The organism is Embleya sp. NBC_00896 (assembly GCF_045207785.1).
Lineage (GTDB): Bacteria > Actinomycetota > Actinomycetes > Streptomycetales > Streptomycetaceae > Embleya.
In genome coordinates, this window is the sequence record NZ_CP108776.1 from 3266960 (window position 1) to 3324415 (window position 57456).

51 protein-coding genes and 2 pseudogenes (2 of these 53 only partly in view) are annotated in these 57456 nt (G+C 70.8%); 25 read left to right on the forward strand and 28 right to left on the reverse strand.

Going from position 1 to position 57456, the window contains the following annotated elements; translation table 11 throughout:
• Positions 1–505, reverse strand: the beginning of a protein-coding gene (locus OG928_RS14770) for an MFS transporter (protein WP_406283798.1). The gene continues 1079 nt to the left of window position 1, outside the view; 505 of the gene's 1584 nt are visible here — the first part of the coding sequence; it begins with the start codon at positions 503–505; the stop codon falls past the left edge of the window.
• 106 nt (positions 506–611) lie between these two features.
• On the opposite strand from OG928_RS14770, the pseudogene OG928_RS14775 reads away from it, so the two are divergent.
• Positions 612–1250, forward strand: a pseudogene (locus OG928_RS14775) (TetR/AcrR family transcriptional regulator); the annotation flags it as partial.
• Here the strand turns inward: OG928_RS14775 and OG928_RS14780 are convergent.
• Positions 1187–2482, reverse strand: coding sequence for an MFS transporter (locus OG928_RS14780; RefSeq protein ID WP_406283800.1), 1296 nt, complete (start codon positions 2480–2482; stop codon positions 1187–1189). The pseudogene OG928_RS14775 and the gene OG928_RS14780 sit on opposite strands and share 64 nt — an antisense overlap.
• 223 nt (positions 2483–2705) lie before the next feature.
• Between OG928_RS14780 and OG928_RS14785 the strand changes: the two genes are divergently transcribed.
• The 4 genes from OG928_RS14785 (at position 2706) to OG928_RS14800 (ending at position 7169) form a co-directional block, all read left to right on the forward strand.
• Positions 2706–3797, forward strand: coding sequence for a P1 family peptidase (locus OG928_RS14785; protein ID WP_406283802.1), 1092 nt, complete (start codon positions 2706–2708; stop codon positions 3795–3797).
• 195 nt (positions 3798–3992) lie between these two features.
• Positions 3993–4814: an MHYT domain-containing protein gene (locus tag OG928_RS14790; RefSeq protein WP_406290980.1), complete on the forward strand. Its 822-nt coding sequence runs from the start codon at positions 3993–3995 to the stop codon at positions 4812–4814.
• Between the two features lie 210 nt (positions 4815–5024).
• Entirely contained in the window at positions 5025–6080 is a 1056-nt protein-coding gene (locus OG928_RS14795) for a cupin (RefSeq protein ID WP_406283804.1), read from the forward strand.
• Positions 6081–6434: 354 nt separating this feature from the next.
• Positions 6435–7169, forward strand: a complete 735-nt coding sequence (locus OG928_RS14800; protein WP_406283805.1) for a hypothetical protein — start codon at positions 6435–6437, stop codon at positions 7167–7169.
• Positions 7170–7181: 12 nt separating this feature from the next.
• Here OG928_RS14800 and OG928_RS14805 read toward each other — a convergent pair whose 3' ends face one another.
• Positions 7182–7400, reverse strand: a complete 219-nt coding sequence (locus OG928_RS14805) for a hypothetical protein (RefSeq protein WP_406283807.1) — start codon at positions 7398–7400, stop codon at positions 7182–7184.
• A gap of 898 nt (positions 7401–8298) precedes the next feature.
• On the opposite strand from OG928_RS14805, the gene OG928_RS14810 reads away from it, so the two are divergent.
• A complete protein-coding gene (locus OG928_RS14810; protein ID WP_406283809.1) occupies positions 8299–8976 on the forward strand; it encodes a DUF2637 domain-containing protein in 678 nt (225 codons plus the stop codon).
• A gap of 272 nt (positions 8977–9248) precedes the next feature.
• Positions 9249–9500, forward strand: coding sequence for a hypothetical protein (locus OG928_RS14815; protein WP_406290982.1), 252 nt, complete (start codon positions 9249–9251; stop codon positions 9498–9500).
• A gap of 428 nt (positions 9501–9928) precedes the next feature.
• Here the strand turns inward: OG928_RS14815 and OG928_RS14820 are convergent, their stop codons facing one another.
• Positions 9929–10990 (reverse strand): tetratricopeptide repeat protein, encoded by a 1062-nt coding sequence (locus tag OG928_RS14820; RefSeq protein WP_406283811.1) that lies wholly within the window; start codon positions 10988–10990, stop codon positions 9929–9931.
• Positions 10991–11334: 344 nt separating this feature from the next.
• Between OG928_RS14820 and OG928_RS14825 the strand changes: the two genes are divergently transcribed.
• On the forward strand, positions 11335–12465 hold the full coding sequence (locus tag OG928_RS14825; RefSeq protein ID WP_406283813.1) for a hypothetical protein: 1131 nt from the start codon (positions 11335–11337) through the stop codon (positions 12463–12465).
• A gap of 264 nt (positions 12466–12729) precedes the next feature.
• Here OG928_RS14825 and OG928_RS14830 read toward each other — a convergent pair whose 3' ends face one another.
• From OG928_RS14830 to OG928_RS14845, 4 genes are all read right to left on the reverse strand, one after another.
• Entirely contained in the window at positions 12730–13854 is a 1125-nt protein-coding gene (locus OG928_RS14830; RefSeq protein WP_406283815.1) for an NAD(P)H-dependent flavin oxidoreductase, read from the reverse strand.
• Between the two features lie 115 nt (positions 13855–13969).
• A complete protein-coding gene (locus tag OG928_RS14835; protein ID WP_406283816.1) occupies positions 13970–15127 on the reverse strand; it encodes a thiolase domain-containing protein in 1158 nt (385 codons plus the stop codon).
• Entirely contained in the window at positions 15124–16191 is a 1068-nt protein-coding gene (locus OG928_RS14840) for a lipid-transfer protein (protein ID WP_406283818.1), read from the reverse strand. Before OG928_RS14840 ends, OG928_RS14835 begins: the two co-directional genes overlap by 4 nt.
• Positions 16192–16247: 56 nt before the next feature.
• Positions 16248–17258 carry a Zn-ribbon domain-containing OB-fold protein gene (locus OG928_RS14845; RefSeq protein ID WP_406283820.1) on the reverse strand — a complete coding sequence of 337 codons (1011 nt, stop codon included), beginning with the start codon at positions 17256–17258 and terminating at the stop codon, positions 16248–16250.
• A gap of 158 nt (positions 17259–17416) precedes the next feature.
• Here OG928_RS14845 and OG928_RS14850 point away from each other — a divergent pair, with 158 nt between their 5' ends.
• Positions 17417–19000, forward strand: a complete 1584-nt coding sequence (locus OG928_RS14850; protein WP_406283822.1) for an AMP-binding protein — start codon at positions 17417–17419, stop codon at positions 18998–19000.
• Between the two features lie 172 nt (positions 19001–19172).
• On the opposite strand, the gene OG928_RS14855 is transcribed toward OG928_RS14850, so the two are convergent.
• Positions 19173–19934, reverse strand: coding sequence for an SDR family oxidoreductase (locus tag OG928_RS14855; RefSeq protein ID WP_406283824.1), 762 nt, complete (start codon positions 19932–19934; stop codon positions 19173–19175).
• Positions 19935–20484: 550 nt separating this feature from the next.
• Here OG928_RS14855 and OG928_RS14860 point away from each other — a divergent pair.
• Positions 20485–20988, forward strand: coding sequence for a hypothetical protein (locus OG928_RS14860; RefSeq protein ID WP_406283826.1), 504 nt, complete (start codon positions 20485–20487; stop codon positions 20986–20988).
• A gap of 125 nt (positions 20989–21113) precedes the next feature.
• Here OG928_RS14860 and OG928_RS14865 read toward each other — a convergent pair whose 3' ends face one another.
• On the reverse strand, positions 21114–22070 hold the full coding sequence (locus OG928_RS14865) for a LysR family transcriptional regulator (protein WP_406283828.1): 957 nt from the start codon (positions 22068–22070) through the stop codon (positions 21114–21116).
• 414 nt (positions 22071–22484) lie between these two features.
• Here OG928_RS14865 and OG928_RS14870 point away from each other — a divergent pair, with 414 nt between their 5' ends.
• Positions 22485–24752, forward strand: coding sequence for an ATP-binding cassette domain-containing protein (locus OG928_RS14870; protein WP_406283830.1), 2268 nt, complete (start codon positions 22485–22487; stop codon positions 24750–24752).
• 96 nt (positions 24753–24848) lie between these two features.
• On the opposite strand, the gene OG928_RS14875 is transcribed toward OG928_RS14870, so the two are convergent.
• Complete coding sequence (locus OG928_RS14875; RefSeq protein ID WP_406283832.1) at positions 24849–25352, reverse strand: flavin reductase family protein; 504 nt, start codon at positions 25350–25352, stop codon at positions 24849–24851.
• Positions 25353–25593: 241 nt separating this feature from the next.
• On the opposite strand from OG928_RS14875, the gene OG928_RS14880 reads away from it, so the two are divergent.
• Positions 25594–26169, forward strand: coding sequence for a TerD family protein (locus OG928_RS14880; protein WP_406283833.1), 576 nt, complete (start codon positions 25594–25596; stop codon positions 26167–26169).
• Positions 26170–26284: 115 nt separating this feature from the next.
• On the opposite strand, the gene OG928_RS14885 is transcribed toward OG928_RS14880, so the two are convergent.
• Positions 26285–27460, reverse strand: coding sequence for a 4-hydroxybenzoate 3-monooxygenase (locus OG928_RS14885; RefSeq protein ID WP_406283835.1), 1176 nt, complete (start codon positions 27458–27460; stop codon positions 26285–26287).
• 232 nt (positions 27461–27692) lie between these two features.
• Here OG928_RS14885 and OG928_RS14890 point away from each other — a divergent pair, with 232 nt between their 5' ends.
• Positions 27693–28388, forward strand: a complete 696-nt coding sequence (locus OG928_RS14890) for a hypothetical protein (RefSeq protein WP_406283836.1) — start codon at positions 27693–27695, stop codon at positions 28386–28388.
• A 120-nt stretch (positions 28389–28508) separates the two neighbouring features.
• Positions 28509–29114 (forward strand): hypothetical protein, encoded by a 606-nt coding sequence (locus OG928_RS14895; protein WP_406283838.1) that lies wholly within the window; start codon positions 28509–28511, stop codon positions 29112–29114.
• An 18-nt stretch (positions 29115–29132) separates the two neighbouring features.
• Here the strand turns inward: OG928_RS14895 and OG928_RS14900 are convergent, their stop codons facing one another.
• The 7 genes from OG928_RS14900 to OG928_RS14930 form a co-directional block, all read right to left on the reverse strand.
• Complete coding sequence (locus OG928_RS14900) at positions 29133–29918, reverse strand: IclR family transcriptional regulator (protein ID WP_406283840.1); 786 nt, start codon at positions 29916–29918, stop codon at positions 29133–29135.
• A gap of 377 nt (positions 29919–30295) precedes the next feature.
• Positions 30296–30664: a 4-carboxymuconolactone decarboxylase gene (pcaC, locus tag OG928_RS14905; RefSeq protein ID WP_406283842.1), complete on the reverse strand. Its 369-nt coding sequence runs from the start codon at positions 30662–30664 to the stop codon at positions 30296–30298.
• Complete coding sequence (gene pcaD / locus OG928_RS14910) at positions 30661–31434, reverse strand: 3-oxoadipate enol-lactonase (protein WP_406283844.1); 774 nt, start codon at positions 31432–31434, stop codon at positions 30661–30663. Before pcaD ends, pcaC begins: the two co-directional genes overlap by 4 nt.
• The gene (gene pcaB, locus OG928_RS14915; RefSeq protein WP_406283846.1) at positions 31431–32762 is read right to left on the reverse strand and encodes a 3-carboxy-cis,cis-muconate cycloisomerase; all 1332 of its coding nucleotides are present in this window, start codon (positions 32760–32762) and stop codon (positions 31431–31433) included. Before pcaB ends, pcaD begins: the two co-directional genes overlap by 4 nt.
• Positions 32763–32784: 22 nt before the next feature.
• On the reverse strand, positions 32785–33369 hold the full coding sequence (gene pcaG, locus OG928_RS14920) for a protocatechuate 3,4-dioxygenase subunit alpha (protein WP_406283848.1): 585 nt from the start codon (positions 33367–33369) through the stop codon (positions 32785–32787).
• On the reverse strand, positions 33366–34103 hold the full coding sequence (gene pcaH, locus OG928_RS14925; protein WP_406283850.1) for a protocatechuate 3,4-dioxygenase subunit beta: 738 nt from the start codon (positions 34101–34103) through the stop codon (positions 33366–33368). The genes pcaG and pcaH overlap by 4 nt, the downstream gene beginning before the upstream one ends.
• Before the next feature lie 16 nt (positions 34104–34119).
• On the reverse strand, positions 34120–35307 hold the full coding sequence (locus OG928_RS14930) for a thiolase family protein (protein WP_406283851.1): 1188 nt from the start codon (positions 35305–35307) through the stop codon (positions 34120–34122).
• 220 nt (positions 35308–35527) lie between these two features.
• Here OG928_RS14930 and OG928_RS14935 point away from each other — a divergent pair, with 220 nt between their 5' ends.
• On the forward strand, positions 35528–36007 hold the full coding sequence (locus OG928_RS14935) for a hypothetical protein (protein WP_406283853.1): 480 nt from the start codon (positions 35528–35530) through the stop codon (positions 36005–36007).
• Positions 36008–36026: 19 nt separating this feature from the next.
• Here the strand turns inward: OG928_RS14935 and OG928_RS14940 are convergent, their stop codons facing one another.
• The 4 genes from OG928_RS14940 to OG928_RS14955 form a co-directional block, all read right to left on the reverse strand.
• The gene (locus tag OG928_RS14940; protein WP_406283855.1) at positions 36027–36917 is read right to left on the reverse strand and encodes a zinc-binding alcohol dehydrogenase family protein; all 891 of its coding nucleotides are present in this window, start codon (positions 36915–36917) and stop codon (positions 36027–36029) included.
• A gap of 10 nt (positions 36918–36927) precedes the next feature.
• Positions 36928–37506 carry a pyridoxamine 5'-phosphate oxidase family protein gene (locus OG928_RS14945; RefSeq protein WP_406283857.1) on the reverse strand — a complete coding sequence of 193 codons (579 nt, stop codon included), beginning with the start codon at positions 37504–37506 and terminating at the stop codon, positions 36928–36930.
• A gap of 268 nt (positions 37507–37774) precedes the next feature.
• The gene (locus tag OG928_RS14950; RefSeq protein WP_406283859.1) at positions 37775–39307 is read right to left on the reverse strand and encodes a putative PEP-binding protein; all 1533 of its coding nucleotides are present in this window, start codon (positions 39305–39307) and stop codon (positions 37775–37777) included.
• A gap of 436 nt (positions 39308–39743) precedes the next feature.
• Positions 39744–40247, reverse strand: coding sequence for a MarR family winged helix-turn-helix transcriptional regulator (locus tag OG928_RS14955; protein ID WP_406283861.1), 504 nt, complete (start codon positions 40245–40247; stop codon positions 39744–39746).
• A gap of 211 nt (positions 40248–40458) precedes the next feature.
• Here OG928_RS14955 and OG928_RS14960 point away from each other — a divergent pair, with 211 nt between their 5' ends.
• Both OG928_RS14960 and OG928_RS14965 read left to right on the forward strand, forming a co-directional pair.
• Positions 40459–41220, forward strand: coding sequence for an SDR family NAD(P)-dependent oxidoreductase (locus tag OG928_RS14960; RefSeq protein WP_406283863.1), 762 nt, complete (start codon positions 40459–40461; stop codon positions 41218–41220).
• 122 nt (positions 41221–41342) lie between these two features.
• The gene (locus OG928_RS14965; RefSeq protein WP_406283865.1) at positions 41343–42638 is read left to right on the forward strand and encodes a cytochrome P450; all 1296 of its coding nucleotides are present in this window, start codon (positions 41343–41345) and stop codon (positions 42636–42638) included.
• Between the two features lie 24 nt (positions 42639–42662).
• On the opposite strand, the gene OG928_RS14970 is transcribed toward OG928_RS14965, so the two are convergent.
• Positions 42663–43352, reverse strand: a complete 690-nt coding sequence (locus OG928_RS14970) for a YidB family protein (protein ID WP_406283867.1) — start codon at positions 43350–43352, stop codon at positions 42663–42665.
• A 145-nt stretch (positions 43353–43497) separates the two neighbouring features.
• Positions 43498–44541: an alcohol dehydrogenase catalytic domain-containing protein gene (locus OG928_RS14975; protein ID WP_406283869.1), complete on the reverse strand. Its 1044-nt coding sequence runs from the start codon at positions 44539–44541 to the stop codon at positions 43498–43500.
• A 174-nt stretch (positions 44542–44715) separates the two neighbouring features.
• Here OG928_RS14975 and OG928_RS14980 point away from each other — a divergent pair, with 174 nt between their 5' ends.
• Positions 44716–45447: an acyltransferase gene (locus tag OG928_RS14980; RefSeq protein ID WP_406290985.1), complete on the forward strand. Its 732-nt coding sequence runs from the start codon at positions 44716–44718 to the stop codon at positions 45445–45447.
• A 512-nt stretch (positions 45448–45959) separates the two neighbouring features.
• On the opposite strand, the gene surE is transcribed toward OG928_RS14980, so the two are convergent.
• Entirely contained in the window at positions 45960–47078 is a 1119-nt protein-coding gene (gene surE, locus OG928_RS14985) for a 5'/3'-nucleotidase SurE (protein WP_406283870.1), read from the reverse strand.
• Between the two features lie 329 nt (positions 47079–47407).
• Between surE and OG928_RS14990 the strand changes: the two are divergent.
• The 6 genes and pseudogenes from OG928_RS14990 to OG928_RS15015 form a co-directional block, all read left to right on the forward strand.
• Positions 47408–47575 (forward strand): annotated as a pseudogene (locus tag OG928_RS14990) (SDR family oxidoreductase); the annotation flags it as partial.
• Between the two features lie 149 nt (positions 47576–47724).
• Complete coding sequence (locus OG928_RS14995) at positions 47725–48516, forward strand: HAD family hydrolase (RefSeq protein WP_406283872.1); 792 nt, start codon at positions 47725–47727, stop codon at positions 48514–48516.
• Positions 48513–50897, forward strand: a complete 2385-nt coding sequence (locus tag OG928_RS15000; protein ID WP_406283874.1) for a glycoside hydrolase family 65 protein — start codon at positions 48513–48515, stop codon at positions 50895–50897. Before OG928_RS14995 ends, OG928_RS15000 begins: the two co-directional genes overlap by 4 nt.
• 370 nt (positions 50898–51267) lie before the next feature.
• The gene (locus tag OG928_RS15005; RefSeq protein ID WP_406283876.1) at positions 51268–51714 is read left to right on the forward strand and encodes a MerR family transcriptional regulator; all 447 of its coding nucleotides are present in this window, start codon (positions 51268–51270) and stop codon (positions 51712–51714) included.
• Positions 51711–52058, forward strand: coding sequence for a thioredoxin (gene trxA, locus OG928_RS15010; protein WP_406283878.1), 348 nt, complete (start codon positions 51711–51713; stop codon positions 52056–52058). Before OG928_RS15005 ends, trxA begins: the two co-directional genes overlap by 4 nt.
• A gap of 160 nt (positions 52059–52218) precedes the next feature.
• A complete protein-coding gene (locus tag OG928_RS15015; protein ID WP_406283880.1) occupies positions 52219–52989 on the forward strand; it encodes an S-adenosyl-l-methionine hydroxide adenosyltransferase family protein in 771 nt (256 codons plus the stop codon).
• Here OG928_RS15015 and OG928_RS15020 read toward each other — a convergent pair.
• Both OG928_RS15020 and OG928_RS15025 read right to left on the reverse strand, forming a co-directional pair.
• Positions 52973–53719: a hypothetical protein gene (locus OG928_RS15020; RefSeq protein WP_406283882.1), complete on the reverse strand. Its 747-nt coding sequence runs from the start codon at positions 53717–53719 to the stop codon at positions 52973–52975. The genes OG928_RS15015 and OG928_RS15020 overlap by 17 nt on opposite strands.
• A 410-nt stretch (positions 53720–54129) precedes the next feature.
• A complete protein-coding gene (locus OG928_RS15025; protein WP_406283884.1) occupies positions 54130–55737 on the reverse strand; it encodes a diguanylate cyclase domain-containing protein in 1608 nt (535 codons plus the stop codon).
• A gap of 470 nt (positions 55738–56207) precedes the next feature.
• On the opposite strand from OG928_RS15025, the gene OG928_RS15030 reads away from it, so the two are divergent.
• Positions 56208–57456, forward strand: the 5' portion of a protein-coding gene (locus OG928_RS15030) for a class I adenylate-forming enzyme family protein (protein WP_406283886.1). 131 nt of this gene lie beyond the right edge of the window; only the first 1249 of its 1380 coding nucleotides appear in the window; its start codon is at positions 56208–56210; its stop codon lies beyond the right edge, outside the window.

Below are 57456 nucleotides of genomic sequence, written 5' to 3' on the forward strand. Positions count from 1 at the left end.
CGAACATCTCGCGGATCAGGCCGAACGCCTGCGGCACCATCATCGCCGCGGCCAGGCCCTGGAGACCGCGCGCGCCGATCAGCATCTCCGGCGACTGCGCCAGTCCGCACAGCGCGGAAGTGAAGGTGAACGCCGCGACCCCGCCGAGGAACATCCGGCGCCGACCGAAGATGTCGCCGAGCCGGGCGCCGGTGATCAGGAACATCGCGAAGGCGAGCGTGTACGCGGCCGAGAACCACTGCAGGTGGGTCGAACTGCCGCCGAGGGCGTCCCGGATGCCCGGACCCGCGACGTTGACGATCGTCGCGTCGAGCAGGTCCATGATGTCGGCGCCCATCACGACCGCGAGGCCGATCCACCGCAGCCGGTAGGACGAGCGCTCCCCCGGCTCGGCCGCGGTCGGCGCCGGCTCGGCCGCGGTCGGCGCCGGGTTGATGAGTTCGGTTTCCATCGAGTCCCCCTCGTCCTCGTCCGGGTCTTCGAACATCGTTCGAAGCTCGAACATCGTTTTCTCTTCGAACACTGTTTTAGGCTTCGAACGGCGTTCGCGTCAAGTACAGTGTTCGTAAAGTCGAGAGTTCACCGATACGTTGGGTCGAGGAGGTGGCGCCGTGTCCGAGGCTCCCGAGGTACCCCTGCCGCCATGGCGGACGTCCCCCAAGGGGCGGGCGCCGCGCAAGCCCGCGCTCTCCCAGGAGGCGATCGTCACCGCCGCGCTGGAGATCATCGACGCGGAGGGCATGGACGCGCTGAGCATGCGCCGCGTCGCGCAGCGCTTCGACACCGGCGCGGCCTCGCTGTACGCCTACGTGGCCAACAAGGAAGAGCTCGTCGAGCTCGTCGTGGACCGGGTCAACGGCGAGGTCCGGATCCCCGTCGCGGATCCCGAGCGCTGGCGTGAACAGCTCCGGGAGGCACTGCTGGCGATCCGCGACGTGTACGCGTCGCATCGCGACCTCGGCCGGGCGCTGATCGGCGCCGTGCCGATGGGACCGAACTCGCTGGAGTGCTCGGAACGGCTGCTGTCGATCCTGCGCGCGGGCGGGCTGTCGAAGCAGGTCTGCGCGTTCGCGGTCGACCTGATGTCGATGTACACCGTGATGTCCGGCCTGGAGATGGGCGGCCAGGACACGATGCACGGCACGACCGACGAGGAGCGCGCGGCCTACTACACCCGGATCCAGGACTACTTCGCGTCGCTGCCGGCCGCCCGGTTCCCGACGCTCATGTCGCTCGGCGCCGAACTCACCTCGGGCGACGGCGACGAACGCTTCCTGTTCGGTGTCGAGGTGCTGTTGCTCGGCGTCGTCGCGTATGCGGAAAGGGAGTCCTGACGCGGCGTCAATACGCCCGCCAGGACCGGGATCACCGCGCAGATCGAGTAGGCGACGACATAGCCGCCCGGGCCGCCGATGATCACCCCGAACAGGGGCGGTCCGGCGGCCGCGGTCAGGTTCTGGCCGGTGTTCTGGATGCCCATCACCCGGCCCGCCCAGGCGCTGCCCGCGATCTCGGCGACCGCGGTGAACGCGAGCCCGTTCCAACTCACCGTGGCCACCGAGGCGAGCAGCAGGAACCCGATCGCGACCGGCCCGCCGATCGCCGCGGTCAGCGCGAGGCCGCCCACGACCACGGCGCTGACCGCGCACAGCACGCGCATCGGGCCCAGCCGTGAGCCGACCACGTCCGACCAGCGGCCGACCACGATCCGGGTGCCCGCGGCGACCAGTTGCACGCTCGCGAGCAGCCGCCCGGCGGTGGTCGCGGTCCAGCCGTGCTCGGACACCAGGTAGTCCGCCGCGAAGGACACCACGACGAACTGCGAGACCACGAGCAGCGCGCTCGCGGCGTGGATCCGGTACAGGATCGGCGAGTCGTAGGGGGACGCGGGCTTGGTCCCGTCGGCCGGCGGCGCGGGCCGCGCCGGGTCGCGGACGATCAGCGCGACCAGGACCGCGCCCACCACGCACAGCGCCGCCGGGAAGATCAGGGCCGCCCGAAATCCGGCGTGCGTGCCGATCGGCGGCAGCACCAGGGCGCCCGCGACCATGCCGAGCGGTTGTGCCATCTGCCGCATCCCCATCGCCAGGCCGCGCTGTTCGGGGGCGAACCAGCCGATCACCACCCGCCCGCTCGCGGCGTTGACGGCCGCCGAGCACGCGCCCGCGACGGCGAGCCAACTGCCCAGCCACACCGCGCCGTCACCGGCCAGGGCCACCACGATCGCACCGCCCGCGAGGGCCAGGCCGACCGCCATCACGCGGCGCTCGCCCCAGCGGTCGGCCGCCGCTCCCCACAGCACCAGGGTCAGCAGCAGCCCGAACGTCGGACACGCCACGACGGTGCCGGCCTGCGCGAGCGACATGCCCTCGTCCGCGCGCAGCACCGGGACGAGGTAGGCGAGGCCGTACAGGAAGACGCAGCTCGCGAGCTGCGCGCACATCCCGATGGCCAACATCAGCCAGCGCCGGTTCCCGCCCATCGCGCCCACCCCCACGTCGGTATTCGTGCACCCTACAAGCTTTCTCAGAAGGTGAGATGAGAATCCCGGATCTTGAGACATGGTGGAGGGAGCAGCATGGGAACAAGGGATTCCGACGACGGCGACGCCGGCGTTGCGCTCCGTTGCCCTCCAAGGCGACGCCGCGCGCGACGTCCGGCGCGACGTCACGAGGGTTCCACCGCATTCGTTCTCGGGAGGCTTGATGTTCGACGAGTACAAGGTCGGGCCGCGCAACGCGATCACCGACGTGGCCGGCCTGCGGGTCGGACACGCCGCGTACACCGACACCGGCGCGATGACCGGCACGACCGTCCTGCTCGGTCCGGTCGGCGGCTTCGTCGCCGGTGTGGACGTGCGCGGCGGCGCACCCGGCACGCGCGAGTTGGACGCGCTCGACCCGCGCAACCTGGTGCCGCGGGTCGAGGCGATCGTGCTCAGCGGCGGCAGCGCGTTCGGCCTCGACGCGGCCGGTGGCGTGGTGGCCTGGTTGGCCGAGCAGGGGCGGGGATTCCCGGTCGGCACCGAGCCGCACCAGGTCGTGCCCGTGGTGCCGGCCGCGGCGCTGTTCGACCTCGGCCGCGGCGGCGACTGGTGGCGGCGGCCCGACGCGGCGCTCGGTCGCGAGGCGGTCGCGGCGGCCGCCGCCGAGCCGGAGCACGCGGTGGTGCCGGTGGGCAGCGTGGGCGCGGGCACCGGTGCGATGGTCGGCGGGATCAGGGGCGGCCTCGGCACGGCGAGCGTGGTGTTGCCGGGCGGGGTCACCGTCGCGGCGCTCGCGGTGGTGAACGCGGCGGGGTCCGCGGTGGATCCGGTCGGCGGCCTGCCGTACGCGGCCGGGCTCGGGTTGCCGGGCGAGTTCCCACTGGCGCCGCCCGCGCACGCCGAGCACGCCGCCGCGCTGGCCCGGGCGGCCGAGGCGGCGCAGGACCCGCCGTCGCTCAACACGACGATCGGCATCGTGGCCACCGACGCGGTGCTGACCCGCGCCCAGGCCCAGAAGGTCGCGGGCGTCGCGCACGACGGGCTGGCCCGGGCGATCCGGCCGGTACACACGCTCTACGACGGCGACACGATCTTCGCGGTGTCCACGGCCCGGGTGCCGCTGCCCGCGCACGACCACACGACGCCCTACGGCGTCAACGCCGAGGCCGCCGCGCTGACGCTGATCCACGCCGCGGCGGCGGATGTATTCGCGCGGGCCGTCGTACACGGAGTCCTCGCGGCGAAGCGCGGCGGAGCTCGTCCGGCTTACCAAGATCTTTATCCGAATGCGACCGCCCGATACGGCGGATGACACACATTTCGACAGCCGCGCTTTCTCGTATCCGCAAACCCGGTCGGAAACGTAAACCGTACTGCCCTATCATCGGCGACTTGATGACGGAGTTTCCCGGCATCGGCGGGGTCGGACTCAAACGGAGCGGTTTGCCGAATGGGACACATAGATCATTTCGCGTACGGGGCGCTGACTCCGGGCGTCGCGTACCTCATGTCGTGCGTCGGCTCGGCTCTCGGGCTTCTGTGTGCCACTCGGGCACGCGCCGTCCACGGTTGGGTTCGCGTGCGTTGGCTGTTGCTCGGGGCGACGTCGATCGGCGGAACCGGAATCTGGGTCATGCATTTCATCGGCATGCTCGGATTCTCGGTCCGGGGGACCGCGATTCGATATGACGTCGCCAAAACGATGACGAGTCTCGTGCTCGCGATCGTCGTCGTCGGCATCGGGATGGCGCTCGCCGGCCGGCGCAAGGCGGGCGTGGTGGGCCTGGTCGCCGGCGGCGTCGTCACCGGCAGCGGCGTAGCGATCATGCACTACATGGGCATGGCCGCGATGAGCCTGCACGGCACGGTGGAATACGACTCGACCCGGGTCGGGCTGTCGGTCCTGATCGCGGTGGTCGCGGCGACCGCGGCGTTGTGGGCGGCGCTGAATGTGAGCGGATTCGGCGCGACCGCCGGCGCCGCGTTGATCATGGGTGCCGCGGTCAGCGGAATGCATTACACGGGAATGTCCGCGATGAGCGTGCGCACCCAGGGCTCGCACGAGTTGGCACACGGCGTGGAGGCCGCGCAGTTCCTTGCGCCCTTGATCACCGGGATCAGTCTTTTCACGGTGATCACGCTCTTCATCGTCGCACTGTCCCCTTCCGCCGACGAGATCAAGGAAGAAGCCGAACTGAACGCCAGGTTGGCCAGGCTGGTGAGCAGCCGTTCCGCTTCGCCGATCGCCCCCGCACCGGGCGGTCCCCGGGGAACACGACGCCGCACGACGGAAAACGACCCCCGGGACTACTTCCACTCGGGTCGCTGATCCGGAATTGCAAATTCCGGAATTCCGTTCCCCTTCCGACGGCTTCCGCAGCCGTGCCCGTGCCTGTGCCCATGCCCATGCCCGTGGCCGCGCCCCGCGCGGGTGTCCGTGGCCCGTGGCCGTACGCCCGACCATGCCCCGCTCGGCTCCCCGCTCGGGGCGGTGCGACCATGGCTGGATCGGGGGTACTCGCTTCGTGAAGGGATGGGCATGACCGCGCAGCCTGAGGTGACAGCCGATCAGAACGCTTCCGGGGAGCGGGAATCCGCGCTCTTCGACCCCACCGTGGCGGCCCCGCCACTCGTCGACGTGGCCCGTTTCGGGTTCGAGGGCCCGCTCGCCGCGAGCGCGGCCGCGTGGTCCGAGGACGCGGTGTACTGGGAGTACACGAAGGCCGCCAACCCGCTCGGGTCGGGGTACACCTCGCCCGTGCCGGTGGAGCGATTCCCGGCCGCGCTGCACACCGGCGGCGGCACCCGGGTGGTCCCGCTCGACCTCGCCGCCCCGATGCGGATCGAGGGCGGCCCGGCGACCAGCCCCGCGCTGCTCGCCAACTTCGTCCGGATCAACGCCGGCGACCGACTCGCGGTGCGGCCGAACGCGACCTCGCAGCTCTACTACGTGCTGTACGGGCGCGGCATGTCGCTGGTCGGCGGCCAGGCCGTCGAGTGGGAGAAGGGCGACTTCCTGGTCCTGCCGGACCTGGGGGAGATCACCCACCACGCCGCGCAGGACTCGGTGTTCTACTGGGTGCACGACGAACCTCTGCTGCGCTACCTCGGGGTCACCCCGAACCAGGCGCGCTTTCGGCCGACCAAGTTCTCCCGGCACCGCGCGGTCGAGGAACTCACCCGGATCGCCGAGGCCCCCGGCGCGAACGCCAAGAACCGGGTCAGCGTGTTGCTCAACACGATCGACCAGGACCAGACGCTGACCGTCACGCACACCCTGTGGGCGATGTTCGGCCTGCTCCCGGTCGGCCAGATCCAGCGCCCGCACCGGCACCAGTCGGTCGCGCTCGACCTGATCCTGGACTGCGAGCCGGGATGCTTCACGCTGCTGGGCGATCGGCTCGACGAGCACGGCGACATCGTCGACCCGCAGCGCGTCGACTGGGAACCGGGCGGCGCGTTCGTCACCCCGCCGGGCAAGTGGCACGCCCACCACAACGAGTCGGGCAGCCCCGCCCACCTGATCCCGATTCAGGACGCGGGCCTCCAGACCTACCTCCGCAGCCTGGACATCCGCTTCAGCGACCGGCGTTGAGGCGACCGCCCGGCCGGCGCTTCCTCTTCCGTGCATCGGAATCCCCGATGCGCGGGAAATCCGTTGTACGGGCGGCCCGTTCCGCCGCCGCGGCGTTTGCGCAGGTCGGGACGTCGATGCGGTTCTCCGTTGTACGGAGAATCGGCCCCATGGGTACTACTGGGCCGGCCGCCCGGAGGGGCGGCGGCCGGCCCCCAGTAGTGGGCGGCGGGCAGAGCGTCACCCTTCGGGGTGATTGACGTGCTCCGGTTGGGCCCTGTGCACTGGGCGGTGTCCACAACGTAAGACGGCCCCCGCCGGTGCTACCAACACCGGGCAGAGGGCCTGACCACGAACGAGGAAGAGAGCCTCGCCATGGCTGTGCCCCAGACTATCGACGCGCCCATTCCGTCCGACGACAGCGCCGACGGCGTGTTGGCCCGATACGGCCACTTGGTGGGTCGCGCGTTCGAAGCCGCCGTCCGGTACGAGGCGATGCCTCCCGGCACACCGCTCGACATCGCGACCATTCGCAAACTGATCGATGTGGGCGCCCACGTCGCCGCCCGCGTGCTGCGCGAACTCATCGAAGGCGGCCTCGCCGGCGCGCGCCGGCTCCGAGACGCCGCCACCGGCCGGATGATCGGCCGCCGCACCGACTGGACCGGGCCGCGGCAGGCCGACTCGACGACCGCCGAAGCGGTGCCCGCACGCGCCTCGGATCCCGCCGTCGAGGCCCTCGCGCTGCTGCGCTCACTCGCCGACGTCGACGCCCGACTGACCTTCCGGGACCGCGACTTGCGCACCCTGGTCCCGTTCGTCCTGGACCGCCTGGCCACCGGCGACACGCCTGCCGACCTGCGCCGCGAACTGACCGGGGACCTACCCGCACGCGGCCGCCCGATCCGCACGGGCCTCCTGTACTACCGCCTGACCAAAGCGCCCCGTCCACCCACGGCCGCCCCCACGCAACCCCTCGCCCCACGCCTGATCGAATGCGCCGACTGCGGCCGCCCCAACCGAGCCCTCACCCCCGGCTCCCTGTGTCGCGACTGCCGCCCCGCCACGAACCCACAGCCGTTGACCACGACTCCCTCCCGACCCACCTGACCACCGTCGGTCTCACCGCTCCGACAGCGGGCTGCCCTCCGGGATCTCCACCCAACGTCGCGGCGGGCCGGAGACCACCGTCCCGGTGGTGATCCCGGCCCCCGCCATGGCGCTCGCGTAGGCGAGCTCGCGAGCGAACCACATGGCCTCGTCGTGGTTCCAGTCCCAGAATCGGTACAGCCACTTCGGCTCGGGGTCGCGCCGGCCGGTCCCGACACCCCATAAGGGCACGCGACGCTCACTCTCGTGTTCGTCGGCGGCGAAGCGAAGCCCGAGCGCGAGTTCCCGGCCCTTCCAGACCGCGGCCGTGCAACGGGTGGCGAGTGTGCGGGCCTCAGTGGAGCGGGGGCGGGCCGTGAAGGCGCTCCGGGGAGCCGTGCGCGGCCCAGGCTTGGCAGTCGGGTGGCGGCTTGGGCGGCCTCGGCATGTCGCGGCCTTGTCGACACGGGTTCGCGCGGCTCCGAGGGTTACGATCTGTTCACCCAAATATGAACACGACAGAAGATAGGATCGCGATTCGGCGGGCTTCTCGAAGTTTTTAACAACTCTAGAATTTTTCTTTGCGAAGACAGAGAACCCCGCCGGTGAACGGTCACGCACCCCTGTAACGGCACGGAATTTTCGCCCCGGGAGAACTCGGCTCTGCGGTGCCGATGTTCGGAAATGTTCGACGCGAGACCGAAAAGGACACGAACCCGGGTCGTCGTTCACCGGTACAGCCCAGAGCCAAAAGGGGAAGCGCGTCGTTTCCTCGGTGTGACCCGCAAAGCATCCGCCTCCGTCGCGGTTCTTCCCGAACTCGTCCATCGATCCGTCCGTTTGGGGGATTGGATGCTCACCCCTCGGGCTGCGACTTTCCTCAAGCGATCCCCTCACGCGTACATCGAACGCGCGGGAGACCGTGTCCTGCTTCGCCACTGCTCAGCCGACATGGAGCAGTTCGCCATGACGATGCTCTTGATTGCCGCGGAATACTCACGCCGCCTCGGCGACGTCTTGGACAACCCACAGTCGTGACCCCGGACACACTCGCCGACACCCGACATCCGACAACGTCAACTCCCAAGCCCATGAACGAATCAGGCCCATGTACGACGGCTATGTATACGACCCGCTCCCCCCACACGGCATGCAATTCCCTCAAGGCGCCAAATCGTTCCCCGGTGTCGCGGGGTGGCAGACACCGGACGCGGCCGCGCCACTCGACGGCCACCCCGCTTCCGGGCTGGTGGGTGACCCGGAGTTCGAGGCCGGTCTCGCCCGGCTCCTGGGCGGACCGGTCGACGACACTCTCGCCGCCGTCGAACTGCCGGCCCCGGTCCGGGTACGCGGCAGTCATCGCCGTCGCCCCCCGACGGCCCCCGAACCGACCACCGGCGCGTGGGGACTGGACCGGCTCAGCCACTCCATGGTGGTAGCGAGCGTCGTCCTGGTCGCCACGATCAGCGTGCTCGGCGCGGTCATCACCCTCGCGCCGCTGCGGCACACCGCCGTCCCCACCACAGGCCCGAATCGGTGGTGGCCCGTCTTGGTCCACGGCCCCTGGATCGTGGCCTCCCTGTCGATCCTGCGCTCCAGCCTCCACCACCGCCGGGCACTGCATTCCTGGATCGTGGTCACCACCTTCGCCGGCCTGTCCATGGCGCTCTCCCTCACCAACGCCCCCAGGACCGTCCAAGGCGTCGTCGTCGCGGTCCTGCCCGCCGTCGCAACCACGGCCTGCCTGCACCAACTCGTACGCCAGATCACCCTCACCCGACCACCCCGACGATCCATCCCCGACCAACGCCGCAGCTCCACGCCCTGAACCGCGCCCGTTCGCACGAGTCGCGGGAACCGTCTCGGGACGGACGTCGCCTTCGATCTCGCGGAACCCGGGAACACCAGAGGTGGGCGGCGCTGTCGGATGGCCGATGGTTCGACCAGACCGATCCGGGATGTCCAACCGGGTGACGTCGTCCTGGCCACGAATCCCGAGACAGGCGAAACCAACCCCCGCACCGTTCTCGCCTCCATCACCATCGAGGACGAAAAGGAATTCGCCGACCCGACATCAAATCCGACAACGGTAACGCCTCCATCATCGCCACCGCCAACCACCCCTTCCGGGCCCCCGACCTCAGGGATTGGATCAACGTTGGCGACCTCAAACTCGGCCAATGGCCACAGACCCCCACAGCCCGAGTACGGATCGGCGCGACGCGAATCCGCGCCCGCGAACAACGCACCCACGACCTGACGGTCGATGACGACCACACGTACTATGTGCTCGCAGGAACTACTCCCGTCCTCGTTCACAAATGCGAGACTGGGCCGTCTCGGATGATGTGATGAATACGCATATTCTCCCGAGGCATGATGCGAATCACGCGGACTCCTGGCAATGGGCCAGAGAAGTCGAAATTCGAGGACCGGGTTACGCCGGACCAGAGCCAAGTCGGCGAGTGAAAGCCGATGGATCGCGGTCTCCGCGCCGGCGGCGGTCCGCGGCCCCGCGCGATGTCGAGGGCGAGAGCGAGCGTCCGCGGCGTGGCCGTGGCGGCGTAGGGCAACGCCGAGGCAGCGGGCTGCTTCGGCGTTGGTCACGGGGTCGGCGCTGCGGTGAGCGCGGTGGGTGCGGTGGGTGCGCCTGCCGCAACCCCCTCGTCGGCCGACCCCTCCCCGCGACCGCTGATCGGAGGCCACCGCCGCACCACGCGGCGGCGGCCTCCGATCAGCGAGCCCTCGGCGCTCACCTCGGCGACCCACCCCTGCTGCGTCTACTGCGTCGGTTCGAGTACCGGCCCCAGAGAGGCCACCGCGTCGAATGGCCGTACCCGACGTTCCCGCCGCCTTCCCGTGAGCATCCGCCACAGCCCTCGCGGGCGGTCTTCGGTCCCCCACGCCTGATCCCGGGCGGCGCCGAGATCGCTCAGCGCCTTGTCCTCGCGGCGGCGGTCACCGAGCTTCACGAACAGGGCAGCGGCCTGCTCGTGCGCGGTGGCGGCCTCCTCGAACCTCCGTACCTGCTGGAGCGCGGTCCCGAAGTTGTTGAGGGCCTGGGCTTCGCGGTGGCGGTCGCCCAGTTGGGTGAACAGGGCGGCGGCCTGCTGATGGGCGTCGATGGCCTCGGCGAACCTCCGACCCTGGTGCAATGCGGTCCCGAGGTAGTCCAGCGCCTGGCCTTCACGGTGATGGTCGCCGAGCTCGGTGAACAGGGTGGCTGCCTGCTGGTGGGCGTCGACCGCCTCGACGAAGTTCCGCGCCTCCTGGAGGGCGATGCCGAGATTGTTGAGCGCCTGAGCCTCACGGTGATGGTCGCCCAGCTGGGTGAACAGGTCGGCCGCCTGCTGATGGGCCTCGACGGCATCGGTGAAGTTCCGCACCTCCTGGAGGGCGATGCCGAGATTGTTAAGCGCCTGACCCTCACGGTGATGGTCGTCGAGTTCGGTGAACAGGGCGGCGGCCTGCCGATGGGCGTCCACGGCGTCGATGAACCTCCGCACCTCTTGGAGGGCGGTGCCCAGATTGTTGAGGGCCTGGGCTTCGCGGTGGTGGTCGTAGAGCTCGGTGAACAGGGCGGCGGCCTGCTGGTGGGCGTCGATCGCCTCGTCGAACCTCCGCACCTGCTGGAGGGCGGTGCCGAGATTGCCCAGCGCCTGACCCTCGCCGTGGCGGTCGCCCTGCTCGCGGCAAATGATGAGGTCTTGCTGGTGGGCATCGATGGCCTCGTCGAACCTCCGCACCTGCTGGAGGGCGGTGCCGAGGTTGTTCAGCGCCCGACCCTTGCCGTTGCGGTCGCCGACCTCGCGGCAGATGACGAGGTCTTGCTGGTGACTCATGATCTCTCCCGACGCGTCGCGGACTCCCATCCCCACGCCGTTCCTCACGATTGGTGAGCAATGGCGCGGTCCGGACGGTGCATCCCTTAACACTGACACCTTCAGTAACACGCGATATACGGAACGTGGCAACCGGACCGATGCCGAAGCGTCCAACCGGGTGGCGCATTTCGGCTGCCTGGCCGACGTGTCCGGCGTGTCGGCTCGCCGCGATCCGCGCGCCCGCCGGCGCCCTCCGGAAACGCTTGATTGCGTCAATTGTTTGGCGGAGACTCGCACGACGTCATACCCCGTGCCAACGCGTCGTCGCCTCGCCGTCGCGTCGCGTCGTGAGGAGGAATCCGATGCCGATCCCCGTGCCTCTGGACGAGTACCCGGTCCACCAGGTCCCGCTGTTCCACAGCGAGGTCGGCTCCACCGACCGGAACTTCTACGACCGCTGCATCATGCACGCCTACGACCGCGACGGCGGCGTACAGATCGCCACCGGCCTGGGCGTCTATCCCAACCTCGGCGTGATCGACGCCTACGTCGTGATTCGCAAGGACGGCCGTCAGCACGCCGTCCGCGCCTCCGGCGCGCTCGGCCCGGATCGGATGAAGCAGGAGGTCGGGCCCTACCGGATCGAGGTGCCGGCGCCGCTGTCCAGCGTCCGCGTGGTGTGCGACGCCCCGGAACAGGGCATCTCGATCGACCTCACCTTCACGTCGCCGTTCGCGCCGCTGCCCGAACCTCGACACGTGCAGCGCAGCGACTACAAGCCGCTCCTGGACGCGTCGCGCTTCGTCCAGATCGGCGACTGGACCGGCACCGTCACGCTCGACGGCGAGCGGATCGACGTCACCCCGCAGACCTGGTCCGGCTCGCGCGACCGCTCGTGGGGCATCCGGCCCTCGGGTGAGGCGCCACCGGCCGGGCGGCCGGCGCAGACCGCCGGGTTCTGGTGGAACTGGATCCCGATCCACCTCGGCAACCAGGCGCTGATGGTCATCGCACAGGAGGCGGCCGACGGCCACCGGTTCCTGACCGAGGCGATCCGGATCTTCCCGATCGACAGCGGCAGGGCGCCCGAGCAGCTCGGCTGGCCGGAATTCGACGTCCGCTACACCTCCGGCACCCGGCTGCCCGAGGGCGCCGCGATCCACCTGACCGACCGTAAGCGCAACGCGCTCACGCTGCACCTGGACAACCACGGGTACATCGCGCTCAACGTCGGCGCGGGCTACGGCGGCGACCCGGACTGGGGGCACGGCCAGTGGAAGGGCGAGGACTACCTCGACGGCGCCGTGTACGACCAGAAGGACCCCGAGGTCGCGAAGCGGATCCCGTTCAGCGTGATCGACCACGTGGCCACCGCCCGCCTCACCGGCCCCGACGGCGCGCCGATCGCCGAGGGCGTCGGCATCTTCGAGCACGGCACGTTCGGCCGGCACGACCCTTCGGGCTTCACCGGATGGGACTCGGTCGCGCCCTGAGCGCGGTCGGAGCCGGCGGAGTGTACCGACACCCGGAGGACGACATTCCGGAAACGGACAAGTTGAGGAAATACCGGGACAGTTCGCGATACCCATAGGTGCGGGACCGGTGTCATTCACTCCCGTGACCCGCCGATCGCCGGGCCGTGCACGCGAGTCCTCCCGCGTGCTCGGCCCGGCTGGTCCCCGCCAGGCCGGTCCCGCGCCCGACGAGCGCCGGCCATGCGTGAACGGGCCGTGCGGGTCGGGGTTTCGGCGTTCGGCTCAGTCGTCGACCAGGAACGCGCTCAGCCGCTCGGTCGTCTCGATCCACTCCTCGACCAGGGACAGTACGACCTCCTGGGTCGGCCGGACCCGGTCGAGCATGCCGACGACCTGGCCGACGGGCCAGCCGTTCAGCTCCTTGTTCTTGGTCCGGGTGAAGCGCCGCGACGCCGCGTTGTAGATCATGCCCTGGAGCGGCATCGGCAGCGGGTCGGGGTTCTCCGGGTCCTCCCACGCGTCCGTCCACGCGCTCTTGAGCAGCCGGCACGGCTTGCCCGTCATCGCACGCGAGCGCACGGTGTCGGTGGACTTGGCCTCCAGGAGGTTCTGTACGGCCACCTCGTGCGTGTCGCCCTCGGCGACCGTGAGCCACAGGCTGCCCGTCCACACGCCCTGCGCGCCCAGCGCGAGCGCGGCGGCCATCTGCCGGCCGCTGCCGATGCCCCCGGCCGCGAGCACCGGGACGTCGGGGCCGACCGTGTCGACGACCTGCGGGATCAGCACCATCGTGGAGATCTCGCCGCAGTGCCCACCGGCCTCGGTGCCCTGCGCGACGACCACGTCGACGCCGGCCTCGACCTGCTTCTGCGCGTGCCGCGGGCTCCCGCACAGCGCGCCGACCAGGACGCCGGCCGCGTGGCACGCGTCGATGATGTCGGCCGGCGGCGGGCCGAGCGCGTTGACGAACATCTTCACCAGCGGGTGCTTGAGCGAGACCTCGATCTGCGCCCGCGATTCGAGGTCCACGTTCAGCCCGGCGGCCTTGACCGGCTTGTCCGCCAGCTCGGCCGGCAGTGGCGGGATGCCGTGGCTGTCGAGCAGTTCGTCGACGAACTGCCAGTGCTTCTCCGGGATCAACTTCTCCAGGTTGGTCGGCAGCGCCGCCTCGCCGCCGCCCTTGCCGATGTACGCCATCGGGATCGCCAGGTCGACGCCGTACGGCTTGCCGTCGGTGTGCTCGTCGAGCCACGCCAGCTCGACCTCGAGCTGCTCGGGGTCGAACGCGAGCGCGCCGAGCACACCGAAACCACCGGCTCGGCTGACCGCCGCGACCACGTCGCGACAGTGGGAGAACGCGAAGATCGGGAAGTCGATCCCGAGCTTCTCGCAGATGGGGGGCTTCATCGCCTGAACCTCCGGTCACGGGTGAAGGCCCCAGAATAGGAAGGCTCCTTGACCAAATCAAGGTCAAGGAGCCTTACCATTTTGCGGAAGCCGCCCGCGAGCGGCCGGACGCCCGTTACGGCTTGTCCGCGCCCACCGCCCACATCGCGAAGTACTGCGCGGCGGCGCCGTACGCCTGCGCGAGCGCGACCTTCGCGCCGTCGACCTGATGCTCGCCGGCCGCACCGCGGACCTGGAGGGCGGCCTCCAGGAAGCGCAGCATGCCGGAGGCGCCGATCGGGTTCGAGGACAGCACGCCGCCCGACGGGTTCACCGGGAAGTCGCCGTCGAAGGCGGTCTCGCCGCGGTCGACCATCTTCCAGCCCTCGCCCACCGGCGCGATGTCGTGGCCTTCGAGCCACATGGGCTCGTACCAGGAGAACGGCACGTACAGCTCGGCCACGTCGATCTGCCGGCGCGGGTCGGTGATCCCGGCCTGCTTGTACACGTCCCACGCGCAGTCGATGCCGGCCTGCGGGCGGATCGGGTCGCGGCCGTTGAACGAGGACGGCTCGGAGCGCATGGAGGTGCCCAGGATCCAGGCCGGCGGACGACCCGCCGCGGCGGCCTCGTCGCCACCCGCCTCGTCGGTCAGCACGATCGCGCCGGCGCCGTCCGAGGACGGGCACGACTCCAGGAAGTGCAGCGGGTCCCACATCATCGGGGACTCGCGGACCTTGTCGATCGAGATGTCCTTGAGCTGGAGGTGCGCGTACTGGTTGCGCAGCGCGTTCTGCCGGTCCTTGACCGCGACCTGCCACCCGATGTGCTCGGGCGCCCCGGACTTCTGGATGTAGGCGCGGATCCACGGCGCGAACGCGCCGCCCGCGCCGATCGAGCCGGACTTGCCGCCGCCGAGGCCGAACTGCGCGTTGCCCTCGGACTGCTTCTCCCACGCGACCGCGAGCACGCGCTTGTGCACGCGGCTGCTGATCAGGTGCGAGGCGACGATCGCGGTCGAGCCGCCGACGCTGCCGGCGGTGTGTACCCGAAAGACCGGCTTGCCCGCCCCGCCCAGCGCGTCGGCGAGGTAGAGCTCGGGCTTCATGACGCCCTCGAAGATGTCGGGCGCCTTCCCGATCACCACCGCGTCGATGTCGCTCCACGTCATCTGCGCGTCGTCGAGCGCGCGTTGCGCGGCCTCGCGGACGAGGCCCGCGATCGACAGGTCGTCGCGCCGCTTCTTGTGCTTGGTCTGGCCGATGCCGACGACGGCAACGCGCTCATGGGTCATCGGTTGTCACCTTCCAGGACGCAGACGAGGTTCTGCTGGAGCGCGGGGCCCGACGTCGCGTGGCCGAGCGTGCGCGAGCGGCCGTCGACGAGGATCCGGTCGGCCGCGGCGGCGATCCGGACCAGGCCGGTGGCCATCAGCGGGTTGCCGGTGAGCGCGCCGCCCGACGGGTTGATCACGACGTCGTCGGCCAGGCCGAGCGACTGCCGCAGGATCACTTCCTGCGCGGTGAACGGCGCCATCAGCTCGGCGACCTCGACGCCCGCGACCCCGCCCGCCCGCTCGGCGGCGATCCGGGTCGAGGACGAGTCGGTCAGGTCGCGCAGCGCGGGGTTGTGCACCTCGCTGCGGTGGTCGAGCCCGGCGATCCACGCGGGGCGCTCGGTCAGTTCGGCGGCTCGCGGGCCGCGCGCGAGCACGACCGCGCACGCGCCGTCCGAGATCGGCGGCAGGTCGCTCTTGCGCAGCGGGGCGCGCAGGTAGCCCCCGGCGAGCAGCTTCTCCACGTCCTGCTCGGCGTTGCGGACCTGCTGCTTGGGGTTGCCGGCCGCGTCGCGGCGCGAGCGGGCGGCGATCTCGGCGAGTTCGCGCTCGGTGGTCTTGCCGGACTCGATCAGCTGCCGGGCCTGAAGGGCGGCGAGCGAGACCGGGTCCAGACCCAGCGGTGCGAGGTAGTACGGGTCGAGTTCGAGCGGGTAGATCGCGGCCGGGTCGCCGGTGGAGGACTTGCCCGAGCCCATCGCGAGCGCGATGTCGATGTCGCCGTGCTTCAGGCGCACCCACGACTCGTACATCGCCCACGCGCCGTCCATCTCGACGTGCGACTCGTGCACCGGCGGCCACGCGCCCACCGCGTCCAGGTTGGGCACGAACGAGAACGTGCCACCCGAGATGTAGTCGCAGGATCCCTGGCAGCTGAAGCCGATGTCGGAACGCTTGAGCCCGACCTTGGCCAGGACCTCGTCCACGACCATGATCAGCATCTCGGTCTCGCTGAGCTCCTGTCGCCGCACCGCCGGGAGCTGCGCGGTCGCGACGATCGCGATGTCGCTGTCCTGCCGCACTGCCGTCTCCCTCGTCTCGCCTCGACGCACCGATTGACCCGCCGTTGGAACCGTCATCAGAACACCCGGTTCATGTACTGCTCGGCCGGCTCGTCGGGCTCACCCGTGGGCCGCCAGCCCTTGATGAAGCCCGCGACCGTGCCCCAGCCCTTGCTGCTGATCTCGGCGGCGTCGCGCTCGGCCTCGGGCATCCACTCGGCCTGCACCCGCATGCCGACCCGGATCTCGGCGACCGGGAGGTCCAGGATCTGCTGCTGCGCGATGACCATCTCGTCGCCTTCGAGCACGACGGAGGCGCGCGCGAACGGCTCGGTCTCCTTCTGCCCGGGGTACGGGGTGGGCGTGATGATCGTGTAGTTGGACACCACGCCCCGGTCCGGCAGCTCCTCGTCCAGCTCGGCGCCCAGCAGGATCGCGTCCACCGAGCAGTAACCGCGGCCCAGGAACACCCGGTTGCACTCGGGGCAGCGCTGGCCGGTCAGCCGACCGGCGCGCAGGTTCCCCACGTAGCGGACCAGGGTGGGCGAGAGCACGTCGGTGTAGGTGACCTTGGAGTGGTACTCCATGGTGGTCACGTCCTGCGCCTCGGCGGGCTCGCCCTCGGCGGGCTCGCCCTCGGGGGTCTCGGCGCTCTCGCCGGGCACGAAGCAGACGATGTCGTCGATCCGGCCGACGGGCTCGTCGCGCCAGCGCGGCGCGACCCGCATGCCGGTGCTCACCGCGTCCTCGTCACCGGCGTCGAGCACGTGCACCATGTCGGTGTCCGCGCCGTCCAGGCGTACGAGCACGAACGCGAACGGGCGGTCCAGCGGGTGTGATTCGAGGGGTTCGGCCACCCACGTCCAGGACCGGACGGTGCCTGCCGGACCCACCTCGACGAAGTCGTGCGCGAGCTCGTTCCCGGTCTCCGGGTCGTACTCCATCGGCGGCACGATCACGCGTTCGCCGGACCGGATCCCGACGATCCGACGGGCGGTCAGCTCCGAGAAGAAGCGACCCATGACCGGTCCGAGTGTGCGCTTGTAAGGGAACTGGATAGTACTGACGGTCTGTGTCGACACGGTCATCCTCTCGGCCTGGGAACGAGGTCGGCCACCGGCCGAACGATAGGTAAGGTTCCTTGACGAGGTCAATGGATAGCGAAAACATGTTCTCTCGGAGGCACCCGCGCCGACCGGTGAGCGGGGCACCTCCATCAGCCGCCACCTCCGAGGGGAAGCCGCAGATGTCGTACGACCTGCCCGCCGCGCTGCACCGCCCGGTATTCGTCCCCGACCTGCTCCTGCACGCGCTGACCAGGCACGCCGACAAGCCCGCCGTGTACATCGGCGACCGGGTCCTGACGGCCGGTGAGGTCCGCGACGAGATCAGTCGCTACCAGCAGGCGTACGCGTCGCTCGGTGTGGTCAAGGGCACGATGGTCTCGATCCTGTCCGCCAACCGCCCCGAGGTGCTGTTCGCGACCGGCTGCAACATGCTGACCGGGTGTCGGGCGACGCCGCTGCATCCGATGGGCTCCCTGGAGGACCACGCGTACGTACTGGCCGACGCGGGCGTGGAGGCGCTGGTCTTCGACCCGGGTCCGTACGGCGAGCGCGCCGCCGCGCTCAAGGAGCGCCTGCCGCACCTGAAGCTGCTCGCGTTCGGGCCGACCGAACCCGGGCTCGGCGAGGACCTGCTCGCCCTGGCCGCGAAGTACGAGCCCGGACCGATCACGCCGCCCGAGGTCTCGGCCGAGGACGTCTCCGGCTACGCGTACACCGGCGGCACCACCGGCCGGCCCAAGGGCGTCATCTCCACGTACCGCTCGGGGGTGACCCTGCCGACCATCCAACTCGCCGAGTGGGACTGGCCGGAGGAGGTGCGCTTCCTGGTCGCCACGCCGCTGTCGCACGCGGGCATGTCGGCGTTCATCCCGACCATGCTGCGCGGCGGCTCGATCGTGGTGCTGCCGCACTTCGACCCGAAGCGCGTACTGGAGACGATCGAGAAGTACCGCATCACCGCCACCATGCTGGTGCCGACGATGCTGTACGTCCTGCTCGACCACCCGGACCTGGACAAGCACGACCTGTCCAGTCTGGAGACGATCTTCTACGGCGCCTCGGCGATGTCCCCGACCCGGTTGAAGGAGGGCATCGAGAAGCTGGGCCCGGTCTTCTTCCAGTTCTACGGCCAGGCCGAGGCCCCGATGTCGATCACGGTGATGACCAGGGCCGAGCACGACCCGAACGACCCGGCCCGGCTGGCCTCGTGCGGTCGGCCGGTCCCGTTCGTGACCGTCAAGCTGCTCGACGACGAGCTGAACGAGGTCGCGCAGGGCGAGCCGGGCGAGATCTGCGTGCGCGGCCCGCTGGTGATGGCCGGCTACCTGAACAAGCCCGAGCAGACCGAAGAGGCGTTGCGCGGCGGGTGGTTGCACACCGGCGACATCGCGCGGGCCGACAAGGACGGCTTCCTCACCATCGTGGACCGCAAGAAGGACATGATCATCACGGGCGGCTTCAACGTCTTCCCGCGCGAGGTCGAGGACGTCATCTCGACCCACCCGGGGGTGGCGGCGGTCGCCGTCGTCGGCGTCCCGGACGAGAAGTGGGGCGAGGCGGTCAAGGCGGTCGTGGTCAGGCGCCCGGGCCACGACGTCGATCCGGCCGAACTGATCGCGCTGGTCAAGGAGCGCAAGGGGGCGATCCAGGCCCCCAAGTCGATCGACTTCGCCGACACGATCCCCCTGTCCCCGCTGGGCAAGCCGGACAAGAAGACGCTGCGGGCCCGGTATTGGGCGGAGGGCGAGCGGCAGGTGCACTGAGGCCCGTTGGCACGGGATGCCGGTCGCCCGATGGCGCGGTGGTCTTCGCCCGCCGCGGCGCGGCCGGCGCGGCCGGGTCCTCGCGAGGCGCGCCCGGCGGCCGACCCGGCCGCCGGGCCCGGCCGCCCGGTCCGGTGCGGCGCGGAGGAGAGCCGTACTTCCTTGCGGCCGCTCAGCCCACGAGCTCGGTGAGGGCGGCCTCCCAGGTGCGCTTGCCCGTGGTGGCGCCTTCGAGGGTCAGGTTCTCGCCGGCGCGGTAGGCGCGGCCGGCCTTTCCCGGGAACCGGACCGGCAGCTTCGGCCGGTGCTTGCCGTTCGCCGTCAGGTAGCTGCCGATCGCCTCGCCCATCGTGTACACCTTCGGCCCGACCATGTCCGGGACCAGGCCGGCCGGCTCGCCCAGGGTCAGCTCCACCATGCGCTCGGCCACGTCGCGGGCGTCGACCGGCTGGAGCCGGAGGCCGCCCGGGACCGGCACGACCGGCATCTTCGTCATCTTGCCCATCACGGTCAGCATCAACTGGTGGAACTGGGCGGCGCGCAGTGTGGTCCAGGGCAGCCCCGACTCGGCCACCGCCCGCTCGGCGCCGAGCTTGGCCTTGAAGTAGCCCAGTGGGACCCGGTCGGCCCCGATGACCGAGATGTACACGAGGTGCCGCACCCCGGCGACCTGCGCGGCCCGCACCAGGTTGCGGGTCGCCTCGTCGTCGCCCTTGGGACCGCCCGCCAGGTGCAGGATGGTGTCCATTCCGGCCACGGCGGCCTCGACGCCCTCGTTCTTGAGCAGGTCCGCGGTCACGTACTCGACACCTTCCTGGACCGTGCCGCCGGTCCGGCTGAGCACCCGCACGTTGTGGCCCGCGTCGCGCAGCTTCGGAACGACCAGGCGGCCCAGCGTGCCCGTACCACCGGTGACCAGGATCGACGAAGTCATGACTACTCCCGTGGGTTCGGACCGGGCTTTCGTTTCCCGGCCTCTCGGCGGGCCCTCGATGGGCTCCTGCCTCTATGACCCGCGGTCCGGGAAAAGTGTGACCGGCCGATGGGACGTCATTTCGGAGGCGCTTCGAAGCACCGGATCGGCCCGGCCGCGCACCGACGCCGGGCCGGCCTTCCCTTCCGTGAGGGTCCCTCAACCCTGGCCGGCGGCGGCGCCCGATCCGCCGGGCGATGAACGGGGCACGGTCGATGTGTACCTGCACCCACGGGCGGCCGACGCACCGGTGGCCGTAGCGCGACCGCGGGCGGCGCACCGGGCACAGTGGCCGCTCGAATGCGGATCCCGACCGAAGCCGATCGATGCCCGGCCATAAACGGCCGGCATAAATCCTGTTCTCGCCGACCGGCCGCCAATTGATCGAAAGGTCAGTTGAAATAACCCGGAGATCAGAATTGGCAGCGCATCCGTGAAATAAAGGGCACCGTCGCAGAAAGTGGGCTTCGCGCTTGCCGGCTTTCAAAAGAGCGCACTAACCTCTGCCGCCATGAGTACCTACGTTCAAAATCCGGGACACCACCAGAATGTTCGGACGCCCGGTCGTGCGCATGCGAAGGCGTCGTATTTCGGTATCGCCGCGTCGATCCTGATGCTGCTCGGTTCGCTGCTGCCGTGGGTCGAGGCGTCGCTCGAAGGCCAGTCCGAGACCATCAAGGGCACCGAGGGCGACGGCGTCTGGACGTTGGTCGCGGCGATCGTCGCGATCGTCCTGTTCGCCGTCGGGGTGGCCACACGCAAGGCGATGATCAGCGCCTCCGCCACCGTGCCTGCACTGCTCGCCGTGGCGTTGGGGGCCTGGAACATCGCCGACCCCGAGCGGCTGGCGCGGGTCAGCATCGAGGACAAGGGGATCGGGTCCGAGGAACTGGACGCGGTCCTGAAGCAGTTCGACTTCGCGGCGATGGCGGGCCTGTGGGTCGTCGTCGTGGCCGCGGTCTCCGCGCTGGTGTGCGGGGTGCTGGCGGCCAGGGCGAAGGAGAGCGGCAGCTGACACCGCGCCCTTCACGACTCGAAACGCCCGGCGGCGCCCACCGATCGGTGGGCGCCGCCGGGCGTCGTGCGATACCACCGGTGTCGTGTGCCACCACCCGCCCTCGTGTGGCCCCCGCCGACGGGTCAGGTGGACTTCCCCGGGGCGAGTGCGCCCCACAACATCGACAGCGGATGGCCCGCGTCTCGCGCCGGGTCGCCGCGTCGCCTGAACACCCCCACCAATACCTCCATGCGCACGTCCGTGTCGTTGACGACCTCCAGCACGCGCAGACAACTGCCCGTGGCGCCCGACAACCTGCCCCGGCGCACCCGCTCGCCGAGCCCGCGCGTGACGAGCATGCAGCCGCTCATCGGCAGCGCGGAGCCGAGGAGTTCGAGGCCGAAGTGCACGGCGTCGATCTCGGCCGCGATGTTCAGGTGCCGGCGGTAGTCCCCGCCGAACCAGCCCCGAAGGCAGTCCGCGATCAGACCGCTGTCGGGGACCACGAGCGGAAGGGTGCGCAGCGCGCTGCTGTACACGGTGGGCCCCGGCAGCACCTCGGTCGAGAGGTTGGTCAGCATCGACAGGCCGGTGCGGGACCACTCCATGACCTCGCAGTCGGCGGGGGCCGTGCCGCCTTCGACGATGGCGAGACTGCCGCAGACGATGTCGACCTCCTTGCCCCGGAGCTTCGTCAGGAGTTCCCTGGTGCGCACGTGCTCGACCCGGAGTTCCACCCCCCGCAGGCGGAACTCGTTCGCGACGGCCGCGCCCGCCGAGGTCAGGGCGGGGAGCGTGAAGCGGGTGGTGCCCACGGTCACCGCGCCGCCGACCCGTCCGCGGCAGGCGTGGATCCGATCGCGCCACGTAGTCAGCGTGTCGCGGGCGGTCTCGACCAGCGCCTCCCCGGTGTCGGTGAACAGCACGTCCTTGCCTCGGCCCCGCTTGAGGACGAGCGGCTCGCCGCACAGCGTGCCGAAGTTCCGATTCAGCGTGTCGATTTGTTTTTGCACACTCGACTGATCGCGATCGAGGAGCCGGGCCGCGCCGAGTGCGCTGCCGGCCTCGTGTACCGCAATCAGGGTCCTGAGTTGATCCATCGTCGTATCCATGAGTGGCGCCGGTCCGTGCAGAAAATCAGGCGCGGGCATACGGTTTTCACGTTCTCCATTCCAGGTCGGCAAAAGATATGCGCGCCGCGCGGGACGCGCGCGTTCGAATGGACCATATATAAAGCCACATCTGCGCGCGCTTTTGCAAATACCATCACTGTGCGCCGACATTCACCCCCGCACCGCGCGCACATCGAGGTCTTTCGCTCCGATTTGCCATTATTTGCGGCATTCACCCTCGACGTTTTCGATATATGGAAAAGCACGGCGCCCGACTCCGACCGCCTGCCCGTTCGCGGTGTCGGTCCGGGCTCGTAGGCTTGTTGGTTCCGTTGCGCGACCCCACCCACGCGACCCGGTCCGGGCCCGCCGGGGTCCGCCGCCGACCAGTTACGGAGCCGCATGGTCAACGACATCGTCATCACCGGTGCGCGTGAGAACAACCTCAAGGACGTCTCGCTGCGCATTCCGAAGGACCGCATCGTCGTCTTCACGGGTCCCTCCGGATCCGGCAAGTCGTCGATCGTCTTCGACACCGTCGCGGTCGAGTCGAAGCGGCAACTCAACGAGACCTTCTCGGCGTTCGAGCGCAAGTTCCTCCCGCGCTACGAGCGTCCGCACGCCGACGCGATCGAGAACGTGTCGCCGGCCATCGTGGTGGACCAGAAGCCGATCGGTTCCAACTCTCGCTCGACGGTCGGCACGATGACCGACATCAATCCCCTCCTCCGGGTGCTGTTCTCGCGCGTCGCCGAGCCGTCGGCCGGCACGCCCAGGGTGTACTCGTTCAACGATCCCGGCGGCATGTGCACGACCTGCGACGGCATCGGCCGGACGGTGCGGGCCGACTACCCGCGCCTGCTGGACACGTCGAAATCGCTCAACGGCGGATCGTTCCTGCTCGGTCTGCTCGGCGTCGGGCTCTACCAGGCGTCGGGTCTGTTCGACAACGACAAGCCGCTCGCCGACTACACCGACGCCGAGTTCGCGCTGCTCACCCGCGGCGACCCGGACCGGGTGATCAAGTTCAAGTGGGTCACCCCCGACGGCACCGCCAACGTGACCTTCGAGGGCTTGTACAACCGCTTCGACCGGCTCTACCTGCACCGCGACATGTCCTCCCTCGGCGCCAAGACGCGCGAGGTCGTCGAGAGCTACCTGACCGAGGGCCCGTGCCCGGACTGCGCGGGCGCCAGGCTCAACCCGGCCGTGCTCGCCGCGCGGATCGACGGACGCAACATCGCCGACTTCTGCGCGCTGGAAGTCGGCGAGCTGATCGACGTGCTGGCGCGTGTGGACGACCCGATCGGCGGGCCCGTGGCCGCGGCCGCCTCCGCCGCGCTGCGCCGGATCGTCGACATCGGCCTGTCCTACCTCAGCCTCGACCGCGAGACCTCCACGCTGTCCGGTGGCGAGGGGCAGCGCCTGAAGATGGTCCGCCACCTGGGCTCCAGCCTCACCGGCATGACCTACATCTTCGACGAGCCCAGCGTCGGCCTGCATCCGCGCGACGTGCACCGACTCAACGACCTCCTGGTCGCGTTGCGGGACAAGGGCAACAGCGTGCTGGTCGTCGAACACGACCCGGACGTGATCGCGGTCGCCGACCACGTGATCGACATGGGCCCGCACGCCGGATCGCACGGCGGCGAACTGGTCTTCGCCGGCACGGTCAAGGAGCTGACCGAGTCCGACACCCTCACCGGCCGGTTCCTCAGCCGGGGCACCGTGGTCAAGACCGGCTACCGCAGCCCCACCGGGCACATCCCGGTGCGCGGCGCCGACCTGCACAACCTCAAGAACGTCGACGTGGACATCCCGACCGGGGTCCTGACGGTGTTCACCGGCGTCGCGGGGTCCGGCAAGAGCACCCTGGTGTCCGAGGTGTTCACCGCCGCGCACCCCGACACGATCGTCATCGACCAGAGTGCGATCGCGGCCAACTCGCGTTCCACGCCCGCGAGTCACATCGGGATCATGGATCCGATCCGGTCCCTTTTCGCGAAGGCCAGTGGCGAGAAGCCGGGCCTGTTCAGCTTCAACTCCGCAGGCGCCTGCCCGGCCTGCCAGGGGCGCGGCTCGGTCACCGTGGAGATGGCCTTCATGGATCCGGTCACCACGAGCTGTGAGCGGTGCGAGGGCCGGCGCTTCGACGACAAGGTTTTGGAACACCCGCTGCGCGGCAGGTCGATCATCGACGTACTGGCGCTGACCGTCGAGGACGCGCACGAGTTCTTCACCGAGAAGCGGATCCGCCCGCACCTGGCGGCGCTCATCGAGGTCGGTCTCGGCTACGTCACCCTCGGCCAACCGCTCACCACGCTCTCCGGCGGCGAACGCCAACGACTCAAGCTCGCGGGCGAGTTGCACAAGACCGGTAGCGTCTACGTGCTCGACGAGCCGACCACGGGCCTGCACATGTCCGACGTGGACACCGTGATCGCGCTGATGGACCGGCTCGTCGACGGCGGCAACTCGCTGCTGGTGATCGAGCACAACCTCGACGTCGTCGGCCGGGCCGACTGGGTGATCGACCTGGGTCCGGACGGCGGCAAGCACGGCGGCACCATCGTCTTCGAGGGCACGCCGGAGCAACTCCTGGCCGACGAACACTCGTTGACCGGCGAGTACCTGCGCCGCAACCTCGACCGGGACCCTTCGCGGCGGTAGGCGGAGGCGGAGGCGGAACACGGTGGGCGGGAGCCCGGCCCGGCCAGGCCCGATTCCCGCCCACCCGACCCGATCGACTCGATCGACCCGCTGCGGCTATTCCGCGATCAGGCGCGCGTACCGGCCCTTGTGGAACAGCAGCGGGGACGCGTCGCGCGGGAGATCCAAGGCGGTGACCGCGCCGATCACGATGACGTGGTCGCCGCCCGGCAGCTCGTGCGCGAGGTCGCACTCGATCCAGGCGACCGCGCCCGCGAGGCGCGGGGCACCGTTGCCGGCCGGCTCCCACGCGACATCGGCGAACTTGTCGCCGCCGCTGCGGCCCATCGCGCGACACACGTCCTGCTGGTCCTCGGCGAGGATGTTGACCACGAAGCGGCCGGCCTCCCGAATCCTGGGGTACGTCGTCGAGGTGAGCGCCGGGGAGACGGATATGTACGCCGGCTCCAGCGACAGCGACGTGAACGACTGGCACGCCATTCCCACGGGTGCGCCGTCGTGGACCGCCGTGACCACCGTGACGCCCGTGGCGAAGTGGCCCATGACCTGACGCATCCGCCCCTGATCGATCGCGGCCGACGGCGTCGTTGCGCTGGACATGGCTGCCCCCAGGGGTCCGAAGCTCGATATGACTAATAGTCGTATGCCTGTTTGGCTTAGTCATTGAACGGCGAATCTGACGAAGCGTCAATGACTTGGCGACCACTTTCCCGTCGTGATCACCGCCACCTTGACGACCCCATTCGCAGCATTCGGGAACTTAGGTGTGCCTGCTGCACGTCCGGACCAGTAGCAGTAGCGTCGTCCGCGACGTCATACATCCTTCTGGAAGGAAACACCCATGGCCGTGAGCCTGAGCAAGGGCGGAAACGTCTCTCTCTCCAAGGAGGCCCCGGGCCTGACCGCGGTCGTAGTCGGCCTCGGCTGGGACCTGCGCACGACCACGGGCGAGGACTTCGACCTCGACGCGAGCGCCATCGTGGTGAACGCGACCGGCAAGGTCTACTCCGACCAGCACTTCGTGTTCTTCAACAACATGAAGACCCCGGACGGCACCGTCGAGCACACCGGCGACAACCGCACCGGCGAGGGCGCGGGCGACGACGAGCAGATCAAGGTCAACCTCGCGCAGCTGCCCGCGGACGTCGACAAGGTCGTCTTCCCGGTCTCGGTCTACGACGCGGACACCCGCAAGCAGTCGTTCGGCCAGGTCCGCAACGCGTTCATCCGCGTGCTCAACGCCGCCGACAACGTCGAGCTCGCGCGCTACGACCTCTCCGAGGACGCGTCGACCGAGACCGCGATGCTGTTCGGCGAGCTGTACCGCGCCGGCGCCGAGTGGAAGTTCCGCGCCCTCGGCCAGGGCTACGCCTCGGGCCTCGCGGGCATCGCGAAGGACTTCGGCGTCAGCGTCTGATTCGCGGTCCCGGCCGCGTCGAACGCCGACCGGGCCCGATCGTCCGCGACCGCCGGGCGGGCTGCTCTCGGCCCGCCCGGCGGTCGGGGCGGCTTTCGCGGAGACCCTTCGAGCCTCACTCGTTCCAGGCGTACCCGACGTAGTTCTCGGCGAGCGTGGTCATCGCCGCCTCCGAGTCCGCGACGTACCGCAGGTGGGCGAGTTGGAACCGCCGGTCGAACGCCGGCGCGTCCGGGTCGCGGTGCAGCAGCGTCGTCATCCAGTACGAGAAGTGCTCGGCCCGCCACACCCGCCGCAGACACGTATCGCTGTACGCGTCGAGCCCGGCCCGCGAGCCGGCGCCGAACCACTCGACGCACGCGTCCGCGAGCACCCGTACGTCCGCGATCGCCAGGTTGAGCCCCTTGGCCCCCGTCGGCGGCACGATGTGCGCCGCGTCGCCGGCCAGGAACAGCCGGCCGAAGCTCATCGGCTCGGCCACGAAGCTCCGCATCGGGGTGATGTTCCGGTCGATGATCGGACCCTCTTCGAGCCGCCAGCCCGGCAGTGCGAAGCGCTCGTGCAGCTCCGCCCAGATCCGCTCGTCCGGCCAGTCGGCGAGGTCCGCGTCCGGGTCCACCTGCAGGTACAGCCGGCTCACCGTGGGCGAACGCATGCTGTGCAGCGCGAAGCCGCGCTCGCTGTACGCGTAGATCAGGTCGTCGGTGGACGGCGCGACATCGGCCAGGACGCCGAGCCAGGCGAACGGGTAGACCCGCTCGTAGGTCTTGAGCACCGTCGCCGGGATCGCCGGGCGCGAGACCCCGTGGAAGCCGTCGCAGCCCGCGACCACCTCGCACTCCAGGACCTCCTCGACCCCGTCCCTGGTGAACCGGATCCGCGGCGTGTCCCCGTCGATGCCCTCGATCGCGGTGACCGGGGTGTCGAAGTACAGCTCCGCGCCCTCGTCGAGCCGCTTGGCGATCAGGTCCTTGACGATCTCGGTCTGCCCGTACACGGTGACCGACTTCCCGCCGGTCCGGCCGGGGAAGTCGATGTGCCGGTTCCGGCCGTCGAACCGCAGGTGGATCCCGTGGTGCACGAGGCCCTCGCGGTCGAGCCGGTCGGCGGCGCCGGCCGCGCGCAGCGCGTCCACCGTGGACTGCTCGAGCATGCCCGCGCGCTGGCGCCGCTCGCAGTAGTCACGGCTGCGCGCCTCCAGGACCACCGAGTCGATCCCCTGGTTGTGCAGCAGTTGCGACAGGAGCAGACCCGCCGGGCCCGCACCGATGATCGCGACCTGTGTCCGCATCCGCCCGCTCCTCACACCGCTGTACCGAACCGTCCAAGGTTCACCCACCGCCGACCGCCCGGAGCCGCGCGGCTTCCGGTGACCGGAAACCCGGCGCGGTAACCGGAGTTTGGTCTGCCGGGACCGGGCAAGGCATGAGATGCCGAGCACGAGCGGAAAACTCCTGTTTGCGGAGTACACCCGTGTTCCACCGAAAGGCACGATCCGAGACCCGACCCCCAGGGGAGTCCCCGTGAACACGACAGCGACCGTCATCCTGATCGTGGTGATCGTCGTCGTCCTCGCCGCAGCGGCCGTCTTCGCGGGCCGGCCCATCCTGCGGCGCAGGCACCTGCAGACCCGATTCGGCCCCGAGTACGACCGGGCCGTCGAGCAGTACGGCGACCGCCGCGAGGCCGAACGCAACCTGGTCGAGCGCGAGCGCCGGCACAGCGAGCTGGAACTCAGGCCGCTGGACCCGGCCGCCCGCGACAAGTACGCCACCGAGTGGACCGAGGTCCAGGAGCGGTTCGTCGACGCTCCGGACGCCGCCGTCCAGGAGGCCGACGAGCTGATCACCCGGCTCATGCGCGAGCGCGGCTACCCGACCGGTGCGCACGACAAGCGCATGGAGCTGCTGTCCGTCGAGCACGGCCACACGCTCGACCACTACCGCAAGGCGCACGACATCGCGCGCCGCAGCGAGGCCGGCGGCGCCGAGACCGAGGACCTGCGCCAGGCGATGATCCACCACCGCGCCCTGTTCGACGACCTGCTCGGGCAGCCCTACCGGGCGCGACACAACGGCAGCACGACGACCACGCCGACCGCGCCCGGCGCCGCCGAGGCCGCCGCTCCCGCGCGGGACGGGCGGACGGACCGCTGGGAAGCCGCCCCCGGCGACGCGAACTCGCCCCGCGTGGACACCTCGAAGCCGGATACGCGCTGACCCGCTGACTCCGCCGTCGGCTGGGTAGCCATGAACAAAGCGGAAGAGCGGCCCTAAACGGGGGAACGCTCGGAGGAACGGCGCCACAGTCAGTCGTACCGGACGAGAGGACCCATACCGATGCGCAAGCAGAATCCCCCGACCGGGCCGGGCGGTTCCGGCCGGGACGACGCACCCGTCGTCGAACGCGACGAACGGGACCGCGCCGCACGTCAGGCCCGCGTCACGGACGGCCCCGGCCCCGGTTCCGACGGGATTCCGCCGGCGCCCACCGAGCCCCCGGCCGTACCCGGTCTCCCCCACCAGCAGCACGACGACGCGGAGCCCTACGGGACGAAGGTCCACCCGATCCCGAGCGCGGTCAAGAACGCGCCCGCGGCGGCGTCGGGAGCCGGGACGCGGAGTTCGTCGAGCCGCACCTCCCCCGCGCGCAAGTCGTCGCGCCGCACGAGCGCCGCACCGGAACCGCTGCTGGACCGGGACACCGGCGAGGAGCTCAACGCGCGCTTCCGCGACACGCTCGCGACCTTCGTGGACAGTCCCTCCGACGCGGTCTCCGACGCCGACGACGTGGTCGCGCAGATCACCAAACTCGTGACCGACGCGATCCAGGCCCGGCGCGGCGCGCTGGAGCAGGCCAAGCGCGAGGCCGGTGGGGACACCGAGCAACTGCGGCTCGCGCTCCAGAAGTATCGGGCGTTCGTACAGGGCATGTTGAAGCTCTGACGGTGCGCTCGGGGCCCGTCACCCGCGTGGGTGACGGGCCCCGCCGATGTCCCCGCTCCCGGTCCAGTGCTGGGCCACGTCCCGCGACAGTGCCCTGGCCGCCGTCGTCACGCTCGGCACGAGCCGGCGCAGGTCGGCCGTCCGCCGTCCCGTCACCAGCGACAGCGCGGCGACCACTGCCCCGTGCCGGTCGCGGATCGGCGCCGCCACCGAGTGCGCGCCCACGGTCATCTCGCCCGACGTGGTCGCCACGCCGGTGCGCCGGACCTCCGCGAGGCACGCGCGCAGTCGGTCCGGATCGGTGATCGTGCGGGCGGTGTGCGTCGCGAGCGCCTCGGCCAGCACGCGCTCGCGCAGCTGGTCCGAGGCGTACGCCAGGAGCACCTTGCCGACCCCCGTCGCGTGCAGCGGCAGCTCGGCGCCCACGCGGGTCACGATCGGCATCGAGCGGGTCCCACGCAGGCGCTCCAGGTACAGCGCCTTGCCGTCCCGCAGCACCGCGAGCTGCACGTTCTCGTGGGTCGCCTCGTACAGGTCCTCCATGTGCGGCAACGCGAGATCGCGCAGGTCGGTCGCGGCATGGGCCTGCGCGCCGATGTGCCACAGCTTGACCCCGACCCGATACGTCCCGTCGTCGAGCCGCTCCAGGAACCCACCACCGACCAACTCGGCGACAAGCCGATGCCCGGTGGCCAACGCAAGACCCGCCCGCCGACACACCTCGGTCAAACTCAACCGCCCATCCCCCGCAGCAAACGCCCCAAGGATGGCCATCACCTTGCCCGTGACCGTGATGGGCGCCATCAACGAACCTCCGGGATCAAAGCCTTCCATTCACCGAAAGTCTACGATCCCCGAACACCCCAAACCCCCCACCCAAGCCCAAATCCAGCCCGCCCGACCCGCACCCGCACCCGCAGCCGCAGCCGCAGCCGCAGCCGCACCCATCAACCCAACCCAAATCCAGCCCGTCCGGCGCTTGAGGACAACCCGGCCACAGGCCACGCATCCCAGCCCATCCGACCCGCACCCGCACCGTCAGCCAAGCCCAAATCCAGCCCGTCCGGCGTTTGAGGACAAGCCGGCCGCAGGCCAGGCATCCCAGCCCGTCCGGCGCTTGAGGACGACCCGGCACCCGGCCGGACCCGGTACATCCCCCAACCCGCCGCAGCGCGACAAGTTCACTCCCCCAACCCCACCCGCACCCGCTCCGCCACCGCAAACGCACTGTTGGCCGCCGGCACGCCACAGTAGATCGCCGTCTGCAACAGCACTTCCTTGATCTCGTCCCACGTCAACCCGTTGTTGCGAGCCGCCTTCAGATGCATCGCAAGCTCGTCCATGTGGTTGTGCGCGACCAACGCGGTCAGCGTGATGCAGCTGCGCGTCCGACGATCGAGCCCGGGCCGGGTCCAGATCTCGCCCCACGCGTAACGCGTGATCAGATCCTGGTACTCGGCGGTCAGTTCGCTCGTCCCCGCCACCGCACGGTCGACATGCGCGTCGCCCAGGACCTCGCGCCGCACCCGCATCCCGTCCGCGTGACTCATGCCTCGGCCACCAGGTGCTTCCGCATCGCCGCGGTGACGATGTCGGCCTGCTGGATGTTGGCGAGGTGCGCTGCGTCGGCGACCTCCACGAGCGTCGCGCCGGGAATGCCGGCGGCCAGTTCGCGGGCGTGCTCGAGCGGCGTGGACGGGTCCCGCTCGGCGCCGATCACGAGCGTGGGCACGGTGATCCGGCCCAGCTCGGCCCGCAGGTCGTAGCACGCGAGCGCGTCACAGCAGCCCGCGTAGCCCTCGGGCGGGCACCCGTACAGCATGTCCAGGATCCGCTGCACGGCCGCCGGCTCGCGGGTGACGTACTCGGGAGTGAACCAGCGCTGGATCACGGTGTCGGCCAACTGCCGCATGCCCTGCCCGCGCACCGTCGCCGCCCGGTCCAGCCAGCCCTGGGACTCGCCGAAGCGGGCCGACGTACAGCACGCGATCAGGCTCGTGAGCCGCTCGGGGTGGTGCACGCCCATCCACAGGCCGACCGCACCGCCGAGCGAGACCCCGGCGTACGCGAACCGCTTGATGCCGTACGAGTCGGCGAGCGTGAGCACGTCGCCGACCAGATCGCCGACCGAGTTCGTGCCCGGCACGGGGTGTGACCGGCCGTGCCCGCGCAGGTCGAAGCGCAGCACCCGGTGGTGCCGCGACAGTTCCGGGATCTGCGCGTCCCACATGCCCAGTTCGGTGCCGAGCGAGGGGCCGAGGATCAACACCGGGGCGTCGGCGGGGCCGTCGAAGCGGTGGTTGAGCGTGGCGATCGTCATTGGTCCTTCTCTTGGAACACGGTGCGGTGGTGCGCGAGCGCCCGGTCGATCAGAGCCGGGGCCGAGCCGATATAGGCGGCCGGGTCGAAAACCGCCTCGTCCAACTCCCCCAGCACATCACGAAGGTGTCGGCCGGTCCGCGCCGAGGTCCGCGATGCCTCGGCGAGCAGGCGTTTCGCCTCGGTTCGCCCGAGCTCGCCCGCCAGTTCGGCGGACAGCCGCTCGGAGACGATCCGCCCCAGGGTCAGGTCCAGATTGGCCCGCATCCGCTCCGGGTGGACCACGAGCCCTTCCGCCAGCTCCGCGGCCGTCGCGGCCGAGCCGCCCGCCAGGCGCAGGCAGGCACGCAGCGGCTGCCACTCGGCGTGCCACGCGCCGGCCGGGCGCTCGTGCTCGGCACCGGCCATGGACGCGGCCAGGATCGACGCGTAGGCGGGTACCTGGCGGGCGGCCGAGACGATCAGCACGGACAGCACGGGGTTGCGCTTGTGCGGCATCGCGGACGAGCCGCCGCGGCCCTCGCCGGCCGGTTCGTCGACCTCGCCCACCTCGGTCTGGCCGAGCAGCGCGACGTCGCCGGCGAACTTGCCGAGCGCGCCCGTGAGGTGCGCGAGCGCGCCGCCGAGGTCGAGGATCGGGCCGCGGAGCGTGTGCCACGGCACGACCGGCTCGGCGAGTCCGAGTTCGGCGGCGAACGGCGCGAGCAGCGCGATCCCGTGCGGGCCGAACGCGGCCAGGGTGCCGGCGGCGCCGCCGAGTTGCGCGGGCAGCGCGGCGCGGACGGCGCGCACGCGCACGTGGGCGTCGGTGACCGCCACGCACCACTCGGCGGCCTTGAGCCCGAACGTGGTCGGCACGGCGTGCTGCGTGAGCGTACGGCCGGCCATGACGGTGGCCCGGTGCCGCTCGGCGAGGTCGGCCAGCGCCGCCGCGGTGCGGGCGAGATCGGGCAGGGTCGCGTCCAGCGCGCGGGCCGCCACCAGCATGGCGGCGCTGTCCACGATGTCCTGGCTGGTCGCGCCGCGGTGCACGTGCTCGGCGGCGGCCGGGTCGATCGCCCGCACCGCCGCGGTGAGGTCCTGGACCAGCGGCACGACCGGATTGCCCGCGCCGCGTGCGCGGCGGGCCAGGTCGAGCAGGTCGAACCCGGTCCGGGTGCCCGCCTCGATCGCGGTCGCGGCGGCGGCCGGGATCAGGCCGATTCGAGCCTGTGCCCGGGCCAGCGCGGCCTCGACGTCGAGCAGGGCCCGCAGGTGGGCGGCGTCGCCGGTGATCGCCTCGACGGCGGTACCGGCACGGACCGGCTCCAACAGGCCCGCGTCGACCAAGTCCGCATTGACTGAAGCAGCGTCAAACAGCAAGGAAAACGGTCTCCTGCTCGCCCTGGATGTGCACATCGAAGCGGTAGGAACCCGATTCCTCCCGCACGGCGATCAGCGTCTCATGCCGTGCGGGCGGAACCAGCGCGAACAGCGGATCCGCGGAGCGATCGTCCTCGGGGAAGTACACGCGCGTGGCGACCCGGCGCAGCATGCCGCGCGCGAACACCGACACGGCGATGTACGGGGTCGGATCGCCGGCCGCGGCGCCGGGGCGCACGGTCGTGAACGCGTAGTTCCCGAGCCGGTCCACCGCCGCCCGGCCCCATCCGGTGAAGGTCGCGCCGTCGCGGGCGAACGAGCCCTCCGCTTGGGGGATTCGGCCCGCCGCGTCCGCCTGCCAGATCTCCACGACGGCGTCCGGGATCGGCTCGCCCGCACCGTCGTACACGGTGCCGTGCAGGCGGATCGCGCCGACCGCGTGCGCGGGGACCAGGTCGGGGCCGCCGGCGTACGGCAGTGCGTACCCGAAGAACGGCCCGACGGTCTGCGACGGGGTGAGCCCGCCGTCCCGGTTCGGCGTCGCGCCCTCGGCGTCGATCGGCCAGGTGTTCATCGGTCCTCCGTCGGGGTGGCGCTCGCGCCGCCGAGCACGATGTCCCATTGGTAGCCGAGTGCCCATTGGTCCTCGGTCGTGTCCATGTCGAAGGCGGCGATCAGCCGGCGCCGGGCCCGGTCGTCGCGGACCGCGTTGAAGATCGGGTCGTACTCGAACAGCGGGTCGCCCGGGAAGTACATCTGGGTCACCAGGCGCTGGGTGAAGGCGGTGCCGAAGAGCGAGAAGTGGATGTGCGCGGGGCGCCACGCGTTGTGGTGATTGCGCCACGGGTACGCGCCGGGCTTGATCGTGACGAAGCGGTAGCGGCCCTCGGCGTCGGTCAGGCAGCGGCCCGCGCCGGTGAAGTTCGGGTCGAGCGGGGCCGGGTGTCGGTCGCCCTTGTGGAGGTAGCGGCCGGCGGCGTTGGCCTGCCACACCTCGACGAGCTGGTTCCGCAGCGGGCGGCCGGACTCGTCGAGCACCCGCCCGGTGACGATGATCCGCTCGCCGAGCGGCTCGCCGATGTGCTGACCGGTCAGGTCGAAGTCGAGCGGGTGCACGTCGGTGGCGCCGAACACCGGGCCGGTCGACTCGGTGGCGCCACTCGGCGGGATCACCAACTCCTGTTTGGGGCTCCGGAGTTCGGTGCTCTTGTAGGCCGGGAAGGCGTAGTCGGGCAGGCGTTGCGCGGGCGGGCGTCGGGCGTGCGGGTCGGTGCGCTGGGGGGCGGTGCTCAGGGGGTCGGTGCTCATCCGATGGTTCCTCACTTCACTTCTCCAGCGTGACGGCGAGGCCCTGGCCGACGCCGATGCACAGGGCGGCCATGCCGAATCCGGATCCGCGCCGGTTCAGCTGGTGGGCGAGCGTGCCCAGGATGCGGGCGCCGGACGCGCCGAGCGGGTGGCCGAGCGCGAGCGCGCCGCCGAGCGGGTTGACCACGCCCGGGTCGAGGTCGGTCCATTCGCCCAGGCACGCGAGCGACTGCGCGGCGAACGCCTCGTTGAGTTCGACCACGTCGAGGTCGCCGAAGCCCTTGCCGGCCCTGGCCAGGGCGCGGCGGCCGGCCTCGACCGGGCCGATGCCGAAGTACTGCGGATCGACGCCGTGCACGCCGCTCGCGGTGATCCGGGCCAGCGGTTCGCGGCCGATCGCGCGCAGTCCCTCCGCGTCGGTGACCAGCAGCGCGGCGGCGCCGTCGTTGAGCGGAGAGGCGTTGCCGGCGGTGACGGTGCCGTCCGGGCGGAACGACGGCTTGAGCCCCGCGAGCACGTCGGGGGTGCTGCCGGGGCGGATCGACTCGTCGCGGGCGAGCTCGACGCCCGGGACGGGGACCACCTCGTCGGCGAACGCGCCGGCGGTCCACGCGGCGTCGGCCCTGGCGTGCGAGGCGGCGGCGTAGGCGTCCTGGGCCTCCCGGGTCACCGCGTGCCGTTCGGCCAGTTGCTCGGTCGCCTCGCCCAGGCCCACGGTCCACTCGGCGGGCAGGCGCGGGTTGACCATCCGCCACCCGAGCGTGGTCGAATGCAGCGTCTCGTGCCCGGCGGGGAAGCCCTTGCCGGGCTTGAGCAGCACCCACGGCGCGCGCGACATCGACTCGACGCCGCCCGCGAGCACGATCGACGCGTCGCCCACCGCGACGGCGCGCGCGGCCTGGATCACCGCCTCCATCCCGGATCCGCACAGCCGGTTCACCGTCACGCCGGGCACGGACGTGGGCAGCCCGGCGAGCAGTACGGCCATTCGCGCGACGTCGCGGTTGTCCTCACCGGCCGCGTTGGCCGCGCCGAACACGACGTCGTCGATCCGGGCGGGGTCGAGCCCGGGCGTCCGGTCGACGAGCGCGCGTACGACGGTCGCGGCGAGGTCGTCGGGCCGCACCCCGGCGAGCGCGCCGCCGTAGCGCCCGATGGGCGTCCGTACGGCGTCCACGAGATACACGTCCTTGAGCCCGTTCATGCGTCTCTCTCCTGTGGCGACGGCGACAACGGCCGAGGCGACGGCGATCGTCGTGCCCACCGTGCCTCGAACGGGGTGTGCCCCAACGGCCGACATTCCACTGAGCGGAAGCCGGTCGGGACCCGCATTCTTTGCCCGCGCACGACCAAAGGCGCGACCCGTCTCGCTAACCTCTTTTCGCGCCACCGCACGGGGCGGTCGCGGAAGGGGACGAGAGCGCATGGCCTTTCGCAAAGAGACGATGCAGAGCCAGATCGGCGCGGTGATAGCCGCCGGCAATCCGACCGATCGCCCGATCGTGACGATGTTCATGCAGAGCGGCCCGCATCCGGCGACCTTCGCGATGTTCGGCGCGGTCGGCGGACTCATCGGCGCGGCGCTGATCGACACCTATTTCTTCACCGTGACCGAACAGGCCGTGCTGATCCACAACGCGAGCGGCATGAGCAGTCGCCCGAAGTCCCTCGCGTACGCGTTCCCGCACGCGGAGGCCGGCGCCCGGATCGTCGACCTGAAGATCGCCAAGGCGTGGAGCAGCCTGTACTTCCACCTCCCCGAGAAGCAGAAGCCCACCCGCTTCCGGTTCGCCCGCCCGTGGCGCCCCGACGCCGAGTGGGCCGCCACCTTCCTGACCAACGCCCGGATGGCCGGCGGCGCGCACTACCCGCCGCCGCCGCCGAGCGCACCCATGTACGGCTGAGCCGGCGACCCCTCGGGCCCTACTCGTCGATCAGGACCACGTACTTGCCGGCCCCGCGCCCGTCGGCGAGCGGGTCGTGGGCGTCGGGGACGTCGGCGAGCGAGGCCAACTCCGTGACCGGGAAGTCCAGTCGACCGGCCGCGAGGAGGTCGAGCGTGCGCCGGATGGCCGCCGCGACCCGCTGCGGCGCGCCGGCGACCAGGCCACGGTGGCTGAAGCCGGTCACGCTGATGTTCGCGCCGATCAACCGGCCGGCCGGCGGCAGCGGGTCGAGCGCGCCGCCCGACGCGTCGCCGAACAGGACGATCCGGGCGCCGGGCGCCGCGACGTTCAGATCCAGGTCAAGGTCCAGGGCGAGCGCGCCGGTGCCGAGCGGTTCCAGGATCACGTCGAGGCCGCGCCCGTCGTTGGCCGCGCGGATCGTGTCCGCGTCGAAGTCGTCGCGCGCGATGGCAACGTCGTACCCGCTCTCGCGCGCGGCGTCGACCTGCTCCGGGCACGCCACCGTGCCGATCAGCCGGCCCCCGCCGAGCAGTGGCACCAGTTGAGCCAGCGCCCTGCCGATGCCGCCGCTCGCGCAGTGCACCAGGACGCTGTCGCCGGGCGCGAATCTGCCCGCCTCGGTCAGCAGCAGCATCGCCGTGGCCAGGCCCATCGGCACCGCCGCCGCGGTCCGCAGGGACACCTCGGCCGGCACCGGGACGGTCAGCCCGGCCCGCGCGATCGCGACCTCGGCGAGCCCGCCACCACCCGGCACCGCCACCACCCGGTCGCCGACCGCCAGGCCGACGACGTCCGCCCCGACCGCGCGCACGATGCCGGCGACCTCGAGACCGGGTCGATACGGCCAACCCGCCAGGCCCGCGTACGCGACATCGATCCCGACCTCACCAGCCCCCGGCCTCCGCACGCGCTACCCGCTACCCGCGCAGCGGAAGCGGCCGCGGCACGGCGGGCAGGCCGTCGATGCTCGCGCCGTTGTACGGCTTGTTGTTCGTGTACTCCGCGAACTCCTCGTCCGTCTTGCGGCCCAGGAACTCCTCGTGGAGCGTGCGCTCCTCGCGATAGTCCATGAACGGGACGGCATAGCCGCACGTGTCGCTGATCAACCCGGCCCGCACGACCACCACCGCGCGCAGTCCGGCGGCATCGGCGTCGCCGAAGCGGGCGACCAGCTCGGAAAAGCGCGGATCGTCACGGAACACCGCCTCGCCGGTCCCGTGTACGCGCACGATCTTCGGCGGACCCTCGAACGCGCACCACATCAGCGTGATCCGCCCGTTCTCCCGCAGGTGCGCGATGGTCTCCGCGTGACTGCCGCCGAAGTCCAGATACGCCACGGTCCGCTCATCGAGAATGGCCAACGTCCCGGATCGCCCCTTGGGCGAAACATTCACATGCCCATCCCCGGCAAGCGGCGCACTAGCGACAAAAAACACAGGCTGAGCCTCAATGAACGCCCGCAACCGATCATCTATGCGCGCATACGTCTTCCCCATAACCGCATTATCCGACCACCCCCACAAACTCCCCCAGAGGTCTCACCCACCGGACCCCCACCCACAACCCAACCCAGCCCAGCCCGTCCGGCGCGTGAGGACAAAGCGGGCCGCAGGCCGGCCACCCCAACAACCCACAACCCACACCCCCAAGCCCACCAACCCCCAGCCCGTCCGGCGCTTGAGGACAAAGCAGACCGCAGGCCAACCCACCCCAGCCCGTCCGGCGCTTGAGGACAAGGCGGGCCGCAGGCCGGCCAACACCCGCTCAACAACCCCGCACGGCAGCCCGCACCCGCGCAAGCGCAGACGGCACCACCGACACCGCATCACAACCCAGCCGAACCAGATGCGGCAACACCGCAGGATCCGCCGCCGCGTCCCCACACAACGACACCGCCCGACCCCGCGCGTGCCCGGCCCGGATCGTCTGCGCGATGGCCCCGAGCACCACCGGATCCGCCGCCGACGCCGGAACCAACCGCGGATCGTCCCGCCCGAGCCCAAGCAGCCGCGAGGTCAGGTCGTTGGTCCCCAGCGACAGGAAGTCGGCGTGCTCGGCGAGATCGTCCACCTTGTCCAGAACCTGCGGCAGTTCGACCATCGCACCCAGCGGCGGCGGCGTGAGCCCCAGATCCGCACACGCGTCGGCCAGCAGACCGCGCGCGTACTTGATCCGCCGCGGATGGTCCACCATCGGCAACAGCACCGCCACCTGTACGCCGGTGTCGCCGGCCGCGCGCATGATGGCGCGCAACTGCGCCGTCAGCGCACCGGGGCCGGGCAGCGTGATGTGCCGGTCCTTGAGGAACGGCGGACGCTTGTCACCGGTGAAATCCAGCGTCCGCACCACCACCGGGCCGGGCGGCACCGCGGCCAGGATCGGAGTCAGCGTCTCGACATGCCGCTCCTCGTCCGGCCAGTCGAACTCCTCGTTCAGGAACGGGAGTTCGGTACGCAGCAGGCCCACGCCCTCGGAGCCCGCGTCGCCCGCGGCGATGGCATCCGCGAGGGTCGCGACGTTGGCCCGGACCCGGATCCGCCGCCCGTCCCTGGTCATCGCCTGGCCCGGGCCACCCCCGGGGATCCGCCGCGGCGCCGGGATGGTCCGGATCCGCGCGCCCGCGTTGGCCTCGACCGTGCCCGCCTCGCCGTCCACCAGGATCAGGTCCTCGGCCAGTTCGGCGAGGGCCGCGACCGGGATGCCGAGTACGAGCGGGATCCCGAGCGAGCGCGCCACGATCGCCAGATGCCCGGTGAGCCCACCCCGTTCGGAGACCGCCGCGGCCGGCCGCGCCCCGCGGAGCAGGTCCATCGCGGCGAGTTCGGCCCCGGCCAGCACCGCCGGCGCACCGCCCCGCTGTTGACCGCCCGTCATGTCCTCGCCGCGCAGCAGCGCCTCGGCCTGCCGGCCCACATCGCGCACGTCCACCGCGCGCTCGGCGAGCAGTTCGTCGTCGAAGGCCGCCACCACACCCGCGAAGTCGTGTACCGCCGCGGCCAGCGCGTCGATCGGTTCGAGCCCGGCCGCGAGGTGTTCCGCGGCCCCGCCGCGCAGTTCCTGGTCCCGCGCGATCAACGCCGCGAACTCGACGATGTCCGCCTCCGCCGCCCGTCCCCGCGTACGCAGCGCACCGGCCAGATCGTCCATGTGCCGGGCCACGGTGTCCAACGCGCCCGCAATGCTCGTGGGCGCCGCGGGCACCGCCGGCCCGCCCACCGGGCCGCCGGCATGAGCCACCACGAGCCGCCCGACCGCGGAACCCGGCGCGGCCCCCGTGCCGCGCAGCACCACGCTCACGCGACCCGGGCACGGTCGTGGCCGGCCCAGTGCGGATTCCCCACGGTGCGTCCCCTTCTTCCCACATCAGCCAACCCGCCGCACGCACCCCACAGGGCACGCGAGTTCGACCGAACGGAACACAACCACCCGGTCACGCGACACAGTCTGATGGACGCACACCCCATGTCCAGCCGGCCCCCAACGCATGAGCCCAAACCCCAGCCAACACAATCAACCCCGGCCGGCGCTTGCAGCCAAGCCCGACCGACACCAATCAAGCCCGGCCGGCGCTTGAGGCCACCCAACCCAGCCGACGCTTAAGGTCAGGCCCCAAAGCCCGGCCGACACCAATCAAGCCCGGCCGGCGCTTGAGGCCAGGCACCCCAAGCCCGGCCGGCGCTTGAGGCCAGGCACCCCAAGCCCGGCCGGCGTTTGAGGCCACCCAACGCCACGATCAACCCGACTCGTCCGCCTCGCGGTACCGCACGGCCGACAAGTCATCAACAAACCGCCCCATCAACGCCCCCAACGCCGCGAGGTCATCGTCCGTCCACCCCGACAACGCCTCCTCGAAATGCCGATCCCGCACGCGCCGAAGCCTCCGCACCACGCCGCGCCCCTTCGGCGTCAGCCCGACCCGAGTGATCCGCCCATCGCGCGCATCGGTCGTCCGGGTGACCAGCTCGTCGGCCTCCAGCTTGCGCAACTCCCGGCTCACCAACGACATGTCCATCCGCGCGAGCTTCGCCAGATCGCCGATCGCCAGCCCCCCACCGCCCGCCTGAAGGCGGGTCAGCAGTACGACGGCCGGCTGCGAGACCTGTGCGCGCGAAGCGCTCGTGAGCTCGCCGTGTACGCGCCTGCTCTGCTGCAGTCGGATCAGGCGTTCCAGCGCGGTCTGTACGTGATGCCGCGACTCGTGTCGTTCCGGAGTGGGCGACTCGGCTGACGGCTGCACGGAACGAGTCCTCCAGAGCGGAAACAACGCCATACGCAGTGGTATGGCAGGGGCGGGCGTTCCACAGTCTAGGTGCGGCCCATGACCCCCCGAAGGTAATTGATGGAGTCCAGCATTGACACGTGTAGAGGCCGATGGTTGGCTGCGCGCGTCAAGATCGACGCGGCGCTCACGGCCCCCGTCGGCCCACCGATCACCTCGGGAGTCCCGCGTGTTCGCACTCGACGGCAGGGCGGCGCTCGTCACCGGAGCGGGTCAGGGCGTCGGCGCCGGAATCGCGCGCCTGCTCGGCGCGCAGGGTGCGCTCGTCGCGGTCAACGACATCGACACCGAGCGCGCCGAGGCCACCGCGGCGGCGATCCGGGCCGCCGGCGGTCGCGCGTGCGCCGCCGCGTTCGACGTGACCGACCCACAGGCCGCGCTCCTGGCCGTGCGGACGTTCGAGCGCACCGTCGCCCCGATCGACATCCTCGTCAACAACGCGGGCAACGGCGGTGCCGAGGGCTTCCGCCCGGCCCGGTTCCGACAGACCGTGCCCGAGGACTGGCAACGCTTCGCCGACGTCAACCTGTTCGGCGTGATGGCATGCACGAAGGCGGTCCTGGACGGCATGTGCGCCCGCCGCTTCGGACGGGTGATCACGATCGCCTCGACCGCCGGCGTGACCGGGCAGTCGTTCGGCATCTCGCTCTACGGGGCCGCCAAGGGCGGCGCGATCTCGTTCATGCGCCACCTCGCGATGGAGACCGCGCGCGACGGCGTCACCGCGAATACCGTCGCGCTCGGCCTGATGGACCCCCGCCCCAGCGGTCGCGAACTCGCGCACACCGCCGAGCAGGCCAAGCACATCCCGGTGGGCCGGCTCGGGTCGCCCGAGGACGCGGGCGCGGCCTGCGTGTTCCTCGCCTCCGACGAGGCCGCGTGGATCACCGGCCAGACGCTCCAGGTGAACGGCGGCGCGATCACCACCTGACGACGGTGCGACCCGCCGACCCGACGCCGTCGAAAACCGCCGGGGGCTCTGGATCACCGGACTCATGTGTGTTGCACTGATACCGAACCCGCGAGTAACAACGCGCGATCGGAGTGACCGGAATGACGGCCGAGGCGGCTGGACCGAGCACGACGGACCCGAACCCCAGGACCTGGCCCGCGGACGTACCGCTCGCCGACCTGGCGTTCTGGTCGGATCCCCTGCCACTGCGCGAGCAGGGCTTCGCGCGTCTGCGCGACACCTGGCCGATGCCCTACTACCCGGAGCCGGAGAGCCCGTTGCCGGCCGGCCCCGGCTTCTGGGCGCTGACCCGGCACGCCGACGTCGCGGAGGCCACCCGCCGCCCCGAGGACTTCTGCTCCGGGCAGGGCGCCACCCACATCCCGGATTTCCCGCCGGGGTTCGGCGAGTTCTTCGGCTCGATGATCGAGATGGACGACCCGCGCCACCAGCGCCTGCGCCGGATCGTCGCGCGCACGTTCACGCCGCGGATGATCAAGAAGTTCGAGGACGACGTGGACCGCACGGCCCGCACGATCGTCGACGACGTCGCCGAGCGCGGCACCTGCGACTTCGTCACCGAGGTCGCGGCCCGTCTCCCGCTCAAGGTCATCTGCGACATGATGGGCGTACCGGAGAAGGACCACCGCTTCGTCTTCGACCGCTCGAACGTGATCCTCGGCGTGGCGGACCCGGAATACGTCTCCCAGGAGGGCGGCGGGCACATCGAGGCGCTGCTCACCGCGGGCGCCGAGCTGGCCGAACTGATGCGCGACCTGGCCGAGTTCCGACGCGGCACGCCGACCGAGGACGTCACGTCGGCGCTGGTGAACGCCGAGATCGACGGCGAGAGCCTGACCACCGACGAGCTCGCGTCCTTCTTCATCCTGCTCCTGGCCGCCGGAAACGAGACCACGCGCAACGCGATCTCGCACGGGCTATGGCTGTTGACCCGCCATCGGGATCAACACGAGTTGTGGCTCTCGGACTTCGAGCGGTACGCGCCGACCGCCGTCGAGGAGATCGTTCGGCTCGCGTCCCCGGTCGTGTGGATGCGCCGCACCGCGACCCGGGACACCGAGCTGAACGGCAAGCGGGTCCGCGAGGGCGACAAGCTGCTGCTCTTCTACTGGTCGGCGAACCGGGACGAGGCGGTTTTCACCGACCCGCAGCGCTTCGACCTGACTCGCGACCCGAACCCGCACGTCGGATTCGGCGCGCGCGGCCCGCACTTCTGCCTCGGCGCGCATCTGGCTCGGCGGGAGATCACGCTGCTGTTCCGGGAGTTGCTGCACCGGCTGCCGGACATCCGGGTGGTCGGCGAGCCGCAGCGGTTGCGCTCCAGCTTCATAAACGGCATCAAGCACATGGACTGCGAGTTCACGCCCAGCCCATAGCCGGAGCTGGTGCCGGGCGCGGCACTAGTCCTCCGGCTTTGCCGCGTCCTTGGCCTCCGGCTTCGCCGCGTCCTTGACCGCCTCCTTGGCCGCTTCCTTTGCCGCTTCCTTTGCCGCGTCCTTGACCTCCGGCTTTGCCGCCTCCTTGACCGCCTCCTTGACCGCGTCCCCGGCCTCTGGTTCGGTCGGCGCCGGCGCGATCGAGTCGGTCGAACCCACCGAGTCCCGCCCGGCCTCGGATCCCACCGAGGCCCGCAGTTCCGTCGGAGCCGCCGAGCCCTCGATGGGTCCCGGGATCGGCCGCGCCGCCGGGTCGATCAGCGCGTCGAGCTTCTCGGCGGGCGGCAGTTCGCCCTTGGGCGTCACGGCGTCCACCACCTGGGGAAGCGTCGCGGCGAGCGCCGCGGCGGTCTCCTCCTTGGTCATCCCGGCCTTCCCGGCGAGCCGCACCATCTCGTCCTCGCCGAGCGCCTCGGTGATCTCCTTGCCGCTCACCGGCTGGTTGCGCCCGGTGTCCACCCACGATTTCGCCTGGTCGCCGAGCCCGCCCGCCTGGAGTTGCTTCAGCAGCGAGCCGAGGCCGCCCGATCCGCCCTGCCTGGTCAGCATGCCCAGCACGACGTTCAGCAGCCGACCCTGGCCGCCGCCCTGCCCGCCGAGCAGGCCGCCCAGCAGACCGCCGAGTCCACCGGAGAGACCCATTCCGCCGCTCATCGCTTCTCCCAACACAGATCGCCATACCCGGCTCTCATAGTGGGCTAAATGGGACATGACTTCGCGGTGGGCACGTCGGCAGTACGCCCATCGGGGGAAGACCGGCGGGAACCGGCGGCGGGCGACGACGCCCGGCGAACGATCGTCAGCGCGTCGGGTCGAACAACACCTTCAGGCAGCCGTCGGTGCGATCCGCGAACGTGCGGTAGCCGGCCGCGGCCTCCGTCAACGGGATCCGGTGTGTGAACACGTCGACGGGTGTGAGCCGGCCGTACCGGATCAACGGGATCAGCGCGGGCCAGGTGGACACCACCGGCGCGGTCGTGAAGCGCATGGTGACGTTGCGGATGATCATCAGCGGCACCGCGAGCGGGAAAGCGAAGTTCGCGTCGACGCCCACCACCGAGACCGTGCGCGACGTACGCACCGCGTAGATCGCCGCGGTAAGCGTCGCGTCCTGGCCGACCGCCTCGATCACCGCGTCCGCGCCCCGGCCTCCGGTGGCCGCCATGACCTGCTCGACGATGTCGCCCTTGGTGCCGTCGATCGGCTCCGCGCCGAGCCGCTCCGCCATCGCGAGCCGCTCCGGCACCCGGTCCGCGGCCAGGATCCGGCCCGCGCCGAGTACCTGGGCCGCCTGCAACGCGTACAGGCCGACCGGTCCGAGCCCGATCACCAGCACCGTCGCGCCCGGCGTGATGTCGGCCCGGGTCGCCGCCGTCCAGCCGGTCGGCAGCGCGTCGGTGAGCAGCACCGCGTGGTCCACGCTGATGTCCTCGGGCACCGGCATCAGCCACGCGTCGGCGGCCGGGATCGCGACCGCCTCGGCGTGCCCGCCCGGCAGCCTGTTGTCTCCGCCGAGCACCCGCATCCCGCCGTTGACGCAGTCGATCGGGTTGCCGACCCCGCAGCCCGGACAGTGTCCACACCCGATCACCGGCGACACCAGCACGCGGTCGCCCACCTTGATCCGGCCCACCTCGGCGCCGGTCTCGATCACCGTGCCCACGACCTCGTGGCCCGGGCGCAGCCCGCTCACCGGGAACTCACCCTCGTAGAAGTGCAGATCCGAGCCGCACAGCGCGCTCGCGGCGACCTGGACGATGGCTCCGTCGGGACCGGTGAGCACCGGGTCCGCGACCGTCTCCACACTCACGTCACGGGTTCCGTTGATGACGACGGCACGCATGTCCACTCCCCAGGGTCGTTCGATCGCATGGCGCCGCGGCACACCGGCGCATTACGGAGTAACACTGTTACAGAAAGCCGTGGAAGCCAACCCTCGACCGGCCCCGGAGGGTGCGGCGTGACGTTCGTCCCACGCTCGGCCGACGCCGCCGCGCTCGTCGGTACGGTGATCTCCATGTCGCTGTCGCAAGCCCTTCGCGGGCACGCCCGGGACGCCCTCTCGCGCGCCGCGCACCGGGGCTGGCGAGCACTGCAACGCGCGGCCTCGATCACGCCCGAGCAACCCGGCCCGTACCGCTTCCGGCAGTTGGGCGCCCGCAGCAAGCTCGCGTTCCCGGTCGGCTCGGTATTCGGCGAACAGTGGATCACGGTGGGTGCCGGCTGCATCATCGGCGAGCACGTCACGCTGTCCGCGGGCCTGGCCCCGGGCCACGACCTCGGCAGCGAGCCGGTCGTCACGATCGGGGACCGCTGCACGATCGGGCGCGGCAGCCACATCGTCGGGCACCGCTCGATCAGGATCGCGGACGACGTGTGGACCGGGCCGTACATCTACATCACCGACCAGAACCACAGCTACGCCGACCCGGATCAGCCGATCGGCACGCAGTGGCCGATCAACGACCCGGTCGAGATCGGCCCCGGCAGTTGGATCGGCGCGGGCGCGATCATCCTCCCGGGCGCCAAGCTCGGCCGAAACGTAGTGGTGGCCGCCGGCTCGGTGGTCCGCGGCACCATCCCCGACCACAGCGTCGTAGCAGGCGTCCCCGCCAAAATCGTCCGCCGCCACACCCCAACCGGCTGGGACCCCCCGCTACGCCACACCCCGACACCACTCCCGGACGGCATCACCCACGACGAACTGGTAGCCCTACTCACCGAGTACGAAGCCTCCGGCGACCAATAGGTTCCACGTGAAACCCCAGCCCACCCCCAAACACCAGCCGAGCCGGCTCCACCCCGTCCGCCCCCACAAGCACGAACCCAAGCCACCCCCAGCCCGACCGGCGTTTGAGACCACCCGACCGCACCCTCAGGCACCAAGCCAACCCAAATCCAGCCCGGCCGACGCTTGAGGCCACCCGGCCGCATCCTCAGGCACCAAGCCAACCCAAATCCAGCCCGGCCGGCGCTTGAGGCCACCCGGCCGAAGGCCGAACCAGATCAGCCCGTCCGGCGCCTGAGGACAAACAGCCCAGCCACCCCAAGCCCGACCGGCGCTTGAGGCCACCCGGCCGAAGGCCGAACCAGATCAGCCCGTCCGGCGCCTGAGGACAAACAGCCCAGCCACCCCAAGCCCGGCCGGCGCTTGAGGCCACTCGGCCGAAGGCCGAACCAAATCAGCCCGTCCGGCGCCTGAGGACAAACAGCCCGGCCGGCGACTGAGGCCACCACCGACCCCGCCACCCAGCCGCCGCGCTATGCCTTCAGCCCGGACAACCGAAGCTGCACCCCAATGCCATCAAGCAGCCGAACCTGCTGCCCCCACTGCCACCCCGGCACCGTCCAATCCCCATCCAACATCGAGATCGACACCGACCCCTTGCCGATCGCGGTCGTGTCCGCGTTCCGCACCGGCTCATGCACCCCCGACGCCAGCCCGAGATTGAGCTTGTAACACGTGTCGCAGGACGGGTCCTTGACGTAGCTCACCGCCAGGAATTCCGCCTCCCCCACATTCGTCATCTCGACCTTGCCGGTCGGCTTGGCCGGATAGTTCACGTTCAGCGTCGTGTGCGCCGGCAGCAACGGCTTGTTCTTCGGCGCCGTGGCCGCGAGCCGGTTCACCAGCTGCGTCGCGAACGCCATCGCCTGCGCCATCTGCGGGAACGGGTTGCGCGGATCGGCCGTGCTGTACTCGGCGCTGAACGCGACCGCCGGAATCCCCTTCTCCGCCGCGGTGATGGACGCGCCCACCGTGCCCGAGTGGTTCGTGGTCGCGCCGATGTTCTGGCCCGGGTTGATGCCGGTGACCACGAGGTCCGGCTTCCTGTCCTGGTACACGTTCGCGAGCGCGAACGACACCGAGTCGGCGGGCGTGCCCTCGACCGACCAGATGCCGGGCTCGACCTCGGACGCCTTGACGATCGAGCCGGGCGTCGCGTTGATCCCCGTGCCCTTGCCGGACTGGTCCGTGGCGGGCGCGACGATCACGACGTCGTGACCGGCCGCCTTGAGCGCCCTCTGCAGGGCGCGGATGAACGGGCCCTGCTGGCCGTCGTCGTTGCTCATCAGGATGTTGAGCTTGCGCGGCGGCTGGGAGCCGCGCGCGTCACCGCTCGCCATGGCGCTGGGCGCGCTCGCCGCGAGCAACGCCGCGGCGGTGGTGCCCGCCGCCAGTGTCAGGACATGCTTTTTACCGAAAATGGCCATCTCGTCCTCCGTACGCGAGAAGGTCTGCAAGCTGAGAAACGGGTGCCTTGAGCCCCGTGCGCAAAGCGGAACAGGCTGCGCGAAACCCGATACCGGCCCAACCGATCGGTGGGCGGAACTTGGGTCGAACAACGTGTACGGAGGGGTGAATCGGACGGAATGCACCCTGCGATTCGACACGTGTCAGCCGGCGGATAGCGAAAATAAGGTCATTGGTCGGACATTGCAATGCCCAATCGCCCACCGGTGCTCCCCGGCCCGGATCGTTCGCCGATTCGCCGCCGCGCCGCCCCGCTCTGGCCAAAGCCCGTACACCGAACGTAATCTGACGCGTCATCAGCTGATTCGGCCGATTCGGCCGAGCCGATCCGGGCGGCCTCGTCGACCCGGTCGACCGAGTCGGCCGGATCGGGCGGGACGAGTGGGCGGAGCTCCGGATGATCCTGGACGGCAAAACGGTGATCGTCTCGGGGGTGGGCCCGGGACTCGCGACCGGAACACCGGCCGAGGAGGTCCTCGCCGGGCTGGTGGCGCCGATGGCCCTGCCCGAAATGGCCACCGACGCCGACGTGGCCGAAGCCGTCGTCTTCTTCCTCTCGGACCGCGCAAAAGCCATCACCGGCCAGATGCTTCTGGTCAATGCGGGCCATGTCGTCCGGTAGCCGCCCCACGCGTGCCACGTCTGGAATTCAACATCATTTCGGTCAAAACGTGCTCAAGCACCACACGGGACACGCCATGTTGTCCCAGCTGTCATCCGAAAAGATCACCGCACGGATAACCACTCCCCATCGGGGGCAGTAAACCCGCCATGTTGGGGCTGCCGAACACCATTCACGCGCTTCTCTTCGACCTCGACGGGGTCTTGACCCAGACGGCCAAGGTGCACGGCGTCGCCTGGAAGGAGATGTTCGACCACTTCCTGCGCGAACGCGACGGCGCCGACTTCACCCCGTTCGACCCCAGGCGCGACTACGACAGGTTCGTGGACGGCAAGCAACGCCTCGACGGCACCCGCTCGTTCCTGGAATCGCGCGGCATCCACCTGTCCGAGGGCAAGGAGGACGACGCGCCCGGGACGCACACCCTGTACGGCCTGAGCAACGCCAAGAACGACCTCGTTCTGCGGCTGATCCGGGACCGCGGCGTCGAGGTCTACGAGGGCTCGGTGCGCTACGTGCACGCCGCGCGCGCCGCGAAGTTCCCCTGCGCGGTGGTCTCCTCCAGCGCGAACGCCGAGGACGTGCTGCGCGCGGCCGGCATGTACGACCTCTTCGACGCGATCGTGGACGGCGTCGTGGCCAAGCGCGACGGACTCAAGGGCAAGCCGGCCCCCGACTCGTTCCTGGCCGGCGCCGAGGCCCTGGGCGTCGCCCCCGCGAACGCCGCGGTCTTCGAGGACGCGCTCGCGGGCGTCGGCGCGGGCCGCGCGGGCGACTTCGGCCACGTGATCGGCGTCGACCGGGTCGGCCAGGCCGACGCGCTGCTCGCCAACGGCGCCGACATCGTCGTACAGGATCTCGACGAACTCCTCGACCCTCCCGACCAGGACGCCACCGCCGGGGCGACGACCGGGCAGACACCACCGGAAGGCACGGCATGACCACCGGACACCCCTACACGGTCGAACCTTGGGGCATCACCGAACAGGCCCTCGACCTCGACCACCTCCCCCAGTCCGAGTCTGTGTTCGCCCTCTCCAACGGCCACATCGGACTGCGCGCCAACCTCGACGAGGGAGAGCCGCACGGCCTGCCCGGCACCTACCTGAACGGCGTCTTCGAACTGCGCCCGCTGCCCTACGCGGAGGCCGGTTACGGCTACCCCGAGTCGGGCCAGAGCGTCATCAACGTCACCAACGGCAAGATCATCCGGCTCCTCGTCGACGACGAACCGCTCGACCTGCGCTACGGCCAGACCCAGGATCACGAGCGCTCGATCGACTTCCGCGAGGGCGTCCTGCACCGCCGCGCGCTGTGGACCTCGCCGGCCGGTCGCACCGTCCGGGTCACGTCCAAGCGGCTGGTCTCGCTCACCCAGCGCTCGATCGCCGCGATCGAGTACGAGATCGAGCCGATAGACGGCCCGGCCCGGATCGTGCTCCAGTCGGAGCTGGTCACCAACGAGGAACTGCCGCTCCCGAACGCCGATCCGCGCGCCGCGGCCGTCCTGGAGGCGCCGCTGCGCGCCGAGGAGCACACCCACAACGGCACGAAGGCGATCCTGGTCCACCGCACCGAGCACAGCGGCCTTCGCGTGGCGGTTGGCATGGACCACGAGATCGACGGCCCCGAGAGCATGTACGTGGAGACCGAGAGCGCTCCCGACCTGGCCCGGTTCAGCGTCACCACCGTGCTCGACCGCGGCCAGAAACTGCGGATCGTGAAGTACATCGCGTACGGCTGGTCCTCCACCCGCTCGCTGCCCGCGCTGCGCGACCAGGTCGCCGCCGCGCTCACCGCCGCGCGGTACACGCAGTGGAGCGGCCTGGTCGACGAACAGCGCGGCTACCTGAAGCGGTTCTGGGACAACTCGGACATCGAGGTCGAGGGCGACGTCGAGCTGCAACAGGCCGTGCGGTTCGCGATGTTCCACGTCCTGCAGTCGGGCGCGCGGGCCGAGGAGCGGGCGATCCCGGCGAAGGGACTGACCGGGCCCGGGTACGACGGGCACTGCTTCTGGGACACCGAGGTCTTCGTGTTGCCGGTGCTCACGTACGGGCTTCCGCACGCGGTCGCCCAGGCGCTCCGCTGGCGGCACTCGACCCTGCCGCTGGCCCGCGAGCGCGCCGCGCAACTGGGCCTCAAGGGCGCGCTGTTCCCCTGGCGGACGATCCGCGGCGAGGAGTGCTCGGGCTATTGGCCCGCCGGCACCGCCGCGTTCCACATCGGCGCGGACATCGCGGTCGCGGTCGCGCGCTACGTACGGGTCACCGGCGACCGGGACTTCGAGCGCGACTTCGGCCTGGAGATCCTGATCGAGACCGCGCGGATGTGGCGCTCGCTCGGCCACCACGACGCGACCGGCCTGTTCCGGATCAACGGCGTGACCGGGCCGGACGAGTACAGCGCGCTCGCCGACAACAACGTGTTCACCAACCTGATGGCGCAGACCAACCTGGTCGCGGCGGCCGACGCGGTGGCCCGGCACCCGCAGGAGGCCCGCGCGCTGGAGGTGAACACCGAGGAGGCCGCGAGCTGGCGCGACGCCGCGCACGCGATGTACATCCCGTACGACGAGGATCTGGGCGTCCACCCGCAGGCCGACGGCTTCACCCAGCACCGGATCTGGGACTTCGAGAACACCCCGATCGACCACTATCCGCTGATGCTGCACTACCCGTACTTCGACATCTACCGGAAGCAGGTCGTCAAGCAGGCCGACCTGGTGCTGGCGATGCACGTGCGCGGCGACGCGTTCACCGACGAGCAGAAGCGCCGGAACTTCGACTACTACGAGGCTCTGACCGTCCGCGACTCGTCGCTCTCGGCCTGCACGCAGGCGGTCATGGCGGCCGAGGTCGGCCATCTGGAACTGGCCCTGGACTACACCGCCGAAGCCGCCCTGATGGACCTGCACGACCTGGCCAAGAACACCAAGGACGGCCTGCACATGGCCTCCCTGGCGGGCACGTGCATGGCGCTCGTCGCGGGCTTCGGCGGCCTGCGCGACCACGCGGAGTGCCTGTCCTTCAAGCCACGCCTGCCGGCCGGCCTGACCGGCCTGGCCTTCTCGCTGTCGGTACGCGGCTCCCGACTCCGGGTCCAGACGACCCACGAACAGACCACGTACACGCTGCGCGAGGGCAACGACATCCCGATCCTGCACCACGGCGACCGACACATCCTGATCCCGGGCAAGCCGATAACCCTCCCCATCCCACCCCTGGAACGCGACACCGCCCCACGCCAACCGGCAGGCCGCGCCCCAGTCCACCGCCAAACCACCCCAAAACCCCACCCAACCGCCCCCAGCCCAGGCTGACCCCCACCCCAAGCCCAGCCACCGCTTGAGACCAAGCCCCCGGCACCCATCAAGCCCGGCCGGCGTTTGAGGCCAAGCCCTTCAAGCCCGGCCGGCGTTTGAGGCCAGTCTTTTTCAAGCCCGTCCGGCGCTTGAGGACACCCGAGCCCACCGGCACCCATCAAGCCCGGCCGGCGTTTGAGGCCACCCGGCCAGAGGCCGAACCAATTCAGCCCGGCCGGCGTTTGAGGCCACCCGGCCAAAGGCCGAACCAAATCAGCCCGGCCGGCGCTTGAGGACACCCAGCCCGTCCGGCGCTTGAGGACCCCGCGGCCACCCCACCCCGGGGACACTGGCCTTGACATCGACGTCAAGGTCTACCGTTCGGTACATGCGCATCGGTGAACTCGCAGAGCAAGTCGGCACGAGCACCAGGTCCCTCCGCTACTACGAACAGCGCGGCCTGCTCACCACTCGGCGAACCAGTAGCGGCTATCGCGACTACAACGCACAGGACGCCCGCCTGGTCCGCGAGATCCGCGCGCTCCTGGCCATCGGCTTCGACCTGGAGGAGACCCGCCCGTTCGTGGACTGCCTGCGCGCGGGCCACGACGCGGGCGACGAATGCCCGGCCTCCGTCGCGGTGTACCGCAGGAAGCTCGCGGAGATGGACGCGTGCATCGACCGCATGCAGGCGATCCGCGACCACCTGGCCGCCCAGCTCGACCAAACCGAGCGCACCCACACCCGGGCCGCCGTCGCCGCGGCGACCCTGCCGGAGCCACCGGAGCCGCGCTGCGCGCTGACCTCCGGCCCATCGATCAAGGAGCCCCGATGAGTGACCTCGTCCACGACGCGACCGACGCCGACTTCGCCGACACCGTCCTGCTCGCCGACCGCCCGACCCTGGTCGAGTTCACCGCCGACTGGTGCGGCCCGTGCCGGCAGATGGCCCCGGTGCTGGACGAGATCGCCCGTGAGCAACCCGGCCTCGCGGTCGCCAAGCTCGACGTCGACCGCAATCCGGAGACCGCCGCCCGCTACGGCGTCCTGTCCATGCCGACCTTCGTGGTCTTCGAGCACGGCGAGCCGGTCAAGCAGTTCGTCGGCGCCCGGCCCAAGCGCCGGATCCTGGCCGACCTCGCGGACGTCCTGAACACCGAAGCGCCCGCCGCTCGCTAGCCGGCGCGCCGCGCCCGGCGAGGAGCCCGAAGGGCGGATCCGGTGCCAAGCGTCGCGGACCCGACGGGGATTTCAAGACGCGCCCCGGCGGCACGCCGATGCACCGCGCCGAACACCGTGACGGGGCAAACATTGCCGGGCGTGGCACTAGATTCCGGGGATGGCCGCATCCCGCCGGATCACGTTCCTGACCGACTACGGACTCGCCGACGGCTTCGTCGCCGCGTGCCACGGTGTGCTCGCGACGATCGCGCCCGCCGTCCCGGTCGTGGACGTGAGCCACCTCGTGCCGCCAGGCGACGTGCGGCGCGGCGCGCTCGTACTCGCCCAGACGCTGCCGTGGTTTCCGGCCGGCAGCGTGCACATCGCGGTGGTCGACCCGGGGGTCGGGACCGCACGGCGCCCGATCGTGGTCCGGGCCGGGGAGCATCTGCTCGTCGGCCCGGACAACGGGCTGCTCATGTGGGCCGCGCGCGATCTCGGCGGGGTCGACGAGGTGCGCGAGATCACCAACGGCGCACTCACCCTGGGGCAGGTCTCACGGACCTTCCACGGCCGCGACGTGTTCGCGCCGGTCGCCGCGCACCTCGCGCTCGGCACCCCGGCCGCCGAGGTCGGCCCGGCGGTCCCCGATCCGATCCGACTGCCCGAGCCGGTGCCGGGCGAGATCCTGACGGTGGATCACTTCGGCAACGTGCAGCTCGCGCACACGATCGCGGAATTCGGCGCCGCCGCCGCGCTGCGGATCGAGGTGGGTGACCGCGCGTACGCGATCCCCTTGCGCGGCACCTTCGGTGACGTACCGTCAGGTGAACTCGTCGGCTACGAGGACTCCGCCGGCCTGCTCGCGATCTCGGTCAACGGGGGCGACGCCGCGCGACTGCTCGGCGTGCGCGCCGGGGACCGGATCCACGTCAGTCCTTCTTGTTGAAGTCCGGCTTCTGGTCGGACACCCAGATCTGGTCGAGCATGGCCTTGCACTTGTCGCCGGCCGCGCAGGCGAGCACAACCTCGTTCGCGCCCTCGGTCAGGGTCACGTTGTTCCAGGTACCCGAGACGCTGTTCGCGATGCCGAACGACTTGAGGTTGGCCTTCTTCTTCGTGTCCGTGCCGTTGACCAGGATCGACAGGGTCTGCACGTCGTCCTTCACCGCGGGGTTCAGGTAGCGCATGGCGAGGTAGTACGTGCCGGCCTTGGGCGCGGTGAACTTCATCGTGACACTCGCACCGGACGCCTCCATGTTGACCAGGCCCGTGCCCGTGGAGTTGGGCACGCCCGGAGCCGCGACCGCGCCGTTGCTCGGTGCCGCGTCCTCCGCCTCGAGCACGGCGATCTTGCCGCCGGGGGCCGTCGAGGGTGCCTGCGTGGGCGCGCTCGACGGCGACTGCGCCACGGACGACTGGCCGCCCGAGGGGGTCGGCGTCGCCTTCTTGTCCTTGTCGTCGCCGTCCTGCGTCAGCAGCACGGCCGCGATCACCCCGACCACGAGCAGGATCGCCACCGCGGCACCGATGATCGCGCCGCGACCACCGCCACCGCCTCCGCCACCCTCGCGGCGCGGTTGCTGCGGCTGCCCGGGAGGCTGCGCGCCGCCCTGTTCGTGCTGGGCCGGAATCGCCGCCTGCGGCTGCGTATGCGCGGGGGGCTGACCGTAATTCATCTGGCCGACCTGCACGTATTGCGGCATCATCCGATTGGCGGAAGAACCGTACGCTCCGGTTGCCCCTGTCCCCTCGGCCGGTTCCTCACCCGGCGCCGGCCGATAGAGGTACCCGTACGGGTCTTCAGGTTCACCGCTGGTACCCGCCGTCATCGGGTAGTCCTCCCTACGTTCGCCAGGCCAAGCTCTTGCCCATACCAAGGCATCACACTAACGGGCGACGGGAGGGGCAAGTGGCGTTGTCCGCGTGACGGGACTGTCACGAAAAGGCCCTACTGGTGCGTACGGAAGCCGTGCGTACACCTCCCGCTCCCCCCAGTACGCCCCCTCCGACCGGCCCGAGCCGTCCACCGCACCGGTGACCGAATTCACCCGTCGCGCCCAGTACGCGCGCCGCCAACGAGGTGGTTCTAACCGGCTCGCCGCTGGGCTCGGTCGCGGCGACGCTTGTTGGCGTACATGTGCTCGTCCGCGATCCGCAGCAGGTCCTCGGGCTCGGCGGCCTCCTCCGCCCAGCCGATCCCGAAGCTGGCGCCCTCCAGCGGCACCGCGAGGCCCTCGGCCGGAATCGGCACGGACAGCGCACGACGCAGCCGCACCGCCATCTCCTCCGCCTCCTCGCGCCCTATCCCGTCGGCGAGGACCACGAACTCGTCGCCCCCGAGCCGGGCCACCGTGTCCCCCTCGCGCACGGCCGCGGTGAGCCGCTCGGCGACCGCCTTGAGCACCACGTCGCCGATGTGGTGGCCGAAGTTGTCGTTGATGTGCTTGAAACCGTCCAGGTCGCAGAACAGCAGCGCGACGCCGCGGCGCTCGATGGCCGGCGGATCGTCCACGACCACTACGGCGCCCTCCGGGACACTCAGGATCGCGCCGGCGGGCACCGCCCACTCGTCCGCGTACGGCTCGCCCACGGGGCCGCCCGAGACGCCGGTGGCGAGGCCGAACCGGGCCGCCAGCCGGGCCCGCAGTTCGCGCCCGTTGGGCAGACCGGTCAGCGGGTCGTGACTGGCCTCGTGGACCAGTGCCTGCTCGCGCTGCTTGCGGTCCTCGATGTCCTCGACGTGGGTCAGCCCGAACCGCAGGTCACCGAGCCCGTCCGCGACCTGCGACGTGCGCAGCGAGACCCACCGATACGTTCCGTCGCTGCGTGCCAGACGCAGCTCGGTACAGCCCGCCACCGGGACCGTCCCGCCCAGGTGGCCGCCGAGCAGCGGACGGTCCTCGGGGTGCGCCAGCGCGCCGAGCCCGAGCCGCTTGAGCACCGGGGCCGGGTAGCCCAGCATCCGGCACAGCGCGTCGTTGGCCCGCAGCAGCTGGCCCTGTTCGTGCCCGCGCACGCCGGTCATCACCATGCCGCTGGGCGCGTACTCGAAAGCCTGCCGAAAGCTCTCCTCACTCGCCCGCAGCGCGAGTTGCTCGCGCTCCAGGCGGGCCACGGCGCGCAACATCTCGCTGCGCAGCCGCGCGTTGTCCACCGCGATGGCCGCCTGTGCGGCGAACATGCCGAGCACCTCGCGCCGCCACGGGGCGGGCCGCAGGCCGTCCACCGGCAGGTCCACCGAGAGCACCCCGACCAGCTCGCCCTCGGGCGTGTGCAGCGGGGCGAGCAGCGCGTCGCGCGGATGCCATGCCTCCGGGTGGTCGCCGACGGGCAGGTCGGGTATCCAGCTCGGCACGTCGCCCACGTCCGCGAGCCCCGAGCGGTGCCCGAGGAAGCGCAACGGCCCCCACGGCTCCGCGGTGGCCAGAATTCGATCCCAGCCCTCGCGCGAGCCGATCTGGCCGGCCATCGCCTTGCGCAGTTCGTCATTGCCGGCGACCGCCGCAACCTCCAGATCGGCGTCGGAGCGGACGAGATTGACCGCGGCGACCCCGAACCCGAGGCCCGAAACCACTCCGTCGACGACGGCTTGGAGGGTGTCCTTGAGGTCGCGCGTGGCGTTCAGGTCGGCGACGACGCGGTTCAAAAGGCGCAGAGTCGCCAACCGGACGTGGGTCTCCGTCTCGGCTGTCATGGGTCTCCCCCAGGGGTCGACGCCGGTGTCTTCTGAACAGATATCGTCCGTTTACCAGAGAAACTGAATCACAGCGGGCTTCGAATTGGCGACGTTCCGTCATCGATCAGACTGTCACTGTGAGCCACCTCACGCTTCATACCGTATCGACTCGGACCGCAGGGCCGGCCCGGAATCGGCTCCTCCGCAGGCATCCAACGCGCATCGTACGAGGCCGGAGCGCATCTTCGGGAACTATCCCCAGGGATTGGTTCGGATAACTGACGACCAATCAGAAACTGGGTGAGGGCCCACTATGCGTCAGGGAGCTGATGCACAGTCGAACGGGAGCAAGATCGTCGGCCGCTCTTCCCAGTGGGCGCCCGGAGTCCCTACGGTACGTCCGTCAGGTTTCCGTACGATCTTGCGCACGCGTGGCCGGAGCCGTACGACGAACGGCAGCACACGCGTCGATCAACGGGGGTGGGCCCATGACCGGTCTGGTTGTCGGGGAGGTCTTCGCCAACGCGGCCCGCGCCGTCCCGGACCGGACCGCGATCGTGCTCGGCGAACGCTCGCTGACCTTCGCGGAGGTGGACGCGGCGGCCGAACTCGCGCTGCGGCGGCTGTACGCGCTGGGCATCGCGGCGGGCGACCGGGTCGCGCTCACACCGGCCTCGACCGGGCCCGGCATCGCGGCGGTTCCGGTGTTCGCGGCGCTGGCCCGGCTGGGCGCGGTGCTCGTCACCGGCGACGCCGAGGCCCCGGACCGGTACCGGCCCGCCCTGGTGCTCACCGGGGCCGACGACGCCGCCGCGCTGATCGCCGACCTCGACGACGAGGACCCGGACGACCTGCCCGAGCCGCCGGACGTCGAGCCCGCCGAGACCGACCCTTGCCTGATCGCCCCGTCCGGCCGCCGCGGCGTACTCCTGTCACACCGGGCCCTGGTGCTGCGCTCGCACCCCGGCGCGCTCGCCGAGACGCGTGGGACGCACGTGTTCGCGGCCGACCTGGACGACGCCGAGTCGTGGACGCTCGCGCTCGGCCAGTGGCACGCGCGCGACACGCTCGTCCTGGTGCCCGGCGGTGATCCGGCCGCACTGTGCACGGCGGTGCGCGAGCACGCGGCGGCCCGGCTGACGGCGGCCCCCGAGGTGTGGCGGGCGCTCGCCGAGTCGGCGGCCGACGCCGAGGCCCTGGACACGCTGCGGTTCGCCGATACCGGGCCGACCGAGGTCGCCGTCCTGGATGGCATCGCCCGGGTCGCGCCGAACGCGACGGTCCGGATCGTGCACGGCTCGCCGGAGACCGGCGTGCTCACCACGCTGGCCGGGCCGGAAGTGTTCGCGCAGCCGGGGGCCTGCGGGATCCCCGGGACGCTCCAGTACATCGCCCTCGATCCGGACGGCGAGATGTGCGTGCGCGGCCCGCTGCTGTTCGACGGCTACGCCGACGACGCGGCGGCCACCGCCGACGCGCTCACCGAGGGCTGGTACCGCACCGGCGACCTGGCCGTCCTGGACGACGCGAGCGGCGCCCTGACGGTCACGGGCCGCGCCGCCGAGCTGATCCGCGTCGGCGCCGACAGCGTGGGCCCCGGCGAGGTGGAACGCGTCCTCAAGACCCACCCGGGCGTCCGCGACGTGGTCGTCATCGGCCTGCCCCACCCCGACCTGGGCCGCGTCCTGGCAGCCGTGCTCGTCGCTGAAGACCCCGACCGGGTCCCGGGCCCCGCCG

Excerpts from the sequence above, each read along its gene's own strand:
- OG928_RS14885 (WP_406283835.1), bottom strand. The coding sequence starts at position 27,460 with ATGCGGACACAGGTCGCGATCATCGGTGCGGGCCCGGCGGGTCTGCTC.
- OG928_RS15025 (WP_406283884.1), bottom strand. The coding sequence starts at position 55,737 with ATGACAGCCGAGACGGAGACCCACGTCCGGTTGGCGACTCTGCGCCTT.
- OG928_RS14870 (WP_406283830.1), top strand. The coding sequence starts at position 22,485 with ATGGTCAACGACATCGTCATCACCGGTGCGCGTGAGAACAACCTCAAG.
- pcaC (WP_406283842.1), bottom strand. The coding sequence starts at position 30,664 with ATGAGTCACGCGGACGGGATGCGGGTGCGGCGCGAGGTCCTGGGCGAC.
- OG928_RS14785 (WP_406283802.1), top strand. The coding sequence starts at position 2,706 with ATGTTCGACGAGTACAAGGTCGGGCCGCGCAACGCGATCACCGACGTG.
- OG928_RS14935 (WP_406283853.1), top strand. The coding sequence starts at position 35,528 with ATGGCCTTTCGCAAAGAGACGATGCAGAGCCAGATCGGCGCGGTGATA.
- OG928_RS14900 (WP_406283840.1), bottom strand. The coding sequence starts at position 29,918 with ATGGCGCCCATCACGGTCACGGGCAAGGTGATGGCCATCCTTGGGGCG.
- OG928_RS15020 (WP_406283882.1), bottom strand. The coding sequence starts at position 53,719 with ATGAATTACGGTCAGCCCCCCGCGCATACGCAGCCGCAGGCGGCGATT.
- OG928_RS14945 (WP_406283857.1), bottom strand. The coding sequence starts at position 37,506 with ATGGGGAAGACGTATGCGCGCATAGATGATCGGTTGCGGGCGTTCATT.
- OG928_RS15000 (WP_406283874.1), top strand. The coding sequence starts at position 48,513 with ATGACCACCGGACACCCCTACACGGTCGAACCTTGGGGCATCACCGAA.
- OG928_RS14825 (WP_406283813.1), top strand. The coding sequence starts at position 11,335 with ATGCCGATCCCCGTGCCTCTGGACGAGTACCCGGTCCACCAGGTCCCG.
- OG928_RS14880 (WP_406283833.1), top strand. The coding sequence starts at position 25,594 with ATGGCCGTGAGCCTGAGCAAGGGCGGAAACGTCTCTCTCTCCAAGGAG.
- OG928_RS14895 (WP_406283838.1), top strand. The coding sequence starts at position 28,509 with ATGCGCAAGCAGAATCCCCCGACCGGGCCGGGCGGTTCCGGCCGGGAC.
- pcaH (WP_406283850.1), bottom strand. The coding sequence starts at position 34,103 with ATGAGCACCGACCCCCTGAGCACCGCCCCCCAGCGCACCGACCCGCAC.
- OG928_RS14800 (WP_406283805.1), top strand. The coding sequence starts at position 6,435 with ATGGCTGTGCCCCAGACTATCGACGCGCCCATTCCGTCCGACGACAGC.
- OG928_RS14865 (WP_406283828.1), bottom strand. The coding sequence starts at position 22,070 with ATGGATCAACTCAGGACCCTGATTGCGGTACACGAGGCCGGCAGCGCA.
- OG928_RS14810 (WP_406283809.1), top strand. The coding sequence starts at position 8,299 with ATGCAATTCCCTCAAGGCGCCAAATCGTTCCCCGGTGTCGCGGGGTGG.
- OG928_RS14820 (WP_406283811.1), bottom strand. The coding sequence starts at position 10,990 with ATGAGTCACCAGCAAGACCTCGTCATCTGCCGCGAGGTCGGCGACCGC.
- OG928_RS14780 (WP_406283800.1), bottom strand. The coding sequence starts at position 2,482 with ATGGGCGGGAACCGGCGCTGGCTGATGTTGGCCATCGGGATGTGCGCG.
- OG928_RS14995 (WP_406283872.1), top strand. The coding sequence starts at position 47,725 with ATGTTGGGGCTGCCGAACACCATTCACGCGCTTCTCTTCGACCTCGAC.
- OG928_RS14835 (WP_406283816.1), bottom strand. The coding sequence starts at position 15,127 with ATGACCCATGAGCGCGTTGCCGTCGTCGGCATCGGCCAGACCAAGCAC.
- OG928_RS15015 (WP_406283880.1), top strand. The coding sequence starts at position 52,219 with ATGGCCGCATCCCGCCGGATCACGTTCCTGACCGACTACGGACTCGCC.
- OG928_RS14790 (WP_406290980.1), top strand. The coding sequence starts at position 3,993 with ATGTCGTGCGTCGGCTCGGCTCTCGGGCTTCTGTGTGCCACTCGGGCA.
- OG928_RS14855 (WP_406283824.1), bottom strand. The coding sequence starts at position 19,934 with ATGACTTCGTCGATCCTGGTCACCGGTGGTACGGGCACGCTGGGCCGC.
- OG928_RS14930 (WP_406283851.1), bottom strand. The coding sequence starts at position 35,307 with ATGAACGGGCTCAAGGACGTGTATCTCGTGGACGCCGTACGGACGCCC.
- OG928_RS14795 (WP_406283804.1), top strand. The coding sequence starts at position 5,025 with ATGACCGCGCAGCCTGAGGTGACAGCCGATCAGAACGCTTCCGGGGAG.
- OG928_RS14970 (WP_406283867.1), bottom strand. The coding sequence starts at position 43,352 with ATGAGCGGCGGAATGGGTCTCTCCGGTGGACTCGGCGGTCTGCTGGGC.
- pcaD (WP_406283844.1), bottom strand. The coding sequence starts at position 31,434 with ATGACGATCGCCACGCTCAACCACCGCTTCGACGGCCCCGCCGACGCC.
- OG928_RS14975 (WP_406283869.1), bottom strand. The coding sequence starts at position 44,541 with ATGCGTGCCGTCGTCATCAACGGAACCCGTGACGTGAGTGTGGAGACG.
- trxA (WP_406283878.1), top strand. The coding sequence starts at position 51,711 with ATGAGTGACCTCGTCCACGACGCGACCGACGCCGACTTCGCCGACACC.
- OG928_RS14830 (WP_406283815.1), bottom strand. The coding sequence starts at position 13,854 with ATGAAGCCCCCCATCTGCGAGAAGCTCGGGATCGACTTCCCGATCTTC.
- pcaG (WP_406283848.1), bottom strand. The coding sequence starts at position 33,369 with ATGAACACCTGGCCGATCGACGCCGAGGGCGCGACGCCGAACCGGGAC.
- OG928_RS14845 (WP_406283820.1), bottom strand. The coding sequence starts at position 17,258 with ATGACCGTGTCGACACAGACCGTCAGTACTATCCAGTTCCCTTACAAG.
- OG928_RS14980 (WP_406290985.1), top strand. The coding sequence starts at position 44,716 with ATGTCGCTGTCGCAAGCCCTTCGCGGGCACGCCCGGGACGCCCTCTCG.
- OG928_RS14965 (WP_406283865.1), top strand. The coding sequence starts at position 41,343 with ATGACGGCCGAGGCGGCTGGACCGAGCACGACGGACCCGAACCCCAGG.
- OG928_RS14850 (WP_406283822.1), top strand. The coding sequence starts at position 17,417 with ATGTCGTACGACCTGCCCGCCGCGCTGCACCGCCCGGTATTCGTCCCC.
- OG928_RS14860 (WP_406283826.1), top strand. The coding sequence starts at position 20,485 with ATGAGTACCTACGTTCAAAATCCGGGACACCACCAGAATGTTCGGACG.
- OG928_RS15005 (WP_406283876.1), top strand. The coding sequence starts at position 51,268 with ATGCGCATCGGTGAACTCGCAGAGCAAGTCGGCACGAGCACCAGGTCC.
- OG928_RS14875 (WP_406283832.1), bottom strand. The coding sequence starts at position 25,352 with ATGTCCAGCGCAACGACGCCGTCGGCCGCGATCGATCAGGGGCGGATG.